General features: G+C 66.6%; 38 protein-coding genes (2 of these 38 running past the window's edge). 16 read left to right on the top strand and 22 right to left on the bottom strand.

The genetic code is table 11. From position 1 onward, the window contains the following. The 5 genes from ACP696_RS06370 to ACP696_RS06350 all read right to left on the bottom strand — a co-directional run. On the bottom strand, window positions 1-96 hold the 5' portion of the coding sequence (locus ACP696_RS06370; RefSeq protein WP_426012240.1) for an urea amidolyase associated protein UAAP1. Its footprint begins 735 nt before the window's first position; only the first 96 of its 831 coding nucleotides appear in the window; it begins with the start codon at window positions 94-96; its stop codon lies beyond the left edge, outside the window. Continuing rightward, window positions 93-557, bottom strand: coding sequence for a CopG family ribbon-helix-helix protein (locus ACP696_RS06365; protein ID WP_426012238.1), 465 nt, complete (start codon window positions 555-557; stop codon window positions 93-95). The genes ACP696_RS06370 and ACP696_RS06365 overlap by 4 nt, the downstream gene beginning before the upstream one ends. 87 nt (window positions 558-644) lie before the next feature. Then, window positions 645-3152 carry a beta-galactosidase GalA gene (gene galA, locus ACP696_RS06360; protein ID WP_426012236.1) on the bottom strand — a complete coding sequence of 836 codons (2508 nt, stop codon included), beginning with the start codon at window positions 3150-3152 and terminating at the stop codon, window positions 645-647. A 110-nt stretch (window positions 3153-3262) separates the two neighbouring features. Then, the gene (locus ACP696_RS06355) at window positions 3263-5887 is read right to left on the bottom strand and encodes a TonB-dependent receptor (RefSeq protein ID WP_426012234.1); all 2625 of its coding nucleotides are present in this window, start codon (window positions 5885-5887) and stop codon (window positions 3263-3265) included. Window positions 5888-6166: 279 nt separating this feature from the next. After that, window positions 6167-7474 (bottom strand): glycoside hydrolase family 53 protein, encoded by a 1308-nt coding sequence (locus ACP696_RS06350; protein ID WP_426043568.1) that lies wholly within the window; start codon window positions 7472-7474, stop codon window positions 6167-6169. A 255-nt stretch (window positions 7475-7729) separates the two neighbouring features. Here ACP696_RS06350 and ACP696_RS06345 point away from each other — a divergent pair, with 255 nt between their 5' ends. The 7 genes from ACP696_RS06345 to cobA all read left to right on the top strand — a co-directional run bounded on the left by ACP696_RS06345 (window position 7730) and on the right by cobA (window position 17241). Next, entirely contained in the window at window positions 7730-8308 is a 579-nt protein-coding gene (locus ACP696_RS06345) for an ANTAR domain-containing response regulator (RefSeq protein WP_426012230.1), read from the top strand. Then, window positions 8305-9459 carry a CmpA/NrtA family ABC transporter substrate-binding protein gene (locus tag ACP696_RS06340; RefSeq protein WP_426043567.1) on the top strand — a complete coding sequence of 385 codons (1155 nt, stop codon included), beginning with the start codon at window positions 8305-8307 and terminating at the stop codon, window positions 9457-9459. Before ACP696_RS06345 ends, ACP696_RS06340 begins: the two co-directional genes overlap by 4 nt. A 270-nt stretch (window positions 9460-9729) precedes the next feature. Further along, window positions 9730-10953: a nitrate/nitrite transporter gene (locus ACP696_RS06335; protein ID WP_426012226.1), complete on the top strand. Its 1224-nt coding sequence runs from the start codon at window positions 9730-9732 to the stop codon at window positions 10951-10953. Between the two features lie 28 nt (window positions 10954-10981). Then, window positions 10982-13438, top strand: a complete 2457-nt coding sequence (gene nirB / locus ACP696_RS06330) for a nitrite reductase large subunit NirB (protein WP_426043566.1) — start codon at window positions 10982-10984, stop codon at window positions 13436-13438. Then, window positions 13435-13794, top strand: coding sequence for a nitrite reductase small subunit NirD (nirD, locus tag ACP696_RS06325; protein ID WP_426012224.1), 360 nt, complete (start codon window positions 13435-13437; stop codon window positions 13792-13794). The genes nirB and nirD overlap by 4 nt, the downstream gene beginning before the upstream one ends. Further along, the gene (locus ACP696_RS06320; RefSeq protein WP_426043565.1) at window positions 13794-16478 is read left to right on the top strand and encodes a molybdopterin-dependent oxidoreductase; all 2685 of its coding nucleotides are present in this window, start codon (window positions 13794-13796) and stop codon (window positions 16476-16478) included. Before nirD ends, ACP696_RS06320 begins: the two co-directional genes overlap by 1 nt. Then, a complete protein-coding gene (gene cobA / locus ACP696_RS06315; protein WP_426043564.1) occupies window positions 16468-17241 on the top strand; it encodes a uroporphyrinogen-III C-methyltransferase in 774 nt (257 codons plus the stop codon). Before ACP696_RS06320 ends, cobA begins: the two co-directional genes overlap by 11 nt. 4 nt (window positions 17242-17245) lie before the next feature. Here the strand turns inward: cobA and ACP696_RS06310 are convergent, their stop codons facing one another. Together ACP696_RS06310 and ACP696_RS06305 are read right to left on the bottom strand one after the other, a co-directional pair. Further along, window positions 17246-18304 (bottom strand): alginate lyase family protein, encoded by a 1059-nt coding sequence (locus tag ACP696_RS06310; RefSeq protein ID WP_426012221.1) that lies wholly within the window; start codon window positions 18302-18304, stop codon window positions 17246-17248. A 68-nt stretch (window positions 18305-18372) separates the two neighbouring features. Beyond that, a complete protein-coding gene (locus ACP696_RS06305; protein WP_426012220.1) occupies window positions 18373-21543 on the bottom strand; it encodes a TonB-dependent receptor in 3171 nt (1056 codons plus the stop codon). Window positions 21544-22144: 601 nt separating this feature from the next. Between ACP696_RS06305 and ACP696_RS06300 the strand changes: the two genes are divergently transcribed. The 3 genes from ACP696_RS06300 to ACP696_RS06290 all read left to right on the top strand — a co-directional run bounded on the left by ACP696_RS06300 (window position 22145) and on the right by ACP696_RS06290 (window position 28604). Beyond that, window positions 22145-23095, top strand: coding sequence for an SGNH/GDSL hydrolase family protein (locus ACP696_RS06300; protein WP_426012219.1), 951 nt, complete (start codon window positions 22145-22147; stop codon window positions 23093-23095). Between the two features lie 177 nt (window positions 23096-23272). Continuing rightward, complete coding sequence (locus ACP696_RS06295) at window positions 23273-25684, top strand: glycoside hydrolase family 3 N-terminal domain-containing protein (protein ID WP_426012217.1); 2412 nt, start codon at window positions 23273-23275, stop codon at window positions 25682-25684. 88 nt (window positions 25685-25772) lie between these two features. Beyond that, entirely contained in the window at window positions 25773-28604 is a 2832-nt protein-coding gene (locus ACP696_RS06290; protein ID WP_426012215.1) for a glycosyl hydrolase 115 family protein, read from the top strand. Window positions 28605-28909: 305 nt separating this feature from the next. Here the strand turns inward: ACP696_RS06290 and ACP696_RS06285 are convergent, their stop codons facing one another. Both ACP696_RS06285 and manD read right to left on the bottom strand, forming a co-directional pair. Next, the gene (locus ACP696_RS06285) at window positions 28910-29662 is read right to left on the bottom strand and encodes a FadR/GntR family transcriptional regulator (protein ID WP_426012214.1); all 753 of its coding nucleotides are present in this window, start codon (window positions 29660-29662) and stop codon (window positions 28910-28912) included. 125 nt (window positions 29663-29787) lie between these two features. Beyond that, complete coding sequence (manD, locus tag ACP696_RS06280) at window positions 29788-30999, bottom strand: D-mannonate dehydratase ManD (RefSeq protein ID WP_426012212.1); 1212 nt, start codon at window positions 30997-30999, stop codon at window positions 29788-29790. Window positions 31000-31229: 230 nt separating this feature from the next. On the opposite strand from manD, the gene ACP696_RS06275 reads away from it, so the two are divergent. Next, the gene (locus ACP696_RS06275; RefSeq protein WP_426012572.1) at window positions 31230-33347 is read left to right on the top strand and encodes an alpha-glucuronidase family glycosyl hydrolase; all 2118 of its coding nucleotides are present in this window, start codon (window positions 31230-31232) and stop codon (window positions 33345-33347) included. A 215-nt stretch (window positions 33348-33562) separates the two neighbouring features. Here the strand turns inward: ACP696_RS06275 and ACP696_RS06270 are convergent, their stop codons facing one another. Beyond that, the gene (locus tag ACP696_RS06270) at window positions 33563-36505 is read right to left on the bottom strand and encodes a TonB-dependent receptor (protein ID WP_426012210.1); all 2943 of its coding nucleotides are present in this window, start codon (window positions 36503-36505) and stop codon (window positions 33563-33565) included. Window positions 36506-36851: 346 nt separating this feature from the next. On the opposite strand from ACP696_RS06270, the gene ACP696_RS06265 reads away from it, so the two are divergent. Further along, on the top strand, window positions 36852-38537 hold the full coding sequence (locus ACP696_RS06265) for a glycoside hydrolase family 43 protein (protein ID WP_426012570.1): 1686 nt from the start codon (window positions 36852-36854) through the stop codon (window positions 38535-38537). Between the two features lie 152 nt (window positions 38538-38689). Here the strand turns inward: ACP696_RS06265 and ACP696_RS06260 are convergent, their stop codons facing one another. Genes ACP696_RS06260 through ACP696_RS06245 form a run of 4 tightly spaced genes read right to left on the bottom strand, consistent with a single transcriptional unit; the run spans window position 38690 to window position 44683 of the window. Beyond that, window positions 38690-40195, bottom strand: coding sequence for a tryptophan halogenase family protein (locus tag ACP696_RS06260; protein WP_426012208.1), 1506 nt, complete (start codon window positions 40193-40195; stop codon window positions 38690-38692). Then, a complete protein-coding gene (locus tag ACP696_RS06255) occupies window positions 40192-41727 on the bottom strand; it encodes a tryptophan halogenase family protein (protein ID WP_426030702.1) in 1536 nt (511 codons plus the stop codon). The genes ACP696_RS06260 and ACP696_RS06255 overlap by 4 nt, the downstream gene beginning before the upstream one ends. Beyond that, on the bottom strand, window positions 41724-43154 hold the full coding sequence (locus ACP696_RS06250) for a tryptophan halogenase family protein (RefSeq protein ID WP_426043563.1): 1431 nt from the start codon (window positions 43152-43154) through the stop codon (window positions 41724-41726). Before ACP696_RS06250 ends, ACP696_RS06255 begins: the two co-directional genes overlap by 4 nt. An 11-nt stretch (window positions 43155-43165) precedes the next feature. After that, window positions 43166-44683, bottom strand: coding sequence for a tryptophan halogenase family protein (locus ACP696_RS06245; RefSeq protein ID WP_426043562.1), 1518 nt, complete (start codon window positions 44681-44683; stop codon window positions 43166-43168). Window positions 44684-45043: 360 nt separating this feature from the next. On the opposite strand from ACP696_RS06245, the gene ACP696_RS06240 reads away from it, so the two are divergent. From ACP696_RS06240 to ACP696_RS06230, 3 genes are all read left to right on the top strand, one after another. Continuing rightward, window positions 45044-48310 carry a TonB-dependent receptor gene (locus tag ACP696_RS06240; RefSeq protein ID WP_426043561.1) on the top strand — a complete coding sequence of 1089 codons (3267 nt, stop codon included), beginning with the start codon at window positions 45044-45046 and terminating at the stop codon, window positions 48308-48310. A 144-nt stretch (window positions 48311-48454) separates the two neighbouring features. Then, window positions 48455-49612 (top strand): endo-1,4-beta-xylanase, encoded by a 1158-nt coding sequence (locus ACP696_RS06235; RefSeq protein ID WP_426043560.1) that lies wholly within the window; start codon window positions 48455-48457, stop codon window positions 49610-49612. Between the two features lie 48 nt (window positions 49613-49660). Continuing rightward, window positions 49661-50701: a cupin-like domain-containing protein gene (locus ACP696_RS06230; RefSeq protein WP_426043559.1), complete on the top strand. Its 1041-nt coding sequence runs from the start codon at window positions 49661-49663 to the stop codon at window positions 50699-50701. Window positions 50702-50846: 145 nt separating this feature from the next. Here the strand turns inward: ACP696_RS06230 and ACP696_RS06225 are convergent, their stop codons facing one another. After that, window positions 50847-51776, bottom strand: coding sequence for a polysaccharide deacetylase family protein (locus tag ACP696_RS06225; protein ID WP_426012194.1), 930 nt, complete (start codon window positions 51774-51776; stop codon window positions 50847-50849). Between the two features lie 416 nt (window positions 51777-52192). On the opposite strand from ACP696_RS06225, the gene ACP696_RS06220 reads away from it, so the two are divergent. Next, window positions 52193-52540: a hypothetical protein gene (locus ACP696_RS06220; RefSeq protein WP_426012192.1), complete on the top strand. Its 348-nt coding sequence runs from the start codon at window positions 52193-52195 to the stop codon at window positions 52538-52540. A gap of 3 nt (window positions 52541-52543) precedes the next feature. Here the strand turns inward: ACP696_RS06220 and ACP696_RS06215 are convergent, their stop codons facing one another. The 7 genes from ACP696_RS06215 to ACP696_RS06185 form a co-directional block, all read right to left on the bottom strand. Next, window positions 52544-52903: a hypothetical protein gene (locus ACP696_RS06215; protein ID WP_426012190.1), complete on the bottom strand. Its 360-nt coding sequence runs from the start codon at window positions 52901-52903 to the stop codon at window positions 52544-52546. Continuing rightward, a complete protein-coding gene (locus tag ACP696_RS06210; RefSeq protein ID WP_426012188.1) occupies window positions 52900-54447 on the bottom strand; it encodes a GMC oxidoreductase in 1548 nt (515 codons plus the stop codon). Before ACP696_RS06210 ends, ACP696_RS06215 begins: the two co-directional genes overlap by 4 nt. A 144-nt stretch (window positions 54448-54591) precedes the next feature. Then, window positions 54592-56379: a M56 family metallopeptidase gene (locus ACP696_RS06205; RefSeq protein ID WP_426012186.1), complete on the bottom strand. Its 1788-nt coding sequence runs from the start codon at window positions 56377-56379 to the stop codon at window positions 54592-54594. Beyond that, on the bottom strand, window positions 56369-56737 hold the full coding sequence (locus tag ACP696_RS06200) for a BlaI/MecI/CopY family transcriptional regulator (RefSeq protein WP_426012184.1): 369 nt from the start codon (window positions 56735-56737) through the stop codon (window positions 56369-56371). Before ACP696_RS06200 ends, ACP696_RS06205 begins: the two co-directional genes overlap by 11 nt. 91 nt (window positions 56738-56828) lie before the next feature. After that, complete coding sequence (locus ACP696_RS06195; RefSeq protein ID WP_426012182.1) at window positions 56829-56951, bottom strand: hypothetical protein; 123 nt, start codon at window positions 56949-56951, stop codon at window positions 56829-56831. Next, the gene (locus ACP696_RS06190) at window positions 56948-57109 is read right to left on the bottom strand and encodes a hypothetical protein (RefSeq protein WP_426012180.1); all 162 of its coding nucleotides are present in this window, start codon (window positions 57107-57109) and stop codon (window positions 56948-56950) included. Before ACP696_RS06190 ends, ACP696_RS06195 begins: the two co-directional genes overlap by 4 nt. 106 nt (window positions 57110-57215) lie before the next feature. Further along, window positions 57216-57671, bottom strand: partial view of a DUF1697 domain-containing protein gene (locus ACP696_RS06185; RefSeq protein WP_426012178.1) — the 3' portion only. It continues 105 nt past the right edge of the window; the window shows 456 of its 561 coding nt (coding positions 106-561); its start codon lies off the right edge, out of view — the gene reads right to left on this strand; its stop codon occupies window positions 57216-57218.

Raw genomic sequence — 57671 nt, 5'->3', positions numbered from 1 at the left:
GGCCGGCACCGTCGGCATCGCTTCGGCGCGGGTTCCGGCCTGGGCGCGGGCATGGGCCTGGGCGGCGTAGGGATCGGCGGTGTTCAGGTCGCTCATCCGGCCACTCCGTCGTGGTCGCCATGGGCGTGCAGCGGCGGTAGCAGGGCGGTGGTGGTGACCAGCTTGATCTGTTGCACGCCGCGCACCTTGCGCAGGTCGTCGCACAGTTGCTGCAGGCGCTCGAACGGCCCCTGGACCAGCAGCACCTCCATGGCCTGATCGTCCTCGAGGAAGACGTTCTGGGCCGAGATCACCTCTTTCACATAGCCCAGCTGGGTCTGGGCTAGGGCGTGTCGCACGCGACCGCTCTCGGCGCGGTAGATCAAGGTGATTGTCCCGGCCAGCACGGCGTCGGAGCGCGCGCCGCTGTGCTCGGCCAACTCATGGCGGATCAGCTCGGCGATCATCTGCGAACGACTGGGCAGGCCGCGCTCGGCGACCATGGCGTCCAGTTGGTCCAGCAGTTCGGCCGGCAAGCTGACGCTCAGGCGCGCCAGGGTGGAGGAGGGCATATCCATGCCCTCCAGCTAGATCGAGTATTACGTAAATCGCAATACGTAATATCAAACTTTCACGAGCTTGCCGCGCCCTGCCCGAAAATTGCGCTAGGCGTTGCGGGCGCTGACGCCGATCACCACCGAGGCCGGCTTGAGGCCAGGCGCGCTGGCGACGACGCGAAGCTGCCCCGGTTCGCGTTGCGTGCGGACGATCGCTTGGCACAGGCCGTTGAAGGCCTTGCGCTGGCTGGCGACGTCCGGCTCGTGGCTGGCGGGATTGCCGTTGCCAACCCCAATCACCTGGCCGGGGCCTGTCACCGTGAAGGTGACCGAGTCGTCGGCGCGAGGCGCGGGACGCCCCTTGGCGTCGAGCACCTCGACCTTGAGGATCGCCACGTCCTGGCCGTCGGCGGTCAGGCGCGAGCGGTCGGTCGTAAAGCGCAGGGCGGCGGCCGGGCCAGCCGTTTCGCGGCGTTCGCGCAAGATGACCTTGCCGGCCTTGTAGCCATGGGCCTCGATCACGCCAGGCGCGTAGAGGACCGACCACTCGACGTGGTGATTGGGGACGACGTCGCGAACGCCCTGGCTCTTGCCGTTGAGAAACAGCTCGACCTTGTCGCAATTGCTGTGGGCCCAGACGGCGATCGGCTGGCCCTCGCGGCCTTCCCAGTTCCAGTGCGGCAGCAGGTGCAGCAGCGGCTCGGGCCGCCACCAGGCGCGGTAGTAGTAGTAATTGTCCTTTGGGAAGCCGCAGGTGTCGAGCGCGCCGAAATGCGAGCTGATGCTCGGCCACCTGTTGAAAGGCGTCGGCTCGCCGCGATAGTCAAACCCGGTCCAGATAAAGCCGCCGGCCATCCACGGGCGGTCGGCCGCGTGGCTCCACCACAGTTCGGCGGTGGTGGCCCACCACGGGTGCTCGGTGTCGTAGGCGGGTACATAGAGCTTGGCGTCATCGCGGGCGTATTGGCCGCGCGTGGCGACGGTGCTGGCGCTCTCGGTGCCGATGATCGGCACGTTCGGGAACTTCGCGTGGAAGTCGTCCATCTTCTCGTGGCGATAGTTGAAGCCCTGGACGTCAATCACCGCGCTGATGCCTTCGCCAAACCCCGAGTCCATGGCCGCGATGACCAGGCGGGACGGATCCAGGCGATTGACCAGGCGCTTCATGGTCGTCGCCACCTTGGCCCCGCGCGCCGTGCCCTGCTGAGGCTCCTCATTACCGATCGACCACAGGATGACGCTGGGGTGGTTGCGGTCGCGGCGGACCAGCCGTTCGAGCTCGTCCATCGACGTGGGATCGCTGGACATCCGGCGCGCTTCGTCAATGACAAGCATGCCCAGGTGGTCGCAGGCGTCCAGCAACTCGGGCGTCGGCGGATTGTGCGCGGCGCGGTAGGCGTTGCAGCCCATGCTTTTCAACTGTTCCAGCCGCCAGACCTGCAGGGCGTCAGGGATCGCAGCGCCCACGCCGGCGTGGTCCTGGTGATTGCAGGTTCCCTTCAGCTTCACAGACTGGCCGTTGAGCAGAAAGCCCTTGTCGGCGTCAAAGGCGATGGAGCGGACGCCAAACCGCGTGACGAACCGATCGACCACGGCAGCGCCGACCTTGACCTCGGTCAGCAAGCTGTAGAGGTGGGGAGTCTCCAGCGACCACAGAACCGGGCTGGCGATGTGGGCGGTCTGCGACAGCGACTGGCGCTCCCAGCCCGGCAGGCGACCCTGAGCGGCGGTCAGCGCCAGCACCGGCTTGCCCTGAGCGTCGACCACGCTCTGCACGAGCTCGTACTCGGCAGGCGCGGCGCCCTCGTTGATGAGATCTGTGTCGATCGACAGAGTCCCGTCGATCTTGGCGCGTACGAACACGCCCCACTGCGGCACGTGGACCGCGGCGGTCTTGACCAGCCAGACGTGACGATAGAGGCCCGCGCCCTCGTAGAACCAGCCCTCGCCGATCGAGGCGTCGACCCGAACCACCAGGCTGTTGTCTCCGCCGAGATTGGCGATGTCGGTGACGTCGACACGGAAAGGACTGTAGCCGCTGTCCTCGTGGCTCAGCACGTAGCCGTTGACGATGACCAGGGCATCGCGGAACGCTCCGTCAAACTCGATCGACAATCGCTTGCCGGCGTCGGTGGCGGGCAGGGCGAAGGTCTTGCGGTACCAGCCGACGCTGGTCTCGGGAAATTCGCGGCCCAGAGGCTTGTAGCCATGGGCGGCGCGAAGGTCCTCGTCGTCGGGCTTGCCGGACGGGACGAACGCGGGGTTGTCGACGAACGGCAACTCCACGCCCCAGTCGTGGGGCAGGGTGACCGGCGTCCAGGCGCTGGCGTCGAACTTAGGATCGGAAAGCTGGCTGACCTGCCAGTTGGCGGCGGTCGCGCCGGCCTTGGCATAGGTTCTCTGGTTGGCGCCGTAGCCGAAGTCGCGGGCCGGATCCTGGGCATGCCCCAGCTTGAAGCGCCAGTCGAAGTCGAGCGAGCGACGCTCGCGGGGCGAAAGGTCGATGGCGGGCTGTGCGGGCGTCGAAGGCGTGGCGGCGTTCGCGGACGACGCGGCGGCCAGGGTGGTCACGCCCACGGTGGCGACCAGGGCATCACGTCGGCTGAAATCGACCATCGGGTTTCTCACGCGAAAGGCAAAAAAAGGGGAGGAAGCGAGAAGCTTCCTCCCCAGTCGCAGGATCATCGGGGAGGCGTGATGAATCCCAGAGCTAAAAGTCCAAAGATCTAGAACTTCACCGTCACATCGGCGAGGAAGCGGCGGCCGTAGACGTCGTAACGGCCGATCCGGTTGGGATCGTTGTCGCGGTACATACGCAGGGCCTCGTTGGTCAGGTTGTTGACCTGGAAGCGCACGCCGATGTGGTCATTGATCTGGTACGACGAGCTGAAGTCGAGCGTCTTCTCGGTCTCCAGGGTCTGCAGGTCCGCGCCGCTCCAGCCGTAAATCACCGTCATCGGGCTGTGATACTTGTAGCCCAGTCGCGCCTCGAGCGGGCCGTGGGCGTACCACAGGTCGACCGTGGCGGTGTTCTTGGCCAGGCCCGTCATGTCGAGGGGATTGTTGGCTGGCGAGAACTCCTTCAGGTCGGAGTCGACGTAAGCGTAGTTCGAATAGATCCCGAAATTGGCCAGCGGGCCGGGCAGGAAGAAGAACGGCGTCTGGAAGGTCAGTTCCAGGCCCTGGATATAGCCGCCGCCGCCGTTGGTCGGGCTGGCGACGGCGTAGGTGATGCCGTTATAGACGACCGGGGTCTGCTTCCAGCCGATATAGGAGCTGACGTCCTTGTAGTAGTAGGACGCGGCGATCAGAGCCTCCGGACGGAAGTACCATTCAGCCGAGGCGTCCAGCTGAACGGCCTCGAACGGGTCGAGCTTGGGGTTGCCGGCGCTGCCGGTATAGGGCGACCAAGTGGTCAAGGTGCGGCTGGCGCGAAGTTCGTCCAGCGGCGGGCGGGCGATGACCTTGGCCAGGCCCAGGCGCAACACCTTGCCATCACCGAAGTCGAACTTGGCGTTCGCCGACGGAAGGAAGTCAGTGTGCCGGCTGCCCACCACCACGGACGCGACCGCGCCCGTGGTGTCGGCTCGGAAGCCGGTGCTTTCGGATTCGGTGCGAACCACGCGGGCGCCGATGTTGCCGGTCAGCCAGGCGCCGCCGACGCTGTCGCCCGCGAAGTTCAGCTTGCCATAGCCCTCATAGACCTTCTCGTGGACGCTCCAGTCCTCGGCGGGCTTGTCGGCGGCGCGACTGAACGCGTTGGCGCCGTAGGCGATGGCCGCGATCTTGTCGATGTCGCCGGTCAGTATGGCCGGGAGGTTCGCGCCCTTGCCGATCGTATATGCGGTGAACAGATTGGCCGGCACGGTCACGCCAGTCGGCGCGGGCGAATAGCCCGCCGCCCCGTGTTCCTTGGTGCGATCCGAGGCGCGGACGCCGAACTGCACGCTCTTGAACGGAACGCCTTCCAGCTGGCGGGTGAAGTCGAGAGCGGCGGCCTTTAGTTCATCGTTCAGATGCTCGGGCCCGTCATGCGAACCGTACTGGTTGGCGTACTGCGCGAGGCTGATGGTGGGGGCGCTGGTGGTGATGGTCGGGGTCTGGCCGGCCCGGGTGTCGAAGGTGGTCCAGTCTGGATAAGCCTCGACCCGCACGCCCTTCCAGGAATTGGTGCGTTCGGCCTTGGAATAGGAGACGTCGCCGGCCATGGTCCATTGGTCGTTGGTCCATTTGCCGTTGAGGCCGCCAGCCAGCAGGTCCTTGTCCTCGGTATAGTGCGACAGCACGGTGGTCACCGAGCTGTAGGGCAGGCGAGCGGCGACCACGGTGTTGTTGATCAGGGTGTAGGACGCGCCGGGCGCGGTGTAGTCGCCCCGGTTGCCGTTGTTCCAGTTGCCCCAGTTGTTGCGGCCCCAGACGGTCTGGTCCTGAAGTTCGGAAATCTTGATCTTCGAATAGAGGACGTCGCCCTTCAGCTCGAACTGGTCGGTCGGCCGCCATTGCAGGCCGCCCGAGACGCCGGTGCGCTTCTGGTCGATGCGGCTGGCCGACTCTTGCGCGCCCCACGGGGTGGCGTCCAGCTTGCCGTCGCCGTTCAGGTCGCCGCTGTAATCGCTGGCGCCGGCTGGCGGGCGGGCGATCGAGTCGTTGTAGCCCCAGCCCGTGAACGAGCCGTAGCCGTTCTTCTGCCGCTGGCTGGTCAGGCCCAGCACGATAGCCAGATCGTCGTTGAATTTGTGCACCAACGAGCCGCTGCCCCGGTAGCCGGTGGTGCCGTAGTTCGGGATGTCCTTGCCGCCGTCATAATAGACCGGGCCGGCGCGTAGCACGAATTCGGGGCCCTTGTAGTCGAGCGGGGCGATCGTATCGATGTTGATGGTGGCGGCCACGCCGCCGGCGATCAGGTCGGCCGACTGCGACTTGTAGACCTGCACGCCCGAGACGACCTCCGACGGATAGATTTCCCAGCGCACGTTGCGGTCCGGCTCGGACGAGGCGACTTCGCGGTTGTTGATCGTGCCGAGCACCAGGCGAGCGCCCAGGCCGCGCACGACGGCCTGGCTGTCATTGCCGCGGTCGCGGGTGGCGTTGACGCCGGGCAGGCGGGCGATGGACTCGGCGATGGTGACGTCTGGCAGCACGCCAATGTCCTTGGCCGAGATGGCCTCGACCACCTTGTCCGAGCCCTGTTTCACCGCCAGGGCGTCGCGCATGCTCTTGCGAACGCCGGTGACGACGATTTCGTCGACCTGAGCGGCGTTGGCTGGCGCGGGAGCGGTTTGCGCGTAGGCGCTGGCGGCGGCCATCATGGCCATGCCGCTGACAGCGGCGAGCAACTTGTAGTGAGACATCGGTGGTTCCCCCGTGTGGCGACGGCGCCGCGTTCCGTGACGCGGCTGCTCTCTCGTTCTGATGCGAATGGATCGGTCCAGCGCTGAAAGTCCGCCGGTTCAGTTGGGTGCGGGATTCGCACCGAAATTCTCCGCGCTTCTGCCGAGCGCTCCTCGACCGGTGTCTTCTTCCAGTCGAGAATTTCTATTTATCATATCAATCACACATGACAAGCCTCGAACGTTTTGGGGCGATGCTATCGCGCTGAACGGCAAGAAAGTCGCTGAAAACGTGGGCCGTTAGGGCAGCGGAACGACGGCGGCGCGTTGCCCGATGGCGGCGGCGACGGCGGGTGAATCGGCGACCTCGTCTGACGCCTCCGCCGTGGCCACGGTCACCGCAGCGCCCGGCATCAGGTGGGTGCGATAGACGAAGGCGTCGCCCTCGCGTGTCATGGGCCTGGGTCCAACGCCGCCCAGGAAGTCGCCGTCAATGAAGGCGGCGTCCGTGGTCGCCTTGGTCTTGAAGGTCACCTCGACGGGAAGGACATAGGCGGTCTTGAGCCAGTCGGCGCCCTCCAGGGCCTGGCCCTTGAAGTCGAACAGCGCCGCGTTCTCCCAGTTGGAGCCCTTGCCCCAGCGGGTGCCGCAGGTCTTGGTCGAGAGCCAGGACGGCTCCCAGTAGAAGACCCCCGTGCCGCCGCTCGCCAGAACCAGCTGGGTCAGGTCGATCAGGTATTTTTTCTGGCCCGCCGGGGTGGCCGGATAGCCGGCGATGAGCGAGTCTTCGCCCAGCAGATTGGGCGAGCTGTCGGCGTTGGCGGTGGTGAACGGGTAGGCGGTCTCCACCACCAGCACGTCGGCGGCATAGGTATTGCGCAGGCGGTTGATGGTCTGGCCCAGTTGCGCCATCGAGCGCTTGGACCACTTGCTGTAGTAGCTGATCCCAATGATGTCGAAATCGCTGACCCCGGCCTTGGCGGCGGCGGCGAACCAGGGCTCGACGTTCTCGGGTTGGGCGATGTGCAGCATCACGCGCGGCTTGATCTTGCTCTCAGCGCCCGCGTCGCGCACGGCCTTGATCCCGGCGTTGAACAGCAGGGCGTTGCGGTCCCAGTGGATCGGCTCCTTGGCCTTGGCCAGGCTGGAGACGATCTCGCCATTGGTCTCGTTTCCCACCTGCACCAGTTCGGGCATCAGGCCTTCGCGGTCCAGTTCCGTCAGGGTGTCATGGGTAAAGGCGTACAACGCCTTGGTCTGGTCCTGCGTCGATAGCTTGGCCCACGCCTTCGGGGCCAGCTGCTTTTCACCATCGGCCCAGTCGTCGGAATAGTGGAAGTCGAGCAGCACCTGCAGGCCGGCCCGCTTGGCGCGGCGGATGCTGCGCTTGACGTCGGCGAGGTTGGAATACTTGGTCCAGTCCGGGTCGTTCCAGATACGAATCCGCGCCACGTTGGCGCCCGCCGCCTTGAAGAACTGGTATTGATCGACCGGCTTGCCACCGGACCGATAGACCGCGCCGCAGTCGTCCATTTCGTTGGCGTAGGAGATATCGACGCCCAGATAGATCGGGGGCTCGGCGGCTTGCGCGACGCCAAGGGTCAGCAAGCTAGCCGCCAGGGCAACGGTTATACAGTGGCCCGGGTGTCGCATGTCTATCCCCCTCAATACCGCGGCTCACGCCGGAACTGGCGGACACTCATCGCATTGATATTATAAATCAAGAGGGGTTTTGGTGGCTTAGGGTCTTTCGGCGCCGTTAATAAAGGCGTCGGTGCGCAAGTGGCGGGCTGAATCGGCAAGAGGCTCGGCGCGCCGCGCTATGCGCTCCCGCAGGGCTCGGGAGGAACCTACGCCAACCGCATGCGCGTGCTCGTGATCGATCCAGACCCCGCCAGAGCCGCCCTGGTCGCTGAAGGACTGCGGGGCGTGGACCCTTTGGAGGTCCGCAAGGCGGCGACTTATGACGAGACGGAAGTGGCGGCCTTCGCACCGGACGTCGTGGTGATCGCCTCCGACAGCCCTGATCGCGACACGCTCGACAGTCTCCGTGAAATCAGCCCCAGCAGTCAGCGCGCGGTTGTGATGTTCGTCGACCGATCCGAGCCAGGTTTGGCCGAGCAGGCCGTTCGGGCCGGCGTCGCGGCCTATATCGTCGATGGGTTGTCTCCTGCCCGGGTGCGGCCGATCCTCGACGTCGCCATGAGCCGTTTCGCCCTGATCCAGCAGTTGCGCGGCGACCTGGCCAAGGCCAAGGCCGACCTTGAGTCGCGCAAGACGGTAGAGCGGGCCAAGGGCCTGCTGATGAAGGAGCGTGGCCTGGACGAGGACGGCGCCTATCGCTTGCTGCGCAAGCTGGCCATGGATCGCGGCAAGCCGATCGGCTCGGTGGCCGCCGACCTGCTGGCCTTCGCCGGCGTGCTGAAGGGGGACGCGTCGTGAGCGGGCTGGCCGACCTGACGCTGGGCTTCATCCCGCTGACCGATTGCGCGCCGCTGGTGGTGGCCAAAAGTCTGGGCCTGTTCGCCCAAGAGGGGCTGGAGGTCTCGCTCAGCCGTGAAGCCTCGTGGGCGACGATCCGCGACAAGGTGACGGTCGGCGCGCTCGACGGCGCCCACATGCTGGCGCCGATGGCCTTGGCCTCGGGACTGGCCAGCGACGGCTCGGGGGCGCCGATGCTGGCGCCCCTGGCCCTGAACCTGAACGGCAGCGCCATCACCGTCTCGCTCGGCCTGGCCGCCGCCATGCGTGCGCTGGATCCCGAGGGCATGGCGGCGGAGATCATCACCGCCCGTCCGCTGGCTCGCTTGGTTGAGCAGCGCAAGGAGCATGGCGCGCCGCCACTGATTTTCGCGGTGGTCTTCCCCCATTCGATGCACAATTACGCCCTGCGCTACTGGCTGGCGCAAGCGGGCGTCGATCCTGATCGCGAAGTTCGACTGGTGGTGACGCCGCCGCCCCGCATGGTCGATCATCTCCAGTCCGGCGGCATCGACGGCTTCTGCGTCGGCGCGCCGTGGAACGCGGTGGCGATGAGCCAAGGGGTCGGCGAGATGCTGATCAAGGCCTCGACGTTCTGGCCGGGCGGGCCTGACAAGGTGTTCGGCCTTACGCAGGCCTGGGCCGAGCGTCATCCCGGCGAACTGCGCGCCGCCTTACGGGCCTTGCTGCGCGCCGCAGCCTGGTGTGACGAGCCTGGCAATCACGCCGAACTGGTGGCGCTGCTGTCGCGTCCCGAGCACGTCGGCGCCGAGCCCGAGGTCGTGGCGCGAGCTCTGCGGCAGGAGATCGTCTTCCATCGCGGGGCTGCGGGCCTGCCCCGCCGAGAGCACGCCCTGTGGTTCCTGTCGCAGATGGTGCGCTGGGCTCAGGTCGCCGACGACCTTGATCTCGCAGCCGTCGCCGACCGGGTCTATCGCCCGGACCTGTTTCGCGAGGCGGCCTTGTCGATCGGGCCGATCCTGGGCCCGGCTCAGGCGTTCGAGGACGGCGCGGCGTCAGTTCCGGCGGCGCTGTTCGACGGGGTTAGCTTCGACCCCGGTGATGCCCGTGGCTATGCCGCCGGGTTTGCGATCAGCCGAGCCCGCGCCTAGGCGATCGTCCGCTCGGGCGCAGCTCGCCCCAAAGAATTGCTCATGCTTGAAGCATCGATGCTGTCCGTTTGCTGAGCAACCGCGCGATGCAGGCCTATCGACACCGCGACGCGGCATGGCGCGTGACAACGCCGGCCCCTCGACACTCCACTAGCATCAGGCCTCCGGACAACGAAGTTCGTGGCTGCCAGAGACGACCGCTCGGATGCGGCCACCCGCCCGAGGCGTTCGCGCCTCGCTCTCGCAGACACGCAACATCCGAGGCGCATCATGCTCTCCCGTGATTTCCTGAAGGCCGGCCATGCGCCGACCCTGTTCGCCGCGTTCCTGTATTTTGACCTGAGCTTCATGGTCTGGGTGATCCTGGGCCCGCTGGGCGTGGCCATCGCCAAGGACTTCCATCTCGACCCCGCCCAGAAGGGCCTGATGGTCGCCATCCCGGTTCTGGCGGGGGCGGTGCTGCGCCTGGTCAACGGCGTGCTGGTCGATCGGATCGGTCCCAAGAAGACCGGGATGATCAGCCAGTTGATCGTGCTGACCGGCCTCGTCGCAGCGTGGCTGCTGGGCATTCATAACTACCACCAGGTCTTGGCCCTGGGCGTCGTGCTCGGCGTGGCCGGCGCTTCGTTCGCCGTGGCCCTGCCGCTGGCCTCGCGCTGGTATCCGCAAGAATATCAGGGGCTGGCCCTGGGCATCGCCGGGGCCGGCAACTCCGGCACAGCCCTGGCCGCCCTGTTCGCGCCGCTGTTGGCCAAGGCCTTTGGCTGGCAGAACGTGATCGGCCTGGCCGCCATCCCGCTCGCCGTCGCCTTTGTCGTCTACATGCTGCTGGCCAAGGACGCTCCCGAGCAACCTGCCCCCAAGACCCTGCCCGAATATATGGAAGTGCTGAAGGTTCCGGACGCCTGGTGGCTGATGCTGCTCTACGCGGTGACCTTTGGCGGCTTCGTCGGCCTGGCCTCGTCCCTGACCATCTATTTCAACTCGGAATATGGGCTGACCCCGGTGATCGCCGGCTTCTTCACCGCCGCCTGCGTGTTCGCCGGCTCGTTCATCCGTCCGGTCGGCGGGGCCCTGGCCGACCGCTTCGGCGGGGTGCGAACCCTGACCATTGTCTTCGCCTTGGCCGCCGTCGGCCTGGCGGCCGCCAGCTTCCAGATGCCCTCGGCTTGGATCGCCTTGGCCGTGCTGATGTTCTCGATGCTGGCCCTGGGCGCCGGCAATGGCGCGGTGTTCCAGCTGGCGCCGCAGCGGTTCCGCAAGGAAATCGGGGTGATGACCGGGCTGATCGGCATGACCGGCGGCATCGGCGGCTTCTACCTCGCCTCGACGCTGGGCATGGCCAAGAAGCTGACCGGCTCCTATCAGCTCGGCTTCCTCGGTTTCGCGGCCCTGGCGGTGTTCGCGCTCTTCGCCCTGCTCGGTCTCAAGGCGCGCTGGCGCTTGGTTTGGCCGACACTGCACGGCGCCGACGCCCGTCCGATCCGTGTCTGATCCCTTTTCCTTCCCAGTGAGCAGAACCATGACCAAGGAAAAGCTGGTCGTCATCGGCAACGGCATGGCCGGTTGCCGGGCGGTCGAAGAAGTCCTAAAGCGCGATCCGGGCCGCTACGAGATCGCCATCTTCGGGACCGAGCCGCGGGTGAACTACAACCGCATCATGCTGTCGCCAGTGCTGGCGGGGGAAAAGTCCTTCGCCGACATCGTGATCAATGACGAGGCCTGGTACGCGGATAACGCCATCGCCCTGCATGCCGGCCGCGCCGTCACGGCGATTGACCTGGAAGGCCGCAAAGTCGCCGCCGAGGGCGGGCTGGAAGTCGCCTATGACAAGCTGATCCTGGCCACGGGGTCTGACCCGTTCCGTCTGCCGTTGCCCGGCATCGATCTTGCGGGCGTGGTCACCTTCCGCGACCTGGACGACGTCGAGTCCATGATCGCCGCTTCTGGCAAGCCCGGCGCCAGGGCCGTGGTGATCGGCGGCGGTCTGCTGGGCCTGGAGGCCGCCTACGGCCTGGCCCGTCGCGGCATGGCGGCCACCGTCGTTCACCTGATGGACGTCTTGATGGAACGCCAGCTGGACGAGAGCGCCGGCTTTTTGCTGCGTGAGGCCCTGGCGGAGCGCGGCGTCGAGACGGTGCTGGGCGCTCATTCCGAGGAGATCCTTGGCATGGACGGCCAGGTCGTGGGCCTCAAGCTCAAGGATGGCCGCGTCCTGCCGTGCGACCTGCTGGTCATGGCCGTGGGCATCAAGCCCAACGCCAGCCTGGCCAGGGCGGCGGGCCTGGCCGTCAATCGCGGCGTGGTCGTCGATGACGCCATGCGCACCTCCGATCCGGCGGTTTTCGCCGTGGGCGAATGCGCCGAGCATCGCGGCAATTGCTACGGCCTGGTCGCGCCGATCTGGGAGATGTGCCGCGCGCTGGCCGGGTCGCTGACCGACGGGGAGGGGGCCTATCAAGGCTCGGTTCTGTCGACCCGCCTGAAGGTCTCGGGCGTCGACGTGTTCTCGGCCGGCAAGTTTTCGGGTGGCGAAGGCTGCGAGGACATCGTGTTCCGCGACGCAGGACGCGGTGTCTACAAGCGCGTCGTCATCGAGAACGGCAAGCTCGTCGGTTCAGTTCTGTTCGGCGACGCCATCGACGGCAATTGGTACTTCGACCTGATGCGGGCCGGAACGTCGGTCACGGACATCCGCGAGACCCTGATCTTCGGCCAGGCCATCACGGAAGGGCTGTCCGGCCTGGACCCTAATGCGGCCGTTGCGGCCATGCCCGATACGCAGGAAATCTGCGGCTGCAACGGTGTCTGCAAGGGTTCGATCGTCGCGGCCATCACCCTCCAGGGATTGACGACCCTGGATGACGTGAAGGCGGCGACCAAGGCCTCGGCCTCGTGCGGCTCTTGCACCCCGCTGGTCGAGCAGGTGCTGAAACTGACCCTGGGAGACGGTTTCAAGGAACAGACCGGCCCCAAGCCGATGTGCAAGTGCGCCCACAAGCCGCACTCGGACGTCCGCACGGCCATCGTCGAGTACGACCTCAAGTCGATGCCAGCCGTGATGCAGGCCATGGAGTGGACCACGCCCGACGGCTGCGCCTCGTGCCGACCGGCCCTCAACTACTACCTGCTCTGCGCCTGGCCGTCGGAATATCGCGACGACAAGCAGTCGCGCTACATCAACGAGCGGGTCCACGCCAACATCCAGAAGGACGGCACCTATTCGGTCGTTCCCCGGATGTGGGGCGGCATGACCACGCCCGACGAACTGCGGGCCATCGCCGATGTCGCCGACAAGTTCGCGATCCCGGCGGTCAAGGTCACCGGCGGCCAACGGATCGACCTGCTGGGCGTCAAGAAGGACGACCTGCCGGCCGTCTGGGCCGACCTCAACGCCGCCGGCATGGTCAGCGGCCACGCCTATGCCAAGGGCCTGCGCACGGTGAAGACCTGCGTCGGCAGCGACTGGTGCCGGTTCGGCACCCAGGATTCCACCGGCCTGGGCATAAGGCTGGAGAAGTTCCTGTGGGGCTCGTGGGCCCCGGCCAAGGTCAAGCTGGCGGTGTCGGGCTGTCCCCGAAATTGCGCCGAGGCCACCTGCAAGGACTTCGGCGTGGTCTGCGTGGATAGCGGCTTCGAAATCCACATCGGCGGCGCCGCCGGCCTGCACATCCAGGGCACCAAGGTGCTGACCCACGTCGCCTCGGAGGACGAGACCGTCTGGGTGATCGCCGCAGCCATGCAGCTGTACCGCGAAGAGGGCTGGTACCTGGAGCGGGTCTACAAGTGGATGGCTCGGGTTGGCCTGGAGACCATTCAGGCCAAGGTCACGGATCCCGAACCCCGCAAGGCGCTCTACGACCGCTTCGTGTTCTCGCAGCGCTTCGCCCGCATCGACCCCTGGGCCGAACGCGTGGCCGGCCGCCACAACGAGGAGTTCACCCCCATGAGCCGCCGGATGGAGTTCGCCCCCGCATGAACGCGCCCCTGAAATCTCCGGTCTGGATCGATGTCGGCGCGGTGACGGACATTCCGCGTCGCGGGGCCCGTCGCGTCACCAGCCCCTGCGGTGACATCGCCATTTTCCGAACCGGTGATGGCGAGGTGTTCGCCCTGATGGACGCCTGTCCGCACAAGGGCGGTCCGCTGAGCCAGGGCATCGTCCACGGCCGCGCCGTGGCCTGCCCGCTGCACAATTGGTCGATTGACCTGGCCTCGGGCGAGCCCATGGGCGCCGACAAGGGCAAGGGCTGCACGCCGGTGGTGCCACTGGAAGTGCGCGACGGCCGTCTGATGCTCAGTCTGGCGACGGCGCCGGCGATACGGGGGGCCTGATGGCAGACGGCGGCGGCGCGCTCACGATCAAGACCGCCTGCCCCTATTGCGGGGTCGGTTGCGGCGTGAGCGGCGCTGTCGGTGAGAGCCGAGCCTTGTCCGTGACCGGCGACGCCGCTCATCCCGCCAATCTCGGCCGCCTCTGTTCCAAGGGCGCGGCGCTGGGCGCGACGGTGGGGCTGCAGGGCCGGCTCCTTGAGCCGACCATTGGCGGCAAGGTCGCGTCCTGGAGCGACGCCACGGCCCTGGTCGCCAAGCGCTTCAAGGACACCATCGCCAAGCACGGGCCCGACAGCGTGGCCTTCTATGTCTCGGGCCAACTGCTGACCGAGGACTATTATGTCGCCAACAAGCTGATGAAGGGCTTCATCGGCTCGGGCAATATCGACACCAACAGCCGGCTCTGCATGGCCTCGGCGGTGGCGGCCCACAAGCAGGCGTTCGGCGCCGACCTGGTGCCGGGCTGCTATGAGGACCTGGATCTCGCCGACCTGGTGGTGTTCAGCGGCCACAACGCCGCCTGGACCCATCCGGTGCTGTTTCGGCGCATGGAGGCCGCCAAGGCGCGAGGCCAGAAGCACGTGGTCATCGACCCGCGCCGCACCGACACCGCCGAAGGCGCAGACCTGCACCTGGCCATCGCCCCGCAAAGCGACGTGCGACTGTGGAACGGTCTGCTGGCCGACCTGATCCGGCGGGGGGCCATCGACCGCGATTACATCGCCGCTCACGTCAATGGCTTCGCGGATGTCGAGACGGCCCTGGCCGAGCTAAATCAGTCGCCCGCCGCCGTGGCCGCCGACTGCGGCGTGCCGGTGGAAGACTTGCTGACCTTCTACGAGCTGTTCGCCGCCCATGAGCGCACGGTCAGCCTGTTTTCCATGGGCGCCAACCAGTCGGCCCAGGGCACGGCCAAGGGGCTGGCGATCCTCAATGTCCACCTGGCGACGGGGCGGATCGGCAAGCCAGGGGCCTGCCCGTTCTCGATCACCGGCCAGCCCAACGCCATGGGCGGGCGCGAGACCGGCGGCATGGCCAACACCCTGGCCGGCCACATGGACTTCGCCCCCGCCGACCGCGACCGCGTCGCCCGCTTCTGGGGGGCGCCCGACACCGCCCGCGCCCCGGGCCTGAAGGCCGTCGACATGTTCGAGGCGGTCCATGCGGGCAAGATAAAGGCGATCTGGGTGATGGCCACCAACCCGGCCGTCTCGATGCCCGACGCCACCCGGGTGCGCGAGGCGCTGGAGCGCTGCCCGTTCGTGGTGGTGTCGGACTGCGTAGACACCGACACCACGGCCTTCGCCGACGTCAAGCTGCCGGCCCTGGCCTGGGGCGAGAAGGACGGGACGGTGACCAATTCCGAGCGCCGGATCTCGCGGCAGCGGGCGCTGTTCCCGGCGCCTGGCCAGGCCCGCGCCGACTGGCGGATCGTCGCCGACGTCGGACGCGCCATGAGCTTCGATGGATTCGGATGGCCGTCTCAGGCCAGGGTCTTTCGCGAGTGGGCGCGGATGACGGCCTACGAGAACGAGGGGCGGGTCTTGAACCTGGCGGGCCTGGCCGCCCTGACGCCGGAGGCCTATGCGGCGCTGTCGCCCCTGCAGTGGCCCGTGACGGCGGACGGCCAGGGCACGGCGCGGCTGTTCATCGACGGCCGGTTCCAGACGCCAGACGGCCGAGCCCGCATGGTCCCGACCCGGCCGCGCGGCCCAGCGGACGCCGTCGACGCGGCCTTCCCGCTCTCGCTGAACACCGGTCGCATCCGCGACCAGTGGCACACCATGACCCGCACCGGCTTGGCTCCCGACCTGTGCCGCCACGCGCCCGAACCGTTTGTCGAGGTCCATCCGGCAGACGCCGAGGCCGCGGGCCTCAAGGACGGCGCCCTGACCCGGATCATCACCGTGCGCGGCGAAGCCGTGGTCCTGGCCAAGCTCACCGACCGTCAACGGCCGGGCAGCCTGTTCATGCCGATGCATTGGACCAACGCCTTCGCGCCGTCCGGCCGCGCCAATCCGCTGGTGGCAGCTAATCTCGACCCGACCTCGGGACAGCCGGAGTTCAAGCACACCCCCGCCCGGATCCGCGCCCATCGCGAGACCTGGAAGGGCTTTTTTCTGACGCGGTCCAGCCTCGCATCCCCCACGGGGTTGGACCTCGTCTGGCGGCGCATCCCGCAGGACGCCTGCCAGCAACACGAGTTCGCCGGTCGGGGCGATGAGGCCGAGCGCGCCGCCCTGCGCAAGGCGCTTGTCAAAGGCCTGACCGGCGAACTCGTGACCTACGAAGACGCCGCCACCGGCGCCCGGCGCGACGCCTGGGTCGAGGATGGGCGGCTGGTCGCTGTGCTGTATGTCACCCTGGCCGGTCGTCTGCCGGCGCGGGACTGGTTGGCCGAGCTGTTCGCTGAACCGGTGCTCAGTCCTGAAGCCCGCTCGGCGCTGTTGTTTGGCCGTCCGCCCGGCGCGCCGATCGACGAGGGACCGATGGTCTGCGCCTGCCTGAAGATCGGCGCAAGGGCCGTTCAGGCCGCGATCGTCGCGGGGGCCATCAGTCCTGACGCGGTCGGCGTCGCGACCGGGGCAGGGACCAACTGCGGCCCCTGCCGCCCCGAGATCGCCCGCATGATCGCCGCGTCGGTCGTCATCCCGCCCGTCAAGGAGACCCTCCATGTCGCATGATGCTCAAGCCGGCCGCGTCCTGCTGGTCGGCGCCGGCCCGGGCCCCGTGGACCTGATGACCGTCCGCGCCGTTCGCGCCGTCGAGAGCGCCCAGGCCCTACTCTACGACGCCTTGATCTCGGATGACGCGATCGCCCTGGCCCCGCCCGGCTGCGTGCGCATCCAGACCGGCAAGCGGGCCGGCAGGCTCAGCATGCACCAGGACGAGATCAACCGGCTGATGCTGCGCCTGGCCCGCAAGGGCCTGCGGGTGGTGCGGCTCAAGGGCGGCGATCCGTCGATCTTCGGCCGGGTGGGCGAGGAGTCAGCGTTCCTCCAGGGCCACGGCGTCCCGGTCGAGGTCGTGCCGGGGGTCACCGCCGCCTGCGCCGCCGCCGCTCAGTTTGGCTTCCCCCTGACCCATCGCGGCGAGGCGCGACGGGTGGTGTTCGCGACGGCGCGACTGGAGGCCGGCGCCTTGGCTGGCGATTGGAGCGCCGCGTCCGATCCGGAAGCCACGATGGCCATCTATATGGGCGGCGAGGTCGCGGGCGCGCTGAGTGAACGGATGATCGCCGCCGGCTGCTCGCCAGACACTCCGGCGGTGGCCGTGGAGCAGGCGGGCGGCGTCGAGGCGCGGCTCTATCCTTGTACGCTGGGCACATTGGCGGCGGCGCTGGGCGAGACGCGCGGCGGTCCGGTGCTGATCGTCATCGGCGAGGTCGCCGCCCAGGCCAGGAGCGCGGGCGATGTCCTTGAAGAACTGTCGCGCGCCGTGGGCTAAGGTTTCAGCGGGATTGGTCCTGGAGCTGGATCCACCCCGCTGGCTGGCGATGCGTGCGCTTGACCAGATCGTCGCGTAGCGGGGCATAGCGCGGGTCCATCAGGCTGGCCAAGGCATAGGTGCCGACCGCATTGACGGGATCCCACGGGTGCGGCGCATATTCCTTCTGACCCGCGCCGGCGCGGTCGCGGTCGAACTGGACCTTCGAGTTGGCGAACTCGATATGGATCTTTTCGCCCTTGGCGTAGGGCGCCAGCCAGTCGAGCGCGCCGGGCAGGTTGGCGCCGGCGGCGTTGCGCCAGGTGAACCAGTCCTCGCCATGGGCGCGAGCCGACAGCGTCGCCATCATCAGTGGGTCCAGGTCGTAGGTGACGTAGTGGATGGCGTCGCGCTCGTGGAAGTCGTGCACTGTGCCGTCGGCCAGCAGGTTGGTCGTGACTTGGGCGCTAAAAGCCGCCCGGGCCCGGTCGATCAGCTTGGCGTCGGCGACCTGGAAAGCCGCCATCGTGGCCAGCTTGACGCGGTGGCTCTGCCAGTTGGTGTCGAAATTGCGCGGCTTGCCATCCATGGCGTCGAGATAGCCGACAGCCATGCGCCGCCAGAACCCATCGAGCTTGGCGCGGGTCATCGTGGGCAGGTCGGCCTCAGTCAGGTCATAGGCCATGATCAGGGCGTCGAAGCCGGTCTCGTCGATCGGGTTGAAAGACATCTGATAGACGTCGGCCCAGTTCTCCAGATAGCGGCCAGCCTGGTCGAGATAGGCCCGGTCGCCCGTCAGCCGCCAGGCCAAAGCCAGGTTCAGCACGATCGGCTGGTCCTCCTTGGCCGTCACGCTGATCTCGCGAATGCCCTTGCCGGGTAGGGTGCCCTCGGTATGCAGCAGAGGGATCGCGCCGGGCGGACGGGTCAGGGCGGCCTTGGCCTTGCTCAGGACGTCCGCTGCTGCGGGGGCTGCGGCGCCGCCCTTGGCGTAGGCCGAACCCAGCAGGGCGTAGTCGGCCGCCAGGGCCGGCGAGGCCAGTAGCGCCAGGGCGCAGGCCGCGCCCATCAGCAACGTCTTCATGTCACGCGTCTCTTTGGACAAAGACATGAGGCTGGGCGCGGAGCCCGGCCTCACAGGGGAACTACAGACTAAAAGGTGGCCCGCAGGGTCATCTGGTAGGTGCGGCCGTCATAGTCGATCCGGCGCGGCAGCATCGGATCGCTCTCGTATTCCGAACGGGTTGCGTCCGTCAGGTTGAATGCGTCGACCGACAGCGTCAGGTCGTCGGTGAACTTGTACGAGGCCGAGGCGTCTAGCTGGCTGCGCGCCTTGACGGTGCGGGCGTCGCCGACGAACGAATTGCCGGCGGCCAGATCGTATTTGTCGCGCCAGTTATAGACCAGGCGGGCGCCGAACTTTGCCCCTTCATAATAGCCGATGAAATTGAGATTGTTCTTCGAAACGCTGGGCAGGGTGATCGCCTTGCCCGCCTGGTCCTTCCCATCGATCGACGTGTAGGAGTAGTTGAACGCGCCGCCGAAATCCTTCCAGAAGCCGGGCAGGAAATCGAAGTTCTGCTGGATATTGAACTCGACGCCGGTGACCGTCATCGCGTTCTGGTTGGTCTGGCCGCTTATATTGACCTGGGCTTGCCTGACCGTCCCGCCTGCGCCCGTGAAGGTGTTAGAGCTCCTGCAGACTGGCGTGCCGCCCGAGTTGTCGATCGTCAGCGTACCCAGATTGACGTCCAGGCCTGGGATCTGGCCCGAGGCGGGGCAAAGCAGCGTCGGATCGGTGATCGGGCCGATATAGCCGTCAACCTTCTTGCGGTAGGTCGCCAGCGAGATCAGGCCGCCTGGTCGGTTGTACCACTCCAGGGACAGGTCCACAGAGTCGGAAGTGTAGGGCTTCAGGCTCGTCGCGCCGATGGTCACCGTGTAGACCGGATCGACCGGCGGAGTCAGGTCGACCGGGCTCTGGACATAGGTGGTCGGCACGATGTCGCGTGGCTGCGGGCGCACATAGGTCGAATAGGCCGCGAAACGCAGGATCAGGTCGTCGCGCAGGTCCGCCGCCAGGATCAGCGACGGCAGCCAATAGTCATAGTTGCGTGTCGTCGTCTTGGTGGTCTGTCCGTGGTTGATCGGACCGGGCGCGACCGACTGGGCGGCGGCGCAGTTGGTGCAGTTCAGCGCGACAATCTTGTTGTCGGTATATTCATAGCGAACGCCCAGGGCGCCGTGCACCGGAATGCTGAACATTTCGGTCTTGAACTTGGCTGTTGCATAGGCCGAGTAGACGTCGTTCTCATTGGTGAAGTTGTTGTTCCAGTAGTTGCCGTCCCAATAATTGTTCACAAAGCCATAGGGCGTCAGGAACACGCCAGGCGCGCCGAAGGCGAACTGGCCGGGCAAGCCGGTGGGATTGGTGGTGGTGTTGCGGGGCGCGGTGTTCACCGGGGTCAGGATCGACAGCATTTGCTTGACGTCCACGCCCATCCAGTTGGACGTCGCCCCCGAAGCCTGGCCGCCGAAGAAATCGTTGGCGTAGCTCAGCTGCGAGGCCATGGCCGGCGTGATGTTCTGGGTCTGGGCGCCCAGCGAAGTGTTGCGCGAACCCGACGAGGTGAACTTCAGGCTCTCGGCGCGGCCGCCAAACTGTAAGCTGGTCAGGAAGCGGCCATCCTCGAAAGTGCGCTCCAGGTCGAGTTGAGCCGAATCCAGGTCGTTCTTGGCCCGGCCGTTTGTGCCGGTGATGCCGAAGCGGTCGGCGGGCGTGTTCGCCGCCGCGCCGGGCATCTGGGCGCCGGCCTGGGTGGCGGCGCTGGCGAGCGCCGGAATGTTGTAGGGCGTCGTCGCCAGGTGTGTGGCGTGCGGGGTGGCCAGGGTGGCCATGTAGTTGGCCAGGTCGGCGCCACCCAGGGCGACCGACGTGGTGATGCCGTTTAGCCCGCCCGCGCCGAGGTTGCGGTAGGGGTTCTGGACGATGTCGAACTCGATCTGCTTGGCTTGGGCCTTGGCGCGCGAGACGGTCAAATTGGCGGTGGCGCGCCATTCGTCGTTCTTGAACTCGACGGTCGGGTTGATGGCCCAGGTCTGGTTCAGGGCCGGCTCCGAGCGGATGGAGTCGAAGGTGTTGATGTTGGCGGCCGAGAACGAGTTGACATAGGCGCGTGGACCGTTCGGCGTCTGCACGATGTAGGGGGCGCCGAGATTGCTGATCCTGGCGACGGCCGAGGTCGCCGTCAGGCCGGTATTGGTGCCCTGGCCCGCGCCGGCGTCGATATAGAGCAGGTTATTGGTGGCCTGGCTCAGCTTGCGCCGGGTGATGAAGCCGTTGGCGCCGAACTTCCAATCTTCATTGATGCGCCACTCGAAGCCCGTGGCGGCCGACAGGGTCGTGCCGCGGTTGAACTTGACGAGCTGGCGGGTCTGGCTGGGATAGTAGACGGGGGCCAGGCCGTTCGGGAACTGCGAGGTGTAGCTGGCGGGCAGCGACGCCTGGAGAGCGTCATAGGCGGCGTTCTGGCCGGCGACATAGGCGCCGGTGTTGTTGACCACGGCCTGTTGGCCACCCAACTGGATCGAGCCCAGCCGGTTACCCCACGAATTGACGGTGATCGAGTCGCGGCGGAACTTTTCGTCCTTCCAGGCGACCACGCCGAACACCGCGAAGTCGTCGGTCAGGTGCTTGTTGTAGCCCAGCGAAGCCAGCGGGCTGCCCAGGTTGCCCAGGTCGTTGTACTCGTAGGAAAGCTTGGCGAAGCCGCCGTCCTTGCGGCCCAGGGCAGGGGCGATGCGCAGGTCGATATTGCCCGACAGGCCGCCGGCCAGGTCCGATGCCATGGGCGACTTGATGACATTGATGGCGGTGAAGATGTCGGAGTTGAAGGCGCCCAGCGGGGTTGAGCCGTTCAGGACCGGGTCGGCGAAGGCGCCGCCGTTCAGGGTGGTGCGCGCGAAGGTTCCGGGCAGGCCGCGCAGGCTGATCGTGGCGTTGCGGCTGTCGGCCTCGCGGTTGATCTGGATGCCCGGGATGCGCTGGATGGCTTCGCCGACATTGAGGTCGGGGAAGCGCCCCAGGCCGTCCGACGAGATGCCGTCCGAGATTTGCAGCGTGTCGCGCTTGGTGGCGATGGCGTTGGCGTAGGCCGCGCGGAAACCGGTTACCACGACGGCGTCAACGGTGTCGACCGGAGCGGCGGCCTCGGGCGTCGCGGCGGGCGTCTGTTGCGCCTGGGCGGTCGAACCCAGGGCGACGGCGGCGCATGAGGCCAGCAGCGTCGCGCGAAGGACGAGCATATTGAAATTGGATGTCATCTTTAGCCTCCCCAGAGGCGCGTCTGTGTTTGGCGCCGTTGACGAACTTATCCGACCAGTCGCCGCGTATGTCAACGAAATGGTATTACCACTTTGCACAATTCGCCGGAAGCGTGGTAAGGCCAAAGTGGAGGGATTGGTTATCACCGCCGTGCGGTCGGAATCGGCCGTGGCGACGAAATGCGTCCGGTCGATGAACGCCTGGCTCCGTCGACGTTGCACGCATTCCAACTTCCAACCTGCGTCGCGGTCGCCTAGTACTGGTACCGCTACCGTCGAAAAAATGACGGTGCGGGAGAGAAGCATGATCCAGACTCGTCGGACACTTGGCGCGCTCGCGGCTGCCTTGCTCATCGTCAGTCCGTTCGCGGCCGGCGCCCAACCGCCCAGTACGAAAACTCACTGGGTGGGGTCGTGGGCGGCCTCGCAGCAGGTTCCGGAGCCACAGAACGCGCTGGCGCCGCAAGACCTCGCCGACGCGACCCTCCGGCAAATCGTTCGTTTGACGGGGGGAGGGCGGCAGGTTCGCGTCAGGTTGTCCAACGTCCACGGCACGGCGCCTCTTCGGTTCGCCTCTGTGCATGTCGCCAAGCCCCTCTCGGTGAGCAGCCCGCGAATCGATGTCGCGACCGACCATGCCGCGACCTTCTCTGGTCAGACCGAAGTCGTGGTGCCGGCGGGCGCGGAGTATCTTTCCGACCCGATCGACCTGTCGGTCGCACCCCTGTCGGACTTGGCGATCACCGTCTACCTGCCAGCCTCGCCAGAGCGGCAGACCAGCCATCCCGGATCGCGAGCGACGTCCTATGTGCTGGCCGGTCAGCATGTGGCGGACGCCGACCTGCCGGGCGCCAAGACCGTCGATCACTGGTTCGCGCTGTCGGGCGTCGATGTGGTCGGTCAGACGCGCGGCGCGGTCGTGATCCTGGGCGACTCGATCACCGACGGCTACGGCGTGGCGCCCAACAGCAACCTGCGCTGGCCCGATCATCTCGCCGCCCGACTGCAAGCATCAGCCAAGACCCGCCATCTGAGCGTTCTCAACCAGGGGATCGGAGGCAACCGCGTGTTGCGGGACGGTTCGGGGCCCAACGCCCTGGCCCGCTTCGAACGCGACGTGCTCTCGCAGACGGGCGTCGCCTATCTGATCGTGCTGGAAGGGGTGAACGACCTGGGCGTGCTGACCCGCGACGCGCCGGCGACCCCGGAGGCCCACGCAGCCTTGGTGCGCGACATGACCGGCGCCTATGGCCAGATGATCGAGCGGGCCCGCGCGCGCGGGATCAAGGTTATCGGGGCGACCATCCTGCCCTATGCCGGTTCGGCCTACTACCATCCCACGGCGGTCAACGAGGCCGACCGCCAGGCGATCAACGCCTGGATCCGCGCGCCTGGCCATTTCGACGCCGTCATCGACTTCGACCTGCTGATGCGTGACCCGGTTAAGCCGGAGCGCCTCAACGCGGCCTATGACAACGATGGCTTGCACCCCTCGATGGCCGGCTACAAGGCCATGGCGGACGCAATTCCGCTGTCGTTGTTCGACCACTGATCTCTGCAAACGAAGATGTCTGACCAATGGGTCTGGCATCATCCGTCAATTTATGAGACCGGTAACATCCGATGACTTGAGCGGGCGTGTCCGCCCTTCCATACTGCCAACCAGCCAAGGCGTTCGCGCCGGATGAGAGACCGATCACGGTCCGATCAAAGCGGGGAAACCAAGACCATGAGCCAGACCTTCACGCGCCGCACCCTTGGGGTCAGCCTTGCCGCCCTGGCCGCCGCCTCGGCGCCCGCCGTGCGCGCGGCCGTCCCCGCCAAGGGCGGCAAGCCGCTCTACAAGGATGCCGCCCAGCCGATCGAACTGCGTGTTCGCGACCTGCTGTCGAGGATGACGCTGGAAGAGAAGGCGGCCCAGCTGATCGGCATCTGGCTCACCAAGGCCAGGATCCAGACGCCCGAAGGCGATTTCTCGCCCGCAGAGGCCAGCAAGAACTTCCCCAACGGCCTGGGGCAAATCTCGCGCCCTACCGACCGCAAGGGACTGAAGCCCGCCACGGTGGTCGACGCCGCCGCCGGCGCTGATGACGGCTCGGTCGGCCGCAACGCCAAGGAAACCGCGCACTACACCAACGCCGCCCAGAAGTGGTCGATGGAGCAGACGCGCCTGGGCATCCCGATGCTGATGCACGACGAGGCCCTGCACGGCTATGTAGCCCGCGACGCCACGAGCTTCCCGCAAGCCATCGCCCTGGCCTCGACCTTTGACCCCGAAACCGTCGAGAAGTGCTTCGCCGTGGCTGCTCGCGAGATGCGCGCCCGGGGCTCCAACATCGCCCTGGCTCCGGTGGTCGACGTGGCGCGCGACCCGCGTTGGGGCCGCATCGAGGAGACCTATGGCGAGGATCCGCACCTGTGCGCCGAGATCGGCCTGGCGGCGATCCGCGGATTCCAGGGCCGGACCCTGCCGCTGGCGCCGGACAAGGTGTTCGTCACCCTCAAGCACATGACCGGCCACGGCCAGCCCGAGAATGGCACCAATGTCGGCCCCGCCCAGATCGCCGAGCGCACCTTGCGCGAGAACTTCTTCCCGCCGTTCGAACGGGCGGTGAAGGAGCTGCCGGTCCGTTCGGTCATGCCGTCGTACAACGAGATCGACGGGGTTCCCTCGCATGTCAATCGCTGGCTGCTGCATGATGTTCTGCGCCAGGAGTGGGGCTTCAAGGGCGTGACGATGAGCGACTATTTCGCCATCAAGGAGCTGATCGCCCGTCACAAGCTGACCGACAGCCTGGCCGACACCGCCGTGATGGCGATGAACGCCACCGTCGATGTCGAGCTCCCCGATGGCGAGGCCTATGTCCTGCTGCCCGAGTTGGTGAAGTCGGGCCGCGTGCCGCAGTCATCGGTCGATGAGGCGGTGGCGCGGGTGCTCGCGATCAAGTTCGAGGGCGGCCTCTTCGAGAACCCCTATGCCGACGAGAAGACCGCCGACGCCAAGACCGCGACGCCCGACGCCATCGCCCTGGCCCGTGAGGCCGCCCGCAAGGCCGTCGTGCTGTTGAAGAACGACAAGGGTCTGCTGCCGCTCGACCCGACCAAGTTCAAGCGCCTGGCCCTGCTGGGCACGCACGCCAAGGACACCCCGATCGGCGGCTACAGCGACACCCCGCGCCATGTGGTGTCGATCTATGAAGGCCTGCAGGCCGAGGCCAAGAAGAGCGGCTTTACGCTCGACTATGCCGAGGCCGTGCGCCTGACCGAGGCCCGCATCTGGGCTCAGGACGAGGTGAAGCTCGCCGACCCGGCCATCAACGCGCGACTCATCGCCGAGGCGGTCGAGGTGGCGAAAAGGGCCGACGTCATCGTCATGGTGCTGGGCGACAACGAGCAGACCAGCCGCGAAGCCTGGGCCGACAACCACCTGGGCGACCGCGACAGCCTCGACCTGATCGGCCAGCAGAACGACCTGGCCAAGGCGATCTTCGATTTGGGCAAGCCGACCGTGGTGTTCCTGCTGAACGGCCGTCCGCTGTCGGTCAACCTGCTGGCCCAGCGCGCCGACGCCCTGGTCGAGGGTTGGTACCTGGGCCAGGAGACCGGCAACGCCGCCGCCGACATTCTGTTTGGCCGCGCCAATCCAGGCGGCAAGCTACCGGTCAGCATCGCCCGCGACGTGGGCCAACTGCCGATCTTCTACAACCGCAAGCCCACGGCCCGGCGCGGCTATCTGTTCGACGAGACGACGCCGCTGTATCCGTTCGGCTTCGGGCTCTCGTACACCACCTTCGACATTTCGGCCCCGCGCCCGGCCCAGGCCGCGATCGGTCCCGGCCAGAGCGTCAAGGTCGAGGTCGATGTCACCAATACCGGCAAGGTCGCTGGTGATGAAGTCGTGCAGCTCTACATCCACGACGAGGCCGCTTCTGTGACCCGCCCTGTGCTGGAGCTCAAGCACTTCAAGCGGGTGACCCTGGCCCCCGGCGCCAAGACGACGGTGACCTTCGAGGTCTCGCCGATGGACCTGTCGCTGTGGAACCTGGAGATGAAGCGGGTGGTCGAGCCGGGGAAGTTCACCCTGCTGTCGGGCCCGAACTCGGTCCAGTTGAAGCCGGCGACGCTGACGGTCACGGCTTAAACGAGTCCGCTCCATACGATTGGGGACAGGCACATGGGCCTGTCCCCATCCCGCGCGCAGCTCTGCCGGCATAAAAAGGGAGGTCGGCATGATCCGCACCGCCATCACCGCTCTGACCCTGGCCGCCGCCCTGGCGACGGGCGTGGCGCTCGCCACGCCCGTCCACGCCGCCGGGCCTGCCGCCGCAAGCTCTGCCACCTTCCCCCTGATCGCCGCCCGCCGCTCGGCCCGGATCGAGACCGACGTCACCGACTGGCCCGGCGTGCTGCGCGCGGTGAACGACGTCCGCTCCGACCTCGGCAAGCTGTCAGCCGACGCCCAGCCCGCCAAGGACGCGCCGCTGGTGATCATTGGCACCATTGGCAGGAGCCCGGCCATCGACGCCCTGATTGCTTCGGGCAAGCTCGACGTAACCGGCGTCACCGGCCAGTGGGAGGCTTTCGTCCAGCAGGTGGTCGAGAACCCGCGCCCTGGTATCGCTCGCGCCCTGGTCATCGCCGGCGCCGACAAGCGCGGCACGATCTTTGGGGCCTATGACCTGATCGAGAGGGCGGGCGTGTCGCCCTGGGCCTGGTGGGCCGACGTGCCGGTCCCCGTCAAGGCGGAGGTCGCCGTCGCGTCCGATCGCCGCGTACAGAAGCCGGGTGTAAAGTACCGCGGCCTCTTCCTCAACGATGAGGACCCCGCGCTGATGGGCTGGGCCAAGGCGACTTTCGGCGGGGTCAACCATGACTTCTACGCCAAGGTCTATGAGCTGACCCTGCGGATGAAGGGCAACTTCCTGTGGCCCGCCATGTGGGGCAAGGCGATCTATGACGACGACCCGCTGAGCGCGCCGCTGGCCGACGAATACGGCGTCGTGCTGGGCACGTCGCACCACGAGCCCATGGGCCGCGCCCACGTCGAGTGGGAGCGCTACGGCCAGGGGCCTTGGGACTATGCCAAGAACCCCAAGAGCCTACAGGACTTCTGGCGCGAGGGCGTCACGCGGCTGGGCGCCAACGAGAGCCTGATCACGGTCGGCATGCGCGGCGACGGCGACGAGCCGATGAGCGCGGGCACGGCCACCAAGCTGTTGGAGACCGTCGTCGCCGACCAGCGCAAGATCATCGGCGAGGTGACCCGCAAGGACCCGTCGCAGACGCCGCAGGTCTGGGCCCTCTACAAGGAGGTGCAGGACTATTACGACGCCGGCATGCGCGCGCCAGACGACGTGACCCTGCTGTTCTCCGATGACAACTGGGGCAACATCCGGCGGCTTCCGGAGCGGGGCAAGACCCGACGGGGCGGCTACGGCGTCTACTATCATTTCGACTATGTGGGCGGCCCCCGGAACTACAAGTGGCTCAACACCAACCAGGTCGAGCGCGTCTGGGAGCAGATGAAACTGGCCAAGGACTACGGCGCCGACCGGCTGTGGATCGTCAATGTCGGCGACCTCAAGCCCATGGAATTGCCGATCGAGTTCTTCCTCGACATGGCCTGGGGTCCGGACGCCATGCCGGTCGACCGGATGTCGACCTATACGCACGGCTGGGCCGCAGCGCAGTTCGGACCCGAGCACGCCGACGAGATCGCGGCCTTGCTGACCGGCTACACGAAACTCAACGCGCGCCGCAAACCCGAGCTGATCGACGGCGCGACCTTCAGCCTGGTCAATTTTCGCGAGGCCGAGCGCGTCGAAGCGGAGTGGGGCGACCTGGAACGCCGCGCCGACGCATTGCGCAAGGCGCTGCCCAAGGATCAGGACGACGCCTTCTTCCAGCTGGTCTGGTTCCCGATCCAGGCCAGCGCCAACCACACCCGGCTCTACATCGCCGCCGGCCGCAACGCGCTGTACGCGAAGCAGGGGCGGATGGCGGCCAATGACGAGGCGGCGAAGGTCCAGGCCCTGTTCGACCGCGACGCTCGACTGGTCCAGCAGTGGAACCATGACCTGGCGGGCGGCAAGTGGCGCGAGATGATGAGCCAGACCCACATCGGCTACACGTCGTGGCAGCAGCCATCGACCAACATCGTCCCGGCGACCCTGACGGTCGCGCCCTCGACGGGGTTCGGCGTGGTGATCGAGGGGCAAGGCGCGGCGGTCGACGCCGGCGCGGACCTGCCGCCCCTGGCCCGCGACGGCGTCGCCAGCCGCTGGATCGATGTGTTCGCCCGGGGCGCCGGGCCGCTGGCCTTCAGCGTGAAGACCGCCGAGCCCTGGCTCAAGCTCGCTCCCGGCCCGGCCGCCGCTAACGGCGACACGCGGCTGGAGGTGTCGGTTGACTGGAACACCGCGCCGATCGGCATGCACCGCGCGGCCATCGCAATCACTGGCCCCGACGGCAAGGCGGTTACCGTCACGGCCGTGGTCGACAACGGTCCCCGCAAGGTCGCCAAGGGCGTGTTCATCGAAGCCGGCGGTCCGCTGGCCATCGAGGCCGAGCACCATGCGCGAGCGACCGGGACGGGCGGCGTGAGTTGGACCACCATACCGGGCCTGGGCCGCACCCTGTCGGGCGTCACGACCTACCCCTCGACCGCGCCGTCCAGCGCGCCGGGGCAGGGGCCTTATCTGGACTACGTCGTCGACCTGGCCCAGGCGGGCGCCTTCGACCTGTGGGTCTTCACCGCCCCCAGCCTAGATTTCCGTGGCGGCGGCGGTCTGCGCTACGCGGTGTCGCTGGACGACGCGCCACCGGTGGTCGTCAACCTGCACGAGGGCGAAACGCGGACCGGCGAAGGCCAGAAGGGCTGGGAGAAGGCCGTGGCCGACAACGCGCGGGTGCAGCGGTTGCGGCTGACGGCGGGCAGGGCGGGCGCTCATCGTATCCGCCTTTGGCGGGTGGATCCCGGCGTGGTGTTCGAGCGCTTGGTGATCTCGCGTGGCGACCTGCCGGAAAGCTATCTCGGCCCAGCCGAAGGGCGACGGCGATGACCCGCGCAGCCACACGGCGGGGGCGATCTGCGTGGTAGAGCATTTCCCGACCTGACTGCGTCAGGCCGTGAGCTCTAACCTTTTGTTTTGACGCATTCTTCTTCACGCGAACCGGAACCACTTCGCTCGAAAAATGCTCTGGAGCGTGTTTGGTTTACACAGATGCATCGCTCCAATTCCCCGACTTCCCGGCGAAGGCCGGGACCCAGATTCATCCAGAGCCTCTCGTGGGTTTCACCTTGGCCCCGGCCTTCGCCGGGGAGACGGAATATTTGGATGCCGATTCAATCTGAATCAAAGGCGTGCTAGATGGCGACCCGCTTGGCGATCGCGCTGCGACGGGCGTTGGTTTCCTGTTGGGCGCGTTGCACGGCCTCGGTCTCGGTGGCGTGCAGCAGGTGTTCGATGACCCGCTCCAGATGGTCGCGCATGGCCTGGCGCGCGGCGGCGGGGTCGCGGGCCTTGAGCGCCTCGAACACCCGGCGGTGCTCGACGATGCGCGGCTCGAGCCCCATGCCCCGGGCGCGGGTCAGGATGTTGCGGGCCAGGGGCGAGCGATCGCGCCACAGCCAGAGGTTCTCGATGGTGGCGATGATCGCGCCGTTGCCCGAGGCCCGCGCGATGACCATGTGAAACTCACGATCGGCGTCCTCGCCCTGGATTTCCTCCTCGCGCGCCATCCGTCCCATCAGCGCCTCGAGCTCGGCGATCTGGGCGTCGTCGATGGCGGTGGCGGCCAGGGCGGCGGCCTCGCCCTCGAACAGGCGGCGGGCCTCGATCAGTTCAAAGGCGCCGATCTCCGTGTCGAGCTCGCTGCTGGTCGGGGTGGCGGGACGGACGCTGCCGGTGACGTAGATGCCCAGGCCGTGACGGGCTTCGATCATGCCCAGCATTTCCAGGGCGATCATCGCCTCGCGCAGGGTGGGGCGGCTGACGCCGAACTGCTCGGCCAGTTCACGCTCGGTCGGCAGGCGATCACCAAGCTTGTACCGGCCGCTCTCGATGGCCTCGGCTATGGTATCGGCGATCCTGCGGTAGAGCTTGACGTTTTCGGCCATGGCTTTCGTCAGGTTCCTGGCGGGCCGACCGGCCCCTTCGACTCGCGGCACCATAGCCGACCTGCCGGGCGCGGGCTATTTTTTGACACCGGTTGCACGAGCCCGCGACGAACGTCGTGACAGCGTCACCAATCATGCATCGAGCCGTCCTCGCGGCGGGCGATGGGCAGATAGGCGCGCTTGTAGGGATGTTTAGCAGCCTCGGCCTCGTCGATATCGACGCCCAGGCCGACGGCCTCGCCGGGGTGCAGCATGCCGTCGTTAAAGGTGTAGGCGTGTGGGAACACAGCGTCGGTCGCCTCGGTGTGGCGCATATATTCCTGGATGCCGAAATTGGGGATCGACAGGTCGAAGTGCAGGGCGGCGGCCATGGTGATCGGCGACAGGTCCGTCGCGCCATGGCAGCCGGTGCGCACATGATGCAGGTCGGCGAAACTGGCGATCTTCCGCAGATGCGAGATGCCGCCGGCATGGACAACGGTGGCGCGGATATAGTCGATCAGCTGTTCCTCGATCAGCTGCTTGCAGTCCCAGATCGAGTTGAACACCTCGCCCACGGCCAGGGGCGTGGTGGTGTGCTGGCGGATCAGCCGGAAACTGGCCTGGTTCTCGGCGGGGACCGCGTCTTCCATCCAGAACGGCCGATAGGGCTCCAGGTCCTTGCCCAGACGGCCAGCCTCGATCGGAGTCAGGCGGTGGTGCACGTCGTGCAGCAGGTGGATGTCGTCGCCGAGTCTGTCGCGGGCCGCCTCGAACAGGCCCGGCACGCTGCGCAGGTACTTCTCGGTTGACCACAGGCTTTCGGTCGGCAGGTCGCCGTCGGCGGGTTCGTAGGTGAACTTGTCCTTGGAAACCCCATAGACCGATTTCAGGCCCGGGACGCCCGACTGCAGGCGGATAGCCTTGTAGCCCCGCTCGGCATAGACGGCGGCGTTGTCGAGGGTCTCCTCGATGGTCGCGCCATTGGCGTGGCCATAGACCATCACGCCCGTCCGGCAGGCGCCGCCCAGCAATTGGTAGACGGGAAGGCCGGCGATCTTGCCCTTGATGTCCCACAGCGCGGTATCGACCGCGGCGATAGCGGCCATGGTCACCGGACCCCGACGCCAGTAGGCGCCCTTGTAAAGATACTGCCAGATGTCCTCGATCTGGTGAGCCTCGCGGCCGATCAGCATCGGAACGACATGGTCGCCAAGATAGCTCGCCACCGCCAATTCGCGGCCGTTGAGCGTCGCGTCGCCGATCCCGTGCAAGCCGTCGCTCGTCTCGACCTTCAGGGTGACGAAGTTGCGACCCGGGGAGCAAACGATGACTTTGGCGGCGGTAATCTTCGGCATGGGTTGCTTTCGTTGATTCAGCCTACCGATAGCCGAATGGTAGCGATATCGGTCTAAAGGAGAGGTGGGGGTTGTCAACCCATTGGTCTGACCAATAATTGCACCGTGTCTCGACCTTTGATCTCCCCGGATGTAACACGAGGTAGCGGTATCACGGCTCAAGGCCCGTCGCGCGTCTTGCAACGACGGTCCAGGGCCGCCACGGAGGAAATATGCGGCTCACGACGTTGATGCGGGACCTGTGCCTGGCCGGCTGTTTACTGTCGTTTGGCCTCGCGGCGCCGGCCGCCGCGCGAGCCGAGGATGGCCACGATCTCTGGCTGCGCTATCGCCCGCTCCCGCTAAACCAGCGCCCAGCGCCGCGCGCGATCGCCGCGACCACCGAAACGCCCACGCTGAACGTCGCCCGGGCGGAGCTCGAGCGCGGCCTGACAGGCCTGACGGGCGCGGCGCCGGCCAGCGAGGCCGGGGCGACGATCCTGCTGGGCACGCCGTCCGACACGCCCGCCGTCGCAGCCCTGAACCTGCCCCTGAAGGGTGCGGGCGCGGAAGGCTATCTGATCAGGACGGTCGGCAAGACCACGGTCATCGCGGCCAACAGCGACATCGGCGTGCTCTATGGCGTTTTCCACTATCTGCGCCTCGTGCAGACGGGTCAGGGGGTCGACAGGCTCGACATCGCGTCCGCGCCAGCGGTTCAGCATCGCCTGCTGAACCATTGGGACAACCTGAATGGCACGGTGGAGCGGGGTTATGCCGGCGCCTCCCTGTGGGACTGGTGGAAGCTGCCGGACTACAAGGACCCCCGCTATGTCGACTATGCCCGCGCCAACGCCTCGATCGGCGTCAATGGCACGGTGCTCAACAACGTCAACGCCAAGGCCGACAGCCTGACCGCGCCCTATATCGCCAAGGCCGCCGACCTGGCCGAGGTCTTCCGGCCCTATGGGATCAGGGTCTATCTGTCGGCCCGCTTCTCGGCCCCGATCGAGATCGGCGGCCTGAAGACCGCAGACCCACTGGACCCGGCCGTGCGCGCCTTCTGGAAAACCAAGGCCGACGAGATCTACAAGGCCATTCCCGACTTCGGCGGCTTCCTGGTGAAAGCCAATTCCGAGGGCCAGCCGGGCCCGCAGGACTATGGCCGCACCCATGTCGATGGCGCCAACATGTTGGCCGACGCGGTGGGGCCCCACGGCGGGATCGTGATGTGGCGGGCCTTCGTCTATTCCCACGAGCAGCCCGACGACCGCGCCAAGCAGGGCTATAGCGAGTTCAAGCCGTTCGACGGCCGATTCCGTGACAATGTCATCGTCCAGGTCAAGAACGGGGCGATCGACTTCCAACCGCGCGAGCCGTTCCATCCGCTGTTCGGCTCCATGCCCATGACCGCCCTGGGCCTGGAGTTCCAGATCACCAAGGAATATCTCGGCTTCGCGACCCACCTCGTCTATCTGGGCCCACTCTACGAGGAGACGCTGCGGTCGGACACCGATGCGAAGGGCAAGGGCTCGACCGTGGCCAAGGTGGTGGACGGCGCGCTGGATGATCATCGCCAGACGCTGATGGCCGGGGTCGCCAACATCGGCGCCGACCGCAATTGGACCGGCTCGCAGTTCGACCAGGCCAATTGGTACGTGTTCGGCCGCCTGGCCTGGGATCCGGAAGCCTCCAGCCGCGACATCGCCGCCGACTGGGCGAAGATGACCTTCTCGACCGACCCGCGCTTTGTCGAGCCGGTCGTGACGATGATGATGGGCTCGCGCGAGGCCGCGGTGGACTACATGACCCCGCTGGGCCTGCACCACCAGATGGGCCGCAGCCATCACTATGGCCCGGGTCCGTGGGTGACAGGCGGGCCGCGCGCCGACTGGACCAGCGTCTACTACGCCAAGGCCGGTCCAGATGGCGTCGGCTTTGACCGCACGGCGACCGGCAGCAACGCCGTGGCGCAGTACGCGCCGGTGGTGGCCCAGCGGTTCTCGGACCTGAAGACGGTCGATGAGAGGGACCTGCTGTGGTTCCACCATGTCCCGTGGGACTACCGCCTGAAGTCGGGCGTGAGCCTGTGGGACGGCATGGTGACCCACTATTCGCGCGGCGTGTCCTATGTCGATGGCATGGGCAAGACCTGGGAGACGCTTGCGCCCTATGTGGACCCCGAGCGCCACGCTCAAGTCGCCAGCTTCCTGGCCATCCAGCGCCATGAGGCCCAGTGGTGGCGCGACGCCTCGATCGCCTATTTCCAGACGTTTTCGAAGCGCCCGCTGCCGGCGGGCGAGGCGGCTCCGGCCCATTCGCTGGAGTATTATGAGAGCCTGAACTTCCCCTATGCGCCAGGGAATTGAGGGGGTGGTGATGGTCCTCCCCCTGTGGGGGAGGCGATCGCGCAGCGATCGGTGGGGGGAGTTTTTAGGGTCGATCGACCCACAAGCTGCCGCCTGACGATCACTCCCCCACCGTCGGCTGCGCCGACACCTCCCCCACAGGTGGAGGACTAAAAAAAGCGGCGTGTCCGGGGACACGCCGCTGGGGAACGCGAGGGAGGGAGGTTCGCGTAAGTCTAGAACTGACCCCGGATGCCGATCAGATAGGTCGGACCCGGGTCATAGAAGGTGTAGGTGGCGTTCGGATACTGGAACGCCTGCCGCTGGGTTTCGCTGGTGATGTTGATGGCGTTGAAGGTGATCTGCGCACCACCCAGAACCGGCAGGGTGTAGCTGGCCGACAGGTCCATCTGCTTGTAGGCGTCGGTTTTGATACGGGCCGTCGGCACGCTGTTCTGGTTTGGGCCAGAGCTGATCTGAGCGTCGTTGTAGTTGTAGGACACCCGCAACGTCAGGCCGTGGTTCTCGTAGTAACCCGTCAGGTTGTAGGTGTAGGGCGACACGCCCAGGGCCACCACGCCGCCGGTGCCCGTCTGGTTGACGCGGGTATAGTTGGCGGTGAAGCCAGCGCCGTCCAGCAGGAAGTCCAGGGGCTGGACCCAGTTCAGCTCGTAGCCGCGGATGGTCAGGTCGGAGCCGGAATTGACCTGCTGGCTGACGGTCACCGTCGCCGCGCTGGGGCCGCCGCGGTTGTTGATGGCGGTCTTCTGCAGGTCGGTCAGGCTGTCAAACGGAATGCCGAGCGAGGTAAAGGGCTGGGTGGTGGCGCCCAGGGTGGTGAAGCCGGTGACCACCTTCTGGAAAAGGGCCACGCCCACATAGCCGGCGCCGCCGGTGTACCATTCGCCGCCCACGTCGAAGTTGTTGGAGGTGTAGGGGCGAAGCGCCGGATTACCCTGGTTGGCGGCCTGGGCCGAGGGGTCGCTGAACGTGGTGCCCGGCAGCATGGCGCTGGGGTCGGGACGGGTCAGGGTGCGCGACGCGGACATGCGAACATTGATGTTCTCGCGCACGGCGTAGACGGCGTTGAACGACGGCAGGAAGGCGTCATACCGCTGCGACTGGGTCTTGAAGGTCAGGGTGTTGGGCACGCAGTTGGGCGTGCAGTTGGCGACATTGGGGAAGGGGATCGAAACCGGGCCGGTGATGTCCTGGTCGGTCGAGACGTAGCGCGCGCCGCCATTGATCCGCAGGTCGCGGTCCATGACAGTGGCGACGCCGGCGAATTCGACATAGGCGCCGGTGTTCTTTTCCTCGATCTTGCCGGAACTGGCGGCCGTGGCGGCCGAGGTGGTGAACGCTGCGGTGTCGTTCAAGGCCTCGAAATTGGTGGCGGCCTTGAACTTGTCGTAGTCGACCATGACAAAGCCGAGGGGGCCAGGCTTCAGGTACGAGGCCAACTGGGCGTTGGTGATCGCCGAGCCTGCGCCGCCGGCGCAGGCGGGCTGGGTGTTGGGACGCGGCAGGTAGGTCCCGCCTCCGCCGCAGGTGATCTGCTGCCAGCGGTCGCTGTTGTCCAGGGCGGTGATGGTGCGCGAGGCTTCGTCATAGGCGACGCCGCCCTTGATGTAGCTGCGTTCGTCGCCCCAGGTCAGGTCCCAGTGCGTGCCCTTGGTGGAGGTGACGCGCTTCTCGTTCTGGATGTTCACCCGGCCGCCCGCGAAGGTCCAGCCCAGGTTGGGGTCGTTGAGATTGGCGTTGGTCTTGATGCTGGGGAAGTCACCGCCGGTGTTGTTGTAGGTCACCGTCAGCCCGCTGTTGAGCGGGGTATTGATCAGGATGGTCGGCGCCTGACGGAAGAAGACGCTGCGGCTGACATTGAACTGAGCGTCCAGCTTGAGGTTGTCGCTGAAACGCCAGGTGCCGCCCGGATTGACGTTCACGAAGTCGTTGGTTTCGTGATAGGGCCGCGCCTCCAGGAAGAACTGGGCATTGGAGAAGGTGCCGCTGGTGACGATGTTACTGCCGTCGACCTTGACGTTGGTTGGCGTCATGAAATTCGAGTTGCGAACCACCCAGTCAATGTCGATGCGGCTGAACTCGCGATCGGTCTGGCCCAGCAGGGTGTCGATGTAGAACTCGGCCTTGTCATTGGGCTGGTACTGCAGCGAGACCAACAGCGAGTCGCGGTCGCGGTGACCGGCGCTGTGGGACTGGCGGCCCAGGCGCGGCAGCAGGCCATCGCTGAGTTGCTGCAGGGTCGTGCCGGGGTTGTTGGCCAGCAAGAAGGCGTCATTGACGGTCGCGCCGGTGGTCAAGCCGTTCCCGGCGTTGACGGCCACGGTCGGCGCGAAGGTGAAGCCGTTACCGCCAAAGGTGCTGTTGCAGCCGGCGCAGGCGAAGTTGCTGGACCCGCCGGTGCTGGCGTTGGTCCAGCCAATCGTCTCAAAGCCATCGGTGCGGCTCTTGGAGCGAACGCCGGCATAACCGACCAGCACGCCGAACTCGCCGACGGCCGTTTCCCACGACTTGCTGCCGATCAGGGCGCCGCGCGGGCTCCACTTGCCGGCGCTGTCTTGATAGCTGCCCTGCAGCGAATAGGTCAGATGCTGGCCGGGGCGATCCAGAGGGCGCGAGCTGCGCATGTTGACCACGCCGGCGACGCCGCCCTCCAACTGGCTGGGCACGGGCGTCTTGTTGACGTCGAGGCGCGTGAACAGCTCAGTCGGAAACAGGTCCAAGTCGATGGTGCGGTTCTGGTTCTGGGCGTCGGTGCGGCCCGACGAGGCCACGGCGACCTGCGCGCCGTTCAACACGATCTTGGTAAAGTCGGGACCAAGGCCCCGGATGGCGATGTTCAGGCCGTCCCCGTTGATTTCACGCGTGAGCTGGATACCCGGGATGCGGTTCAGCGACTCGGCGATGTTGAGGTCGGGAAACTTGCCGATGTCTTCGGAAAACACCGAGTCGGTGAAGGCGATGCTGTCGCGCTTGGCGTTGGTGGCGTCGGCCAGGCTCTTGCGGTAGCCGGTGACGATCACTTCCTCGACCGTGTCGGCGTTGGCCGGCGCCGCGGCGGGGGTCTGCTGGGCGAGAGCGGGCGCGCCGATGAAGCCAGTCAGGCAGGTGGCGCCGATGAGGGCGAGCCGGACGGCGCGCGAGCGGACGGATGAAGCCATGTTTCTCCCCTATGGTTCAGTGCTCTGCGCACTTGTCATTTTAGACGGCGGCCTTGTTTAGCCTTCTCGACGACACCATCGAGATCGGCGACATGGTAGCGGTCACAGTGAAGCGTTACGAGGTAAGGCCTCTTGTGTCAACGAGGTCATACCTCTTGGGAGAACGTTGTCCGACCACGATGTTTTAAGGTCACGCTTTGCGCCCAGCCGAAGGTGTTAGCGCTACCTTGACGAGGGTCCGCGAGCCCTGTCATCTGAGGTGTGCTCGCTGGTGAGACCACCCTGGAGCGCCGGGAGACAAGCCATGAAAAGACTCCGTCAAGGAGCGTGCGGCCGTGCGGCCGCAATGATCCTGGCCGCCGCAGGCGCGGCCGAGGCCGCGAACGCCGCACCGAGCGCCTTCCAGACCTCCGCGCCGGGAACCGCCAGCTTCGACTGGTTCGACTATGAGGGCTCAGACCCAGCCGACGCGGCCTTCAAACCGGCGTCCGGCCAATACGCCAACCCGATTCTGAAGGGCTTCTATCCGGATCCCAGCGTCACGCGGGTGGGCGAAGACTATTACCTGGTCAACTCGACCTTTTCGTATTTTCCGGGCCTACCGGTTTTCCACAGCAAGGATCTCGTCCACTGGACCCAGATCGCCAACGCGATCGATCGGCCGGGCCAACTGAACTTCGACGGCCTGGGCTTGTCGCGGGGGGTGTTCGCTCCGGCTATTACCGAGCACAACGGCACGTTCTACATCCTCAACACCTGCGTTGATTGTGGAGGCAATTTCCTGATCACCGCCAAGGACCCCAAGGGGCCGTGGTCGGACCCGGTCTGGCTGCCGCAGGTCGGCGGAATCGACGCCTCGTTGTTCTTCGACACCGACGGCAAAGGCTGGATCGTCAACAACGACGCGCCTGACCGCCCGCCGCTCTATGATGGCCACCGCGCCATCTGGATCCAGGAATTCGACGCGAAGAGCCAGAAAACTGTCGGTCCGCGCAGCGTGCTGCTGGACGGTGGCGTCGATCCCTTGACCAAGCCGATCTGGATCGAGGGGCCGCACATCACCTTGGTCGATGGCAGCTACTACCTGACCGCGGCCGAGGGGGGCACGGCCGAGGGTCATTCGCAGGTGGTGCTGCGGGCCGATAAGGTCGCCGGCCCCTATGTGCCCTACGACCACAATCCGATCCTGACCCAGCGCGGACTGCCCAAGGATCGCGCCCTGCCCATCACCTCTGCCGGCCACGCAGACCTGGTGCAGACCCAGAACGGTGACTGGTGGGCCACCTTCCTGGCCGTGCGGCCTTACGGTGATGACCTCTACAACACCGGCCGCGAGACCTTCCTGCTGCCCGTGACCTGGAAAGACGGCTGGCCGATGATCTTGCCGAAAGGCGAGACCATCCCCTATGTCCACGCCAGACCGGCCTTGCCGAACCCGCCAGCGTCTACGCTGCCTACCAGCGGCGCTTTCAAGGTACACGAGGCGTTCGACGGCAAGGACCTGCCGCTGAACTGGATGACCCTCCGCAACCCGCGAGAACGGTGGTGGAGCCTGAAGGATGGCCAGTTGGTCTTGACCGCCCGCGACCAGAAGCTGGGAGCCGGCGTGCAGCCCTCTTTCTGGGGCCGTCGCCAGCAGCACATCAACGCCAGCGCCTCGACCGCTCTCCGCTACGTTCCGACCAGGCCGGGCGACAAGGCCGGTCTGGTCGCGCTGCAGAACGACGACTTCTACTATTTCCTGGGCCTGGCTCTGCAGGACGGCAAGCCGGTGGTGCGGCTGGAGCGGCGGGCCGGACCCAAGGATCCGGTTGATGGCGTGGTGCTGGCCAGCGCCCCGGTCACCTTGAAGGCGGACGGCCCGGTCTATTTGAAGATCGAGGCCCACGGGGGGGCCTACGATTTCTCATATAGCCAGAGGCCGGGCCACTGGACTGTCCTGAAGACTGGCGTGGATGGGACGATCCTCAGCACCAAGGTCGCGGGCGGATTCGTCGGGGCGGTGATGGGGGTCTATGCGTACGGGAATTGAACCCCGTTCCCAGGCATCCCGCCGGTCGCCGGATGCCTGGATTTGACCTGGAGCATTTTTCGAGCGGAAGTGGTTCCGGTTCGCGTAAAGAAAAATGCGTCAAAACAAAAGATTAGAGCTCCCGGCCTGTCGCAGTCAGGTCGGGAAATGCTCTAGACCGCCGCGCAGTTGTCCGCGATGAACCGCAAGTGTTCCGGCATCACCTCGGCCGACTTGGCGATCACCGATCGGATGTCGCTCATCCGCGCCCGCAGGTCGTCGTCGGACAGGATGTCGGCCATCGGATCGTGACCGCGCGGCTCCAGGCCCTGGCCAATCATCACCGCGAACCAACTGGTGTCGTTGAACAGTTCCTCGTTCTCGCGGAACACCCGGCCGTAGCTCTTGAACACCGCGATCTTGTCGGCCAGGTAATCGGGAATGGGCATGGTCCGCAGATAGTCCCAGTACGGCGTGTCGCTGCGCTGGGTGGCGTTGAAGTGCAGGATGAGAAAGTCACGGATTTTCTCATATTCGAACTGCATGACGCGGTTGTAGCGGTCGATGTCGGGCTGCTCGAAACGCTCGTCGGGGAACATGGCCAGAAGGCGCGAGATGCCGACCTGGATCAGATGGATGCTCTGGCTTTCCAGAGGCTCCATGAAGCCGCCCGACAGGCCGATTGCGACGACGTTCTTGTTCCAACTCTTCAGCCGGCGGCCCGCCTTGAACTTCAGGGTAAAGGGATCGCGCAGCGGCGCCCCGTCCAGGTTGGCCAACAGATAGGCGGTCGCCTCGTCTTCGCTGATATGCTGGCTGGAATAGGCATAGCCGTTGCCCAGCCGATGCTGCAGCGGGATGCGCCACTGCCAGCCGGCTGGCCGTGCGGTGGCGCGCGTCACCGGGGCGAGCGAGCCACCCAGTTCGCAGGGCACGGCCACTGCGCGGTCGTTGAGCAGCCAGTTTGACCAGTCCTCGTAGCCTGTCTTCAAGGTCTCCTCGATCAACAGCCCGCGGAACCCCGAACAGTCGATGAACAGGTCGCCCTTGATCCGCTCACCGCTCTGCAGGGTCACGGCTTCGACGAAGCCGTCGGCCGCCCGCTGGTGAACCTCGACGATCTTGCCTTCCTGGCGCCGGACGCCGCGCTCCTCGGCGTATCCCCGCAGGAACCGGGCGTAGAGGCCAGCGTCGATGTGATAGGCGTGAGCGATCGAGCCCAGCGGCGAGTTGGGCTGGCCGTTGGCCCGCATGAACTTGCCCTGGTCCGCCGCCAAGGCTTGCAGCGAATATTCGGTGAGCTCGCCGGCTTCCCCCAAGGCCTTCAGCCGAAGCCAGTAGGCGTGGAACGACACCCCCTCCATATCGACGCCATAGGGGCCGAACGGGTGATAGTAGCTGTGGCCGATCGACTTCCAGTCGACGAACTCGATGGCCAGCTTGAAGGTCGCCTTGGTGCGACGGACGAACTCGTTTTCGTCCAGGCCCAGCATGCGATTAAAGATGTTGATCTGCGGGATGGTCGATTCGCCGACCCCCACCGTGCCGATCTCCTCGGACTCGACCAGGGTCACGCTTGTGTGGCCGTCCTTGAGAAAACGTCCCAGGGCGGCGGCGGTCATCCAGCCGGCGGTGCCGCCCCCAACGATGACAATCTTGCGCAGGCGGTGGTCGGTCATGCGGGAACCCCAGACGTGGCGTTGGCGGGCGCGGCGTCGGCGGCGCAGTAGCGGGCGATGAAGGCTTGGTGAGAGGGCAGGGCGGCGGCCGTCTGGGCGATCAGGGCCGACATCCGCTTGAGGCGCTGGACGATGTCCCCCTCGGGCAGGCTATCGACCAGCGCGTCATACTGGCGCGGGACGATCCCCTGACCCAACAGCACGGCGATCCAACTGGGCTCGGCGAACAGGTCGTAGTCGGACTGGAACAGCCGTCCTCGACCGGCGAACAGGTCGATCTTGCGCTGCAGGCTCTCGGGTATCTCCATCGTCCGGACATAATCCCAATAGGGCGTGTCGGCGCGGGCGGTGGCCTTGTAGTGCAGGATGATGAAGTCGCGGACGAGGTCCACCTGCTGGGCGGTCAGGCGGTTGTACTGATCGATCTCCAGCGGATTGAAGCTCTGGTCGGGGAACAGGGACAGCAGCTTGGTGATCCCCGCCTGGATCAGGTGGATGCTGGTGCTTTCCAGCGGCTCCAGGAAACCAGACGACAGGCCGATGGCCACGCAGTTCTTGATCCACGCCCGATCGCGACGTCCTGCGGTGAAGCGTAGAAAGTTCGGCTCGGCCTGGGCCGGGCCGTCGAGGCCGGCCATCAGGGTCGCCAGGGCCTCGTCGTCGCCAATATGGGCGCTGGAATAGACGTAGCCGTTGCCCGTGCGGTGCTGCAGCGGGATGCGCCAAGTCCAGCCGGCCTTCTGGGCTGTGGCGCGGGTATAGGGCGTCATGCCGTCGCCGCCGGTTGCGCAGGGCAGGGCCACGGCCCGGTCGTTGGGCAGCCAGTGGCTCCAGTCGTGATAGGTCCCGCCCAGGGCCTCGCCGATCAGCAGGGCGCGAAAGCCAGTGCAGTCAATGAACAGGTCTGCCTCCAGCACGCGGCCGTCGTCGAGCGTGACGGACTGAATGAACCCGTCCTCGCCGCGCAGGGTGACATCGGCGACCTTGCCCTCGACACGGGTCGCGCCGCGCGCCTCGGAGAAGCGCCGCAGGTATCTGGCATAGAGGCCAGCGTCGAAGTGGAAGGCGTATTTCAGGCTCGACAGCACCTTGGCCGGGTCGGGGTCGGGCAAAGCCATGCGACCGGTCAGGGCGGCGACGGCGGCCAGGTTGAAGGTCTCGATCGGCCCGACCTGATCGCGGAACTTCAGCCAGATCTGGTGAAACTTGATCGCCTCGATATCCAGGCCGAAGGTCCCGAACGGGTGGATGTAGCGATCGCCGGGGTCGGTCCAGCCTCGGAACTCAATCCCCAGCTTGAACGTGGCTTTGGTGGCCCGCATGAAGTCGCGCTCGTCGATCCCAAGCATGGCGTTGAAGGTGAGGATCGGCGGGATCGTGGCCTCCCCGACCCCGACCGTGCCGATCTGCTCGGACTCGACCAGCGTCACCTCGACCTGGCGGCCCAGGACCTTGGACAGGGCGGCGGCCGTCATCCAACCGGCCGTGCCCCCGCCGACGATCAGGACTTTCCGGATGGGCGCGTTCGTCATGCGTGAGCCTTCAGCGCGTCGGCGTGGGAGGGCAGGGACTCGGCGGTCTGGCGGATCAGGGCGCGCAGCCTGGCCAGCGCCTCGCCCGCGCGCGCGGGCGGCAGTCGCTCGGCCAGCGGGTCGTGGCGGCGCGGCAGCAGCCCGTGGCCGATCAGCGCCTCGGTCCAGCTTCCTTCCATGAAGGTCTCTTCGTCATAGAGCACCACACGACCGCGGCTCTCGAACTGCGCCAGCTTGTAGGCCAGGGGCTGGGAGGGCGAGGCGCGGCGCGCCATGGTCCATAGGGGATCCTCGCGGTGGCTGAGTGCGTAGCGCATCACGGCCATGTCCAGGGCGCGATCCATCTCCTCGGCCATCAGGCGATTATATTCGGCGGCGGCCTGCGGATCGCCGTCGCGACCGGGAAGCAAGCCCAGCAGCCGCGATACGCCGCTCTGGATCAGGTGAGCGTCGGAGCCGTTCAAGGGCTCGATCTGGCCGGCCGCCGGACCGATGGCCACGCAGTTGGCGCGCCAGACCTGCTCGCGGCGACCATTGCGCAGCGGCTCGACATGGTCCTCGCCGCCCAGGATCTCGACCGCCTCGTCGTCGGACGTCAGGTCCGAGCGATAGGCCAGGGCGACGGCGTCACGGTCGCGCAACGGGACCCGGCGCAGCCAGCCCTCGGCGATCGCCTCCACCTCGGTCAGGGGCGACGGATTGGGGCGGAGTGCGATCTCGCGCGTCGCCAGGCGGTCGCAAGGCAACCAGGCCGTGGCGTCTCGCCACGCCACGCCCAAGGCCCCGCCGATCAGCCGGCCGTCGGCGGTGGTGTCGATGAACAGGTCGGCCTCGACGCGCTCGCCGCTGACCAGCTCTATGGCCTCGACGCCGCCCTCGGCCGACAGGGCGACGGCCGCGACCTCGCCAGACCCGCGCGCGACGCCCGGCCCCGCCGCTCTGAGAACGGCCGCATAGCCGGCGGCGTCGAGATGCAGGCCGTACGACAGGGTCGACAGCACCGACCGCGCGTCCTCACTGGGCCTTGTGAAGCGCCCTATCCGCGCGGCCACGGCCGCCAGGCTGTAGGCTTCGAACGGCCCGACGTCCTGGCTCGCCCGAGCCCGCAACCAGTGATGATGGAAGGCCACGCCCTCCAGGCCGACGCCGACGTCGCTGAAGCCTTCGATGTGATCGCCCGAGGCCCAGCCGCTGAACCGCGATCCCAGCTTGAACGTACCGTGGGCGGCGCGCATCAGGGCCCCTTCCTCAAGGCCAAGCAGGCCGTGGAAGGTGCGCAGGGCGGGCAGGGTCGACAGAGCCCCCCGCGGGGCGCTGTCGACGGTTTCGATCACGCGGATGTCGCAGCCGGCGGGCAGGGCGCGGGCGAGGGCGCAGGCGGTCATCCAACCGGCGACGCCGCCGCCGAGGATGACGACGCGGCTCAAGGGGGCGCCCCTCACGCGGCGACGCCCGAGGCCGCGCAAAACTGCGCGATCCAGTCGGCGTGGGTCGGCATGGCCGCCGTGGCGCCAGCGATCGACTCCCGCATCGCCGCGAGGCGCTGAGCCAGGGCGCCGTCGGGGATCTTGTCGCTGACCGGGTCATAGCCGCTGGGGACGACCTTCTGGCCCAGATAGACCGCCAGCCAGCTGGGCTCGAGGAAGAAGCCGTCCTTGTACTTCACCACCACGCCCCGGTCGCGGAACAGGTCCATCTTGTAGGCCAGGCTATCGGGGATCTTCATGGTCCGGCGGTCGTTCCAGAACGGCGCGTCGGTGCGGTTGGTGGCATGATAGTGCAGCACCAGGAAATCGCGGATCCGCTCGAACTCCAGCTCCATGACCCGATTGTACTCGTTCTGGTCGGCCTGGTCGCAGGACCGGTCAGGGAACAGCTCCAGCAGGGTGGTGACCGCCACCTGGATCAGGTGGATGCTGGTGCTTTCCAACGGTTCGAGAAAGCCGCTGGCCAGGCCGATGGCCACGCAATTGCGGCTCCAATGTTTCTTGCGCCGGCCGGTCACGAACCGCAGGAAGCGCGGCTCGGCCTGGGCCGGTCCCTCAAGACCGGCCAGCAGCTTGGCGGCGGCGGCGTCGTCACTGATATAGTCGCTGCAATAGACATAGCCGTTGCCGACCCGGTGCTGCAGCGGGATGCGCCAGCGCCAGCCGGCAGTGTCGGCCGTGGCGCGGGTATAGGGGACCGAAGGCTCGACAGTGTCGCACGGCACGGCGGCGGCGCGGTTGCAGGGCAGCCACTGGCTCCAGTCGTCGTAACCCGTCTTCAGCGCCTGCTCGATCAACAGTCCCCGAAAGCCAGAGCAGTCGATGAACAGATCGCCTTCGATCCGCTCGCCGCTGTCCATGACGATCGCTTCGATGAAGCCGTCCTCGCCGCGCAGGACGACGTCTGCCACCTTACCCTCGGTGCGGACCACGCCGCGCGCCTCGGCATAGGTTCGCAGATAGGCGGCGTAGAGCCCGGCGTCGAACTGGTAGGCGTAGTTGTAGGTTGAAGCCACGGAGCGCAGGTCGGAGGAGGGCGGGGCGAACTTGCCCTGGCGCGCGGCCATGATCGGCAGGCTGTAGGCCTCGATCGGCGTCGGGTCGCCGCCCTGCGCCGCGCGTAGCCAGTGATGGTGGAAACCCACGCCGCCGATCGCCGCGCCGTAGGCCCCGAACGGGTGGATGTAGCTGTCGCCGACTCGCGCCCAATCGCGAAACTCGATGCCCAGCTTGTAGGTCGCCTGGGTCTTGCGCATGAAGTCGGCTTCGTCGAGGCCCAGGGCCGTGTTGAAGTGGCGAATGTGGGGGACCGTCGCCTCGCCGACGCCGACCGTGCCGATCTCGGCGGATTCGACCAGACGGATGGTGATGGGCAAGCCGTTCAGCTTGGCCGCCAGGCCGGCAGCGGTCATCCAGCCGGCCGTGCCGCCGCCCACGATGACGATGGTTCGGACTGCCTGTTGCGTCATCCCGTTTCCCCCTGACCACCGTCGCTTCTGGGTGCGATCGGCCTAATGATGCAAATTGACAACGCTGTCTAAAATAAAACCGCTGCCAGGCCATGCGCCACAGTGTCGCGCCCGAACCTGTTTGACAGCGCTATCTGAAGGGCTCATCGCTTAGATGGCTTACCAATGCAAGACGTTGGAAGCCACGGCAATTGTTACGACAAATCAAAAGATTGGGAGCGCACCGTTTTTTTCTGCACGGATAAGGTAGCGGTACCTTGACGGCGGAAACCATTGCAATATGGTCTGACCTCAAGGTCGATTCATATGGCCAGTGGTAGCGGTAACGCGCGACCTAAACGATAAATGGGGAGGCGAAATATGCACTTGATCCATAGCGCGACCACGCGCGACCAAAATCAGAAAATTCTTGCTCTGAAATATGGCGTATCGGCCATCGCGCTGAGCGCGATGTTGATCGGCGCGCCAGCGCTGGCCCAGACCCAGGCCAAGCCCGCGAGCGACGCGCAGATCGTCGATGAAGTCGTCGTCACCAGCATTCGCAAGAGCCTGCAGAGCTCGCAGCAGCTCAAGCAAAGCTCGGAGATCATCGGCGACTCGATTACCTCCGAAGACATCGGGGCCCTGCCGGACCGGTCCGTCACCGAGGCGCTGCAGCGGATCCCGGGCGTGGCCATCAGCCGCTTCGCCGCCGGCGTTGATCCCGACCACTTCTCGGCCGAAGGCAGCGGCGTCGTCGTGCGCGGCCTGAACTTCGTGCGTTCGGAGCTGAACGGTCGCGACACCTTCTCGGCTAATAACGGCCGCGCCCTGAGCTTTGCCGACGTCCCGTCGGAACTGATGGGCGGCGTCGATGTGTTCAAGAGCCCGTCTGCCGACATGATCGAGGGCGGCATCTCCGGCACGGTCAACCTGCGCACCCGCCTGCCGTTCGACAGCAGCAAGCGCCTGCTCTCGGTTTCGGCGGAAGAGAGCTACGGCGACTTCGTCAAGAAGTGGGCTCCGACCTTCTCGGCGCTGTACAGCGACCAGTGGGACACCGAGGCCGGCACGTTCGGCCTGCTGCTGAGCGCCGTCGACTCCAAGCTCTCCACCCGCTCGGACGGCACGCAGGTGTCGAACTTCGGTTGCCGCACCGGCTTCACCAGCGCCCAGACCGCCAATCCGCAAGCCGCGACCTGCCCCGGTGGCGGCAAGGGCGTGTGGTTCCCGCGCGGCGCGGCGTTCCGCAGCACCGAGACCAAGCGTGAGCGCACGGGCTATGCTGCGGCCGGCCAGTGGCGCAGCAACGACGACACCATGTTGGCCACCTTTCAGTACCTGCGCTCGGAATCGACCCAGTCCTGGACCGAGCACGCAATCGAAATCGCCACCGACAACGTGACCTCGAACGGTGACTCGCGTCCGATCGACGGCACCACCTTCGGTGTCGACAGCAACGGCGTCTTCACCAATGGCGTCATCACCGGTCCGCAAGGTTGGCGTGATGACCAGTTCAGCGCCGATCCTCGCGTGCCGAGCTTTGGTCTGCAAAGCAACAACGTCAATCGCAATGTCGAGCAGACCTATCTGACGTCTGACTACGGCTTTAACTTCAAGTGGACGCCGAACGATCGCCTCGGCGTAGCCTTCGACTACCAACACGTCGACTCCACGGTCGATAATCTCGACGTGGGCATTTGGGGCTCAAGCTTCCAGAACCTGAACCTGAAGCTGAATGGCTCGGATCTTCCGGAGTTCACTTTCATCCCACCGGCCAGCGGGGCTAGCATCCCGCCCTGCTCGCCGCCCAGCGGCACCTGCTCGACCTACTTCAACGCACCGAATGACAACTTCCAAAGCCCGCACAACAGCTTCTGGCGCTCGGCGATGGACCACATCGAACAAAGCGAAGGAAAAGAAGACGCCGCAAAGATCGACGTCGATTATCGCTTCGCGGAGAACAGTTGGCTAGAATCGGCCCGGGTCGGCGTTCGCTGGGCCGAGCGCGATCAAACAACCCGTTTCTCGACCTATAACTGGGGCGTGCTGAGCGAAATCTGGGGCGGCGGCGGCCCGGTCTGGTTCGATGATCAGATCAACGGCTCGCCGACAACGCCCGGCGGTTCGACCAGCGCGGCCCAGACCACGCTCTACCCTTTCACCGACTTCATGCGCGGTCAGGTGCCGGTTCCGACTGGTCTCCAGGCCCGGCCGTTCTACAACGGCAACTCGGCCAAGGACTATGCCGCCATGACGGCCTTCGCCCTGAGCGTCGGTGACGAGTGGCGGGCCCGTAACGGCGGCAATGGCTGCCCGCAGAACTGGGTTCCGCTCGCTCAACGCTGCGGCGTGGTCGCCGGTACGCCGTTCTTGCCGGGTGAAATCAACCCGATCAATGAAAAGACCCAATCCGCTTACGGCATGCTGCGCTTCAGGCATGAATTCGACGGCGACATCGGTGTCAGCGGCAATATCGGCCTGCGGTATACCAAGACGAAGCGCGAGGCTTCCGGCTTCCTGTCCTTCCCGGCCTCAAACCCGCCGAGCGACCAGTCCTGCCTGGACTCTCTCGCCCGATACAACGCTCAGCCTAATCCGAAGCCTCCGTTCGCACCGACAGACTTCTGTTCACTGCCCGCGACCACCCGGGCCGCGACACGTCTTTTCTCGAACGGCGCCACCACCCCGACCGTCGCGCGTGCCACCTTCGAACATTGGCTGCCCAGCGTAAACGTGAAGGTTGCTCTGCCCAACAAGGTGCAACTACGCTTCGCCGCCTCGAAGACCATCACGCCGCCGGACATCGGTTTGACCCGCAACTACTACAATGTGGGTCTGGACCTCTCTGACACGGGGATCGCCGGTCCTCCGCTGACCGCCACCAGCGTCAGCGGCAACCTGACGGTCGGCAATCCCTATCTTAAGCCGACGAAGTCGTTCAATTTGGACGGTGCAGTGGAATGGTATTTCGCGCCGGTCGGCTCGCTAACCTTCGCGGCCTTCTACAAGGAACTGAAGGACGTCGCGACGAACTCGACTGCGCGTATTCCGTTCACCAACAACGGCGCGACCTTCGACGTGGCCATAACCACGCCGGGCAACTCGGACCAGACGGCCAAGGTCAAGGGCTTCGAGATCGGCTATCAGCAGTTCTACGACTTCCTGCCCAAGCCGTTCGACGGGTTCGGCATCAACGCCAACTACACCTACATCAACAGCAAGGGCGTGCCGCAAAGCACGCTGTCGGCGACCGACCCCGACGTGGCAGCCGGCCGGGTCTCGACCGTCGACACCAGCCTGCTGCCGCTGCAAGGTCTGTCCAAGCACAACGTCAACTTCGCGGGCATCTACGAGAAGGGTCCGATCTCGGCTCGCCTGGCCTACAACTGGCGTTCGGACTTCCTGCTGACCGTCCGCGACGTGATCGTGCCCTACGCGCCGATCATGAACGAGGCCACCGGCCAGTTGGACGGGTCGCTGTTCTACACCGTCAATCCCAAGGTGAAGATCGGCGTGCAGGGCGTGAACCTGACCAACGAGGTCACCAAGACCACGCAGGTCCTGAACAACCAACTGCTCAAGGCTGGACGGTCTTGGTTCATGAACGACCGGCGCTACACCTTCGTGGTGCGCGCCAGCTTCTAAGGTCTGTGGCGTCCGGCCGGGGCCTGCCCCTCGGTCGGACGTCCGCGGCCTCGGCTCCGGCCCGGTGGGGCGGAGACATTCGGTTCCTAGGACTTCGCCGCGCCCTGTCCCACGGGGCGCGGCGCTTTCGTTGAAGGCTGCGTGATGACCTCTTCTTCCATCCTTTCCCGACGCCAGGCTCTGGCTCTCGGCCTCGCAGGCGCGGCAGTCCTGGGCGGCGGTTCGGCTCAGGCGGCGCAAACGCCGTCGCTGGCCAAGCTGGCCAAGGCCAAGGGGGTGCAGTTCGGCAGCGCCGTCGGCGCCGGTCCGACCGGCTCGCTGACCGGCTCGTTCGAGGACGCTCGCTATCGCCAGGTGCTGATCAACGAGTGCGGCGTGCTCGTGCCGGAAAACGAACTGAAGTGGTACGTGCTGCGGCCCGACGCCGAGACCTTCGCCTTCGAACGCGCCGACCGCATCGCCGCCTTCGCCCAGCAGAACGATATCGCCCTGCGCGGCCACACCCTGCTGTGGCATCACCCCCAGTGGTTCCCTGCCTGGCTGAAAGCCCACGACTTCGGCAAGGGTCCGGCGGCCGCCGCCAACGCCGAGGCCATGCTGGTCGACCACATCACCAAGGTCGTGGCGCACTATCCGCAGATTCGGTCCTGGGACGTGGTCAATGAGACGGTCGATCCCAAGGACGGTTCGGTCCGCCACACAGTGTTCTCCGACGCCATGGGTCAGGCGCAGACGCTGGACGTCGCCTTCCATGCCGCACGCGCGGCGGCGCCCAAGACTCAGTTGGTCTATAACGACTATATGGGCTGGGAAGCCGGCAACGAGGCCCACCGCGCCGGCGTGCTGAAGCTTCTGGAAGGCTTCCGCAAGCGCGGCGCGCCGGTCGACGCCCTCGGGGTCCAGAGCCACCTCGGCACCGAAGATCCGGCCGCGCCTGGTAGCCTGGGGCGGCCCCAGGAGAAGGCTTGGCGCGCCTTCATCGATGAGGTGACCGGCATGGGCTACGACCTGCTGATCACCGAGTTCGACGTCAACGATCACGATCTGCCCCCCGGCGTCGCTGCGCGCGACGCCTCCGAAGCCGCCGTCGCCAAGGGCTATCTGGACCTGATGCTGGACTATCGTCAGACCAAGGCGGTGCTGGCCTGGGGCATGGTCGACAAGTATTCCTGGCTGCAGACGTTCACCCCCCGCAAGGACGGCCTGGCCAAGCGGGCGACGCTCTATGACGACGCCTACCGACCCAAGCCGTTGCGCCAGGCCGTGGCGGCCGCCTTCCGGGCCGCGCCGGAGCGGACCTGAGCCTCGCGTTCCGACCGATCATCGCGGCGCGTTATCTAGAGCCTGCCGTTGACACCCATTCCCGGTAAGCTTCCCGCCATGACCCTGTCGTTCCAGCCCCTTGACGAGCGCCACGATGTCACGCGCGAGATCCTGCGCGAGGAGATCGTACCGGCCTACCGTCCGGTGGTGCTGCGCGGCTTCGCAGCCGACTGGCCGGCGGTGGCGGCGGGACGGGCAGGGGCGAGGGCCGCCGCCGACTACCTGAAAGGCCTGGACCAGGGCGCGCCCGTCGAGGCCTTCGTTGGCGCGCCGGACATCAAGGGGCGGTTCTTCTACCAAGACGCCGAGCGGTCGGTGAATTTCGAGCGCCGGCCCGGCGCGATCTCGGCGATCCTCGACGACCTCCTCGCCCTGGGCGATCAGGTCGATCCGCCGTCGGTCTATGTGGGCTCAGCGCCGACGCCCAAGGTGTTGCCGGGGTTCGCCGAGGCCAACCGCAACCTCTTGCTGGACATCCCCGTCGACCCCCGCATCTGGTTCGGCAACGCGGTCACCGCCCAGACCCATTACGACATGGCCGACAATATCGCCGTCGTGGTGGCGGGCCGGCGACGCTTCACGCTGTTTCCACCCGAGCAGACGGCCAATCTCTATGTCGGGCCGCTTGACTTCACCCTGGCGGGTCAGCCGATCAGCATGGTGTCGTTGGATGAGCCCGATCACGCGCGCTATCCCAGGTTCGCCCAAGCCGTCGAGCATGGCCTGAGCGCTGAACTGGGCCCGGGCGACGCGATCTACATCCCGACCCTGTGGTGGCACCACGTGCGCTCGCTGGACTCGCTGAACGTGCTGGTGAACTATTGGTGGCGCGACCTGCCGCCCGAGGCCGGGTCGCCGTTCAAGGTGTTGGTCCACGGCCTGCTGGCGGTTCGTCACTTGCCGGCCCCGCAACGCGCCGCCTGGCGGGCGATCTTCGACCACTACCTGTTCGAGGTGAACGGCGATCCCGCCGCCCATCTTCCGGAGGACCGCAAGGGCGTGCTGGGTCCGCTGTCGCCCCGTCTGGCGCTGAACATCCGGGCGTTCCTGAAGCGCGCCTTCGGCTAGCCCGCTCCCGAAGGTCCTCGCCCACAGGGGGAAGACTTGAGCTAGAGCATTTTTCGAGCGAAGTGGTTCCGGTACGCGTGAAGAAAAATGCGTCAAAACAGAAGATTAGAGCTCACGGCCTGACGCAGTCAGGTTGGGAAATGCTCTAACCGCATACCGTCGAGAGCGCCTGGACATCCCAGGTCTTGATCGGCACGCGGAGACCTCGCGCGACCATGGCGTTCTCCAAGGTGACCGACGCCGTTGTCGGAGCGGAACTGAAGTCGGCGGCGTAGAACGGATGGCGCTCTGCCGTGTCCAAGGTGACGAGGCGGGCTCCCTGGCTCTGATAGAAGGCCAGCAGACGCGGCAGCAGACGGGCGTCGAGCGCCCCCTCATGCATCAGCAGCACATAGGGAATGTCCTTGCCGTACAGGCTGTGGGCCATGGCGCGGGAATAGTTGAAGCTGTCCTTGGCGGCCTGGAGATAGCTGGTCTCCAGCGCGGTGATCGCCGCCGTATCGCCCTTGGCGACACAACGGGCATAGGGCTCGTTCCAAGCCCAGTCGTCGAAGCTCATGGTCACGCTGGCGATGCGGTAATGGTGCTGGTCCAGGAACTGGCGGGCGGCGTCGCGCTTTTCGGGCGTGTCGCCCTCGTCGAGGAACGGAAAGCGCAACCAGCGCCAGTCGGCGCCGGCCATCTGCTTCTCCAGCACCGGCTCGTTGCGGATCAGGTCGGCCTGCCAGTTGGCCAGGCTGTTCTTGCTCAGCGCCATGTGCGACCAGGTGTGATTGCCCAGCGGGTGGCCCGCTGCGCGCCAGAGGCCTAGCACGGCGGCGGACTCGGGTTCACGCTCTTCCTGCACCGCATTGACGAAACCATAGACCGACGGGGCGCCGGCCTCATGCAGGGCGGCCAGGATTTGCTCGGCGATCCCGACCCGCGTCTGGCCGGGGGGCAGGGCGCTGTGAGCAGGCAGGTCGTCGAAGGTGAGGGCGATCTCGATGGGTTCTGGCTTGGCCAGGACGGGGCTGGCGACGGCGGTCAAGGCGACCAGGCCGCATAGCCACACCACGCTCGTGAATGACATCATGTTTCCGCCCCAGGGTCATTATCGTCACTTGGCGTGACAACTGTCTTGGCGGGCAAGACCGCGTCCCGCAGCATGAGAGTGGCAAGAACTGGCCATCGTGACCAGCCGTCATGAGATAAAAAGGTAGCGGTACCGGTGGTTCACTGATCTGTTTTCCACGGCGCGCCGCGCCAAGGCGACCTTGAAGTCTTATCGTTCCGAGCGCTCGACAAAGGCGTTGACGCCGGCCTCGCCGGGGCCATTGACGGCTAGCGCCGAGGTTGGCGACTGACCGCGTGGTGCGCAGACTTGCAGCGGATTGCGAGAAGAGGCGGCGTCGGCGCCATTCCTGACCTCGCCGCCAAGGTTTGGGGTTGAACCCCATGGCCGCGAAGCGGATTGCCGTCCTGAACCTCGTTTAGGAAGGACCAAGACTGATGCGTACCTCGATCTGCGGTGCTGTGGCGATGATGGCGACGATCGCGGCCTTTTCGGGATCGGCCCTGGCCCAGCAACCCGCGCCGACCACGCCAGTTGCCGGGCAAATGGCCACCAAGGCGTTCCTGACCCTCGACACGCCGATCGCGGTGATCGTCGCCGATCCTGCGGGCAAGGCCGTGCTGGACAAGGATGTGCCCGGCCTGACCGACCACCCGCTGTACGACAGCTTCAAGACCCTGTCCCTCAAGGAACTGCAGCCCAAGATGGGTGGCGGCATCGGTGACGACGCCATGGCCGCGACGGCGCGAGATCTGGCGGCTCTGGACCTGACCAAGAAGCGCTGACGCCTAACGCGCCTCGAGAGCCAACAGGCCAAACAGCGCGCCTTCGGTGTCGGACAGCCGCCAGCCGCGATCCACAAATACCGCGCCGCGCCGGAAGTCGTCGGCCACGGCGCGGCGCAGGGCGGACAAGGCCTCGGGCTCGCGGCCCCGAGGAAACAGCCGCGCGGCCAGGGCCGTGACCGTGGTCGGCGCGCGGCCGGCCAGCCAGGCCTCTCCCACCCGCGCGGCGGCGGTCAGGTCCAGATCGCCGAACAATCGCGCCTTGGGGTTGCTCGGGACGGCGGCGGCCAGCGATGGCAGGCCGGCGCTGGCCGTGACGACGAACAGGGCGGCCAGCAGGTCGCGGCGGGCGAGGGCGGTCATCGGTCGGCTCCGAGCTCTTGTTTCAGATGATCGGCCAGGCGCATCACCAGGGCCAGGATCGTCAGGGTGGGATTGGCGATGCCCGAGGTTGGGAAAACCGAGCTGCCGGCCACGTACAGATTGCCGGTTCCGTGCACCTTCAGGTCCGGATCGACCACGCCCCGCTTCGGATCGGCGTTCATCCGAGTCGTGCCCATGTGATGGCGCGAGGCGCTTGAGATCGCCAGCAGTTGGCTCCGCTTGATCGGCCAACAGAAACGGCCCTGGCCAGCGGCGCCCAAGGCGTCGCCGAACCCGGCGGTCGAGCGTTCCAGGCTGTCCCAGTCGGTCTTGCCGTAGGTCCATTCCAGTCGGATGCGCGGCATGCCAAGTGGGTCCTTCGCCGAGGCGTCCAGGGTCACGCGGCTGTCGGGATTGGGGAAGTGCTCGGACATGGCGAAACAGCCCAGGAGCTGGCCGCCGCCGGACGTGTCGCCGTCGAGGGTCGTGGCGACCTGGCGGAGCGCCTTGGTGTCGGCCTGGGCGATCCCGGTCTCATCGGCCGCGTAGAGCGTGACGGTGAAGTTACCGGCTCCCATCCGCTCTTGCGCCGGCGCGCCGCTGGCCAGCACGCAGTGGGGGCTGGTGCGGGTGGGATTGAGATACAGGCCCATCGGCGCGTCGCGCGACACGTGGACGGCCGAGGCTTCGCTCTCGGCGTCGCCGTCCACCGAATAGGTGACATGGCCCTGGAAGAACCGGCCGACGAGGTCGTGGGCGTTGCCGACGCCCGCCTTGTGGACCCCATTGGAGGCCAGCAGCAGCCGGACGTTCTCGATGCCACCGACCGCCAGAACATAGGTTTTGCCGCTCGCCGTGTGTCGCTTGCCGTCAAGGCAGGCCAGGTCCAGCCCCTCGACCTGGTCGCCGGTCGGGTTCAACCGGATCTTGGTGACATTGGCGTGCAGATAGACCGTGATGTTGGCGGCATCCGCGAAATCGGTTCGAAAACGGTCGAAGGCGGCCTTGTCGCTGCCGCCCGAATAGCGGGTGAAGGCGCGCGGGGCCGAGAAGAAGCCGTCCTCCGCGTCGATGGCCAGCGGCGTGCGGGTTGGGTCTTTCAGGAGGGTGTTGTCGCGATCAAAGCGGGGGATCTCCAGCAGGTCGCAGGCCCGGTCGTAAAAGCCTTGCATCTGCTCTCGGGTCACCGGCCAGCCGCTGTGCGGCGCCCACGGCCGGGCCGCGAAGTCGGCGGGATCCAGCGGCGCGCACTTGCCGCCCCAGATCATGCCCGAGCCGCCCAGCACCCGGGCCCGCGACTGGGCGGGATAGTCGTCGAACGGCTTGTCGGGATTGTCCGGCGCGCGCACCATGGCCGAGCCGGCATAGAGGCCCTGGATTTCCATGTCCAGCTCGCGGCCGCCGCTTTCCAGGATCGCGACCTTCAGCGCAGCGCCGGCCAGCTCCTTGGCCAGGGTGATCCCGGCCAGGCCGCCCCCGATGATCAGCAGATCGGCCTGGATTCGGCTGGCGTCAGGCAAGGTTCGGGCGTCGATGAAAGCCATCGTGTTTCCTGTCGGTGTTGCGTGGGAGGTGAGGGCGCGCGGCTAGAGCAAGCCGCGCGATATAGGAATCGCACGGCTTGCTCTAGACTTTTGTTTTCGCATCGCTTTTGCGGAAAACTGGTGGCCACTTTTCCGCGCGATGCTCTAGGCGCGCGCGCCCTTGGCCTTGAGGTAGTCGACGATCTCGCTGTGACCGTGCTTGAGCGCTTCGCCGAGCGGCGAGCGGGTTTGGCCTCGATTGGCGGGCACGGCGCGGTTCACGTCCGCGCCCTTCTCAGCGAGGTAGCGCACCGTGGCCAGGTCGCCGGACTGGGCGGCGTTGATCAGCGGGGTTTCGTCGCCGGGCACGAAGGACTCCACCGACGCGCCGTGCTCGACCAGGGTCTTGACGATGGCCAGGTCGCCGCTGCCCGCCGCCGCGATCAATGGGTCGCCGTCGCCGCGCACGGCCTTGCCGGCGTCGGCGCCTTTGGCCAATAGCAGCTCGACGAAGTCGAGCCGTCCGGAGCGGGCAGCTTCGATCAGTGGGCTGCCGTCGCCGAGAGCCGCGCGGTTCACATCGGCGCCCTTGTCGATCAGGTAGCGGACCGTCGCCAGGTCACCGGAGCGGATGGCGTTGATCAGCGGCGTGTCGTCGCCGGGGACATAGGCGTTCACCTCGGCCCCGCGCTCGACCAGCGCCTTGACGATGTCGGGCCGACCCTCGGAGGCGGCCGCGATCAGCGCATTCCCGTCGCCGCGCGAAGCCAGATTGGCGTCGGCGCCCCTGGCCAGCAGAAGCTCGACAAGGTCGGCCCGTCCCGAGCGCGCGGCTTCGATCAGTGGCGTGCCGTCGCCCGAGGCCTTGAAGTCGACATCGGCGCCGGCCGCGATGAGGGCCTTGGCCTCGCTGGCGTCACCGTCGCGCACGGCCTTGAACAGCGGGCTGCGGCGGTCGCGTGCCTTGTCGTGGGCCGTCTCCTCCCGGGCGTCCTGGACGCTGTCTTGGTGGACGATGCGGGCGGGCTGGGCGGCCCAGACGGCGAAGCCCGCGCCCAGGGCCAGGGCGGCGACGGCGGCGGCGCCGATCAGGCGGGTGGCGCGGCCTTGGCGGTGCTGGGTGAGCATGACAAACCTCTCCTTGAGTTGGGTGTTGGCCGCGGCTGGCCAGTGGCAGCCGAGCGGCGGCGCGAAGGGCGCCAGTTGGGTCTTCAGCATCGCCTCGCCATAGGCGCGGCGGGCGATGGGAAAGCGGGTCAGGACGGCGGCGTCGCAGGCGATCTCCTGGTCGATCCGCAGGCGCTGGGCGCCCAGATGGACCAGGGGATTGAACCAGAACAGGCACTGGACCGCGGTGGTAAGGGCGTTGATCTGGGCGTCGCCGGCCGCCAGGTGGTTGCGCTCGTGGGCGAGAATCAGGGCCTGCTCCTGCGGCGTGAAGCGCAGCGCGAAGTCGGCGGGTAGAACGAGCTTGGGCAGGAAGGCGCCGATCACTGCGGGGCCGACGCCGACGTGCTCGGCGTGGAACAGGTCCGCCTCGCCGCGAAGACGGCCCAGCGACCGCACGAACCGGCGCTGGCGCGCGGCCTGGACACCGAGGGCCAGCAGGCTGACCAGGGCCCAGGCGATGACCAGCGGGCCTTGCGGGTCCCAGTCCTGAATGCGCGGCGTGGACCTGAGGAGCGCGACAGCGGGGGCTGGTTGGGCGGCAATGGCCGACGGCTGCGCGGCAGCGTCGACGGCGACGGGCCGGGGCTGCGCAATGGGGATCGTCACGGTGCGCGCGGGCAGTATCACCGCCACGACCGCCAGCGGCGCGACCAGCCAGAGACCGTAGGCGGCGCGAGCGCCGAACAGGCCGCGAACCGGCCGGCGAAGCACCAGCACAAGCAGCACCGCCGCGCCGATCGCCAGGTTGGCGTGGACCAGAAGGGCCAGGAAGTCAGCGGCCATCGTCGTGCGCCTCCAGGATGCGGCGCAGTTCGGCGATGTCGTCGTCGCTCAGTCGTTCACGCTGCGAGAAGTGGCTGACCAGCGGCGCCAGGCGACCGTCGAACAGGCGATCCAACAAGCCCTGACTCTCGGCGTGAACATAGTCGCCCTGGGCCACCAGCGGCCGATACAGGAAGCGACGCCCGTCCTTCTCGGCGGCGATGGCGTCCTTCTTCAGCAGGCGGTTGAGCAGCGCCTTGACTGTGCCCTCGGCCCAGTTCTGCTCGCCCGCCAGCGTGGCGGTAAGGTCTTCGGCGGTCAGTGGGCTTTTCGCCCACAGCGCCTTCATGATCTGGCTTTCGGCCGTACTGATCCGCATGGAACCTCTCCTGGGCTCCTGCAACGATTACCGACGTAATCGTTCGGGTCAATCAGCGATTATGATTGTAAACGATATGTAATGGAGACGGCTAGGTCTTGGTGCCGCGCAGGGCGCCGGGATCGACGGGCGGCCGCGGACGATCACCGCCCGTGGAGCGCGGATCGCTCGTGCCCTTAGGTGCGGAGGGACGTGTGCCCGGATAGGTCTTCATGCGCCGGTGTCCTGATCGACTGGCGCGGCGGCTCGGCGGGCCTTTGTGCGCGCCAACGCCGGACGCAGCACCGGCGTCGGCACCACAAGTTTCCAGACGAGCGGGAAGGCGAAGGCCAGCAGCGCGCACGCCGCAGAAAGCTCGAAGAGCCAGTTCATGGGGTCGATGTCTCGAAGGCCGGCCGCGTCGGAGCCGATCAACCACCTCGCGGCGGCTCGCTCTCGACGGCCAAGTTCCGCATATAGGAACGCGCGAAACGGTTTATCAGGCCTCGTCGGCGGGAGGGTCTTCGATCATCGCGTTCAAGGCCAGGACGGCGGTCCAGGTGCGGCCGGTGATCCGGGTCCCGAGGGTTTTCTCGACTAAGCCATTTGTCAGTTTCGAGCCGCCCACGCCGTCGGGATAGATGGCGTAGATCTGACGGCTTTCGGCCCGCGCCTGTTCCGTACCGCGGATCGCCGCCCGCAGGGCGCCCATGGCCTTCTTGTCGGGCGTGTCCTTGCAGAACAGGGTCATCAGCCAACCCGGATCGGCCGCCGCGAAGTCCGGGAATGGATTGGCGACGACCAGGGCCCGCCAGGCCTCGGCCGTGCGGACATAGACGTCGGTGCGCAGGCCCAGCCGGGTCAACAGCTCGGTCTCCAGCTGGGTCTGCAGCTCGGCGCCGGTGCGCTCGCCGCTGTTGAAGATCAGGTCGCTGGGCTTGGGACCCATGCGCAC

The sequence above is a fragment of the Caulobacter sp. DWR3-1-2 genome (genome assembly GCF_049896225.1).
In the GTDB taxonomy this organism is placed as follows: domain Bacteria; phylum Pseudomonadota; class Alphaproteobacteria; order Caulobacterales; family Caulobacteraceae; genus Caulobacter.
The sequence above is the reverse complement of the archived record's forward strand: the minus strand, read 5'-3'. Positions and strand labels throughout refer to the sequence as shown.

What these genes read in the sequence shown, in the direction of transcription:
- ACP696_RS06365 (WP_426012238.1), bottom strand. Translation starts at nt 557, where the DNA reads ATGGATATGCCCTCCTCCACCCTGGCGCGCCTGAGCGTCAGCTTGCCG.
- galA (WP_426012236.1), bottom strand. Translation starts at nt 3,152, where the DNA reads ATGGTCGATTTCAGCCGACGTGATGCCCTGGTCGCCACCGTGGGCGTG.
- ACP696_RS06355 (WP_426012234.1), bottom strand. Translation starts at nt 5,887, where the DNA reads ATGTCTCACTACAAGTTGCTCGCCGCTGTCAGCGGCATGGCCATGATG.
- ACP696_RS06345 (WP_426012230.1), top strand. Translation starts at nt 7,730, where the DNA reads ATGCGCGTGCTCGTGATCGATCCAGACCCCGCCAGAGCCGCCCTGGTC.
- ACP696_RS06335 (WP_426012226.1), top strand. Translation starts at nt 9,730, where the DNA reads ATGCTCTCCCGTGATTTCCTGAAGGCCGGCCATGCGCCGACCCTGTTC.
- nirB (WP_426043566.1), top strand. Translation starts at nt 10,982, where the DNA reads ATGACCAAGGAAAAGCTGGTCGTCATCGGCAACGGCATGGCCGGTTGC.
- nirD (WP_426012224.1), top strand. Translation starts at nt 13,435, where the DNA reads ATGAACGCGCCCCTGAAATCTCCGGTCTGGATCGATGTCGGCGCGGTG.
- ACP696_RS06320 (WP_426043565.1), top strand. Translation starts at nt 13,794, where the DNA reads ATGGCAGACGGCGGCGGCGCGCTCACGATCAAGACCGCCTGCCCCTAT.
- cobA (WP_426043564.1), top strand. Translation starts at nt 16,468, where the DNA reads ATGTCGCATGATGCTCAAGCCGGCCGCGTCCTGCTGGTCGGCGCCGGC.
- ACP696_RS06310 (WP_426012221.1), bottom strand. Translation starts at nt 18,304, where the DNA reads ATGAAGACGTTGCTGATGGGCGCGGCCTGCGCCCTGGCGCTACTGGCC.
- ACP696_RS06305 (WP_426012220.1), bottom strand. Translation starts at nt 21,543, where the DNA reads ATGACATCCAATTTCAATATGCTCGTCCTTCGCGCGACGCTGCTGGCC.
- ACP696_RS06295 (WP_426012217.1), top strand. Translation starts at nt 23,273, where the DNA reads ATGAGCCAGACCTTCACGCGCCGCACCCTTGGGGTCAGCCTTGCCGCC.
- ACP696_RS06290 (WP_426012215.1), top strand. Translation starts at nt 25,773, where the DNA reads ATGATCCGCACCGCCATCACCGCTCTGACCCTGGCCGCCGCCCTGGCG.
- ACP696_RS06285 (WP_426012214.1), bottom strand. Translation starts at nt 29,662, where the DNA reads ATGGCCGAAAACGTCAAGCTCTACCGCAGGATCGCCGATACCATAGCC.
- manD (WP_426012212.1), bottom strand. Translation starts at nt 30,999, where the DNA reads ATGCCGAAGATTACCGCCGCCAAAGTCATCGTTTGCTCCCCGGGTCGC.
- ACP696_RS06275 (WP_426012572.1), top strand. Translation starts at nt 31,230, where the DNA reads ATGCGGGACCTGTGCCTGGCCGGCTGTTTACTGTCGTTTGGCCTCGCG.
- ACP696_RS06270 (WP_426012210.1), bottom strand. Translation starts at nt 36,505, where the DNA reads ATGGCTTCATCCGTCCGCTCGCGCGCCGTCCGGCTCGCCCTCATCGGC.
- ACP696_RS06265 (WP_426012570.1), top strand. Translation starts at nt 36,852, where the DNA reads ATGATCCTGGCCGCCGCAGGCGCGGCCGAGGCCGCGAACGCCGCACCG.
- ACP696_RS06260 (WP_426012208.1), bottom strand. Translation starts at nt 40,195, where the DNA reads ATGACCGACCACCGCCTGCGCAAGATTGTCATCGTTGGGGGCGGCACC.
- ACP696_RS06255 (WP_426030702.1), bottom strand. Translation starts at nt 41,727, where the DNA reads ATGACGAACGCGCCCATCCGGAAAGTCCTGATCGTCGGCGGGGGCACG.
- ACP696_RS06245 (WP_426043562.1), bottom strand. Translation starts at nt 44,683, where the DNA reads ATGACGCAACAGGCAGTCCGAACCATCGTCATCGTGGGCGGCGGCACG.
- ACP696_RS06240 (WP_426043561.1), top strand. Translation starts at nt 45,044, where the DNA reads ATGCACTTGATCCATAGCGCGACCACGCGCGACCAAAATCAGAAAATT.
- ACP696_RS06235 (WP_426043560.1), top strand. Translation starts at nt 48,455, where the DNA reads ATGACCTCTTCTTCCATCCTTTCCCGACGCCAGGCTCTGGCTCTCGGC.
- ACP696_RS06225 (WP_426012194.1), bottom strand. Translation starts at nt 51,776, where the DNA reads ATGATGTCATTCACGAGCGTGGTGTGGCTATGCGGCCTGGTCGCCTTG.
- ACP696_RS06220 (WP_426012192.1), top strand. Translation starts at nt 52,193, where the DNA reads ATGCGTACCTCGATCTGCGGTGCTGTGGCGATGATGGCGACGATCGCG.
- ACP696_RS06215 (WP_426012190.1), bottom strand. Translation starts at nt 52,903, where the DNA reads ATGACCGCCCTCGCCCGCCGCGACCTGCTGGCCGCCCTGTTCGTCGTC.
- ACP696_RS06210 (WP_426012188.1), bottom strand. Translation starts at nt 54,447, where the DNA reads ATGGCTTTCATCGACGCCCGAACCTTGCCTGACGCCAGCCGAATCCAG.
- ACP696_RS06205 (WP_426012186.1), bottom strand. Translation starts at nt 56,379, where the DNA reads ATGGCCGCTGACTTCCTGGCCCTTCTGGTCCACGCCAACCTGGCGATC.
- ACP696_RS06200 (WP_426012184.1), bottom strand. Translation starts at nt 56,737, where the DNA reads ATGCGGATCAGTACGGCCGAAAGCCAGATCATGAAGGCGCTGTGGGCG.
- ACP696_RS06195 (WP_426012182.1), bottom strand. Translation starts at nt 56,951, where the DNA reads ATGAAGACCTATCCGGGCACACGTCCCTCCGCACCTAAGGGCACGAGC.
- ACP696_RS06190 (WP_426012180.1), bottom strand. Translation starts at nt 57,109, where the DNA reads ATGAACTGGCTCTTCGAGCTTTCTGCGGCGTGCGCGCTGCTGGCCTTC.